This is a genomic window from Streptosporangium sp. NBC_01810 (genome assembly GCF_035917355.1).
Taxonomy (GTDB): Bacteria; Actinomycetota; Actinomycetes; order Streptosporangiales; family Streptosporangiaceae; genus Streptosporangium.
Map to the genome: position 1 here is coordinate 6,951,720 of NZ_CP109070.1, position 57,671 is coordinate 7,009,390.

Sequence of the window (57,671 nt, forward strand, 5' to 3'; positions counted from 1 at the left end):
CCGGGCGTCGGGTGTCGGTGCGTCCGGTGGGCCGGGTGCGCGACGGTGTCGCCTCGGGGTCGGCCTGGCGGGGCGCGGGTACGAGCGTTGGCTGGGCGGTGACCTCGCGGGCGGGCTCGAAGGTCGGCAGGGCCTGGCCGAGACCAAGCTGGCGGCGTACCTCCAGGCGCTCGGCCATCAGGGCACCGGACGGCTGCGCGTACTCGTGATCGGCGCTCTGGCCGGGGCAGCCGTGGGCGTAGGGTGCGTGCCCGCAGGCGGCGCATCCCATCGGCAGGGGCGGGGCGTCGGCGAAGCAGCCGCAGGCATCTGCCGCTGTTGGCCGGTCGAGGACGACACTAGGATCGTTCACGGATCAGGACTCGCTTCCTGGTCAAGAGCTCGTCCGGTCGTGTGCAGCGCCGGGCGGGCTCGTTTTATGTGCAGCGGAACTCGCTAGCTGTAATGCTGGAGTTACCGCGGAGCCTTCGGAAGGCCATTTAGGGGACTTCTTTAGGACCTTCATGGGCCGTATCGACGCTGATTCTGTCCATGGGGGGCCTTTTAGGTACTCTGAAGTCCTTCAATGGTTCAACTGTGGAGGCCGCCGTGCCCCGAGAATCAGGCAACGTCAAGCTCAAGGCAGCTCGCCAGCACGCCGGGTACGCCTCGCAGCAGGCCCTGGCCGACGCCCTCGCTCGCGCCGGAGTCGAACTCGGCGAGGCCGATGCGGAGGTGAGCATCCGGCAGGTGCGGCGCTGGGAGAGCGCCACCCCGCCATGGCCCCACGCCGTCCATCAGCGTCTGCTGGAGCACACGCTGGGGATGTCGGTCGAGCAACTCGGGTTCACCCCGCCTTGGGGCGGCCAGTCCGAGCGCCAGGCCGCGCCAGTCCGGTCCGGAGCGGCAGCTCACCCCATCGTGCTGCCGCTGCCGCCGCCAGCCCCGACGACCACGACGCAGCCTGCGGCACTAGCGGTGGACTACGCGGCTGTGACCAGGGCGCACCGGCGGCTGTACTGGCGCGTCCAGCCGCCTCTGATCCGCTCCGCCGCGGCGGAGCACGCACGCTTCGGAGCTCAGCTCTTGAGCGAGGTGGGCGGCATGCCCCGCCGGGCACTCGCGGCGGCTCTGGCCGAATCGCTGCTGCTGGTGGGTCGCATCGAGTTCTTCGACTTGCGGCAGCCGGTCGAGGCCGATGCCAAGTTCGTCGAGGCCCTGCAGGCGGCAGGTGCTGCTGATGATCAGCTGCTCGGGGCCGCCATCTTGGGGCACTCGGCGTTCGTGCCCGGGTGGGCGGGGGACAGAGATGGTGCGGCCGAGCGTCTTCGTGCTGCGCGGGCCTACGCGCGCCGTGCGGACTCCGTACCTGCTTCGTTCACCACGTGGCTGTACGCGGTGGAAGCTGAGTGCGAGACGCGATGCGGCAAGCACCGGGAGGCGCTGCGTGTCATCGGCCAGGCGGAGGACACCTTGGCCGGAGGTGACGAGACCCCGCTGCCAGAGTGGTTCGACTGGTTCTCACCGGTCCGGCTGGCCTCCTTCAAGGGCAACACCCAGCTCAAGGCCGGCCATCTACCCCAGGCCAGACAGACGCTTCTTCAGGTCCTGGAGAACCTTCCCGAAGAGCACAGGAAGCAGCGCACCGTCGTGCTCGGGGACCTGGCCGCGGTCGCCGTGGCCGAAGGGGATCCTGAGGCCGCCTGTGCTCGCGCCGTCGAGGCTCTCGATCAGCTGTCGATCACCTGGTACGCGACGGGTATGGATCGGATCCGCGAAGTACGGCGAGCCCTTGAGAAGTGGGGCGACCGCGAGTGCGTCACGCAGCTGGATGATCGGCTGTACGAATGGCGTACGACCCTCATCGCGCTGCAACGTTGAACGCGCGCACCTTGTCCGGCAGCTCGGTCAGGGAGTCGATACGTAGCGAGGGCGCGCGGTCGGCGTCCGGGTCGGCCTGCTGGATCACCCCCCACGGGCCGCGCCGGATCAGCGCGGTGTGCATCCCGGCCGCGGTCGCCGGAAGGATGTCGTTGTCCAGGCGGTCGCCGACGTACAGGATCTCCCCCGCCTCGAAAGGGACGACCTCGGCGACCCGCTTGAAGAACTCCGGATCCGGCTTGGAGGCACCCCAGTCGTCGGAGGTGCCGATCAGGTCCACGTCGGCCGTGAACAACTGGCGGAGGATCCGGCCCGCACGGACGGTCTGATTGCCCGCGATCCCGAGCCAGAGTCCATCAGCACGCAGGGCCGCGAGAGCTGGTCGGACATCTGGGTACAGGTCCTCTTCGCCGAAGGTCTCAGGCCGTCCGGCAGCGGCGCGCTTCTCGCGCTCCTCGTAAAGGTCGAAGCCTGGCCGGAATACCTGGAACGCCTCGCGGTAGTCGAGCCCGCGGGCGATGGTCGCGCCGAAGACGGCGCTGAAGGTGTGGCGGGGGACCCCGAGCCAGTCTGCCCAGGTGCCGTACTCGCGGCTCTCGTCCACGAGGCACTCGCCGACGTCAAAGATCACAGCTCGAATCATGCCGGGAGCCTATTGGGGCTCCAGATGCGCCAGCCAGCCCGCCCCGTGTGCCCGCTACCTGGCGCGGCGGCGTACGCCTGGGAAGAGTTCGCCGCCGCGCTTGATCTAGAGGCTATGCCAGCCTGTCACTACCTGCTCTAGCTCGGTGAGAACCGTTCCGGCACGCTTAGGGGCGGACCGTGAGTATTGATCTTCTGGGGTCCGAGCCGCTCTACCGGCAGATCGCGGCCGTGATCACCACGAGGATCGAGGCCGGCACCTACGAGCCGCGCCGCGCCATCCCGTCCGAGGCCGCACTGTACGAGGAGTTCGGCGTCTCAAGGAACACCGTCCGCGGCGCCATCCGGCTGCTCAACGAGCAGGGCCTGTTGGTCACTGTGATGGGCCGTGGCACGTTCGTCGTCAAGCGAGACGACGCCCCGACGGCCGACTGACCGGCGGGTGCCGCACGATCGGGTCAGTGCCTGGGGAGCGCCTGAAGGCCCGATCGGGCTGTACAGGTCCCTCGCCTGCCTGCGGATATGTAAGGACCGTAACTCAACGGAAGCTGCTACAGCAGTCCGTTCATACGCAGATCTGTTCGTGTCGGGCGAAGATTTCCTGTCGGGAAGCGGAACGCCCCGCCTCGCGAGCTTGGGTTCACGTGGTCGTCGCAACACCCCTGGGGGGCAGGTGTTGCGACCACCTTTAGAACCCAAGCTAGAACCCAGGCGACGCCAGGGGGCCAAGATTCAGCCGCCGCTGACACCCGAGTCGCGGGTGATGGAGCTGTTGCCGTAGATGATCCAGGATGGGTGCCTCCGTTCACGATGCTAGGCGGAGGAGTGGAACACCTGGGTGTAGTAGTGGAACGTCGCGGGTTCACCCGCATGGGCTTGGCCCTGAGGGACTCTGCCCTGTCCGGTGGCGATGCCGACGCCCGTTGACCGATGGCTCGGGTTCAGGACATTGGATCTGTGCGGCGGGCTCTGCCACCACCAGTCGTGCGCCGCCCGGGCCGAGGGTGGGGGAACGTTACCGCCCCAGAACCACTGGACGTAGACGTTCTCCGTTCCGGCGGAACCCATCGCCCTCTGGATCCGCTGCTGCGGAGTGCTGTTGTCCGATCCGTAGTGCCCCGGAAAGCCGTCCAGCTGTCGCTCCCAAAGGCCGGGATGGCCGGCCAGGTCCTGGCTGTGATTCTGCGCCACGGCGACAAGCCGCTTGTCGAGGCGCAGGAACGGCGGACGCGGCCCGGACGAATTGAATATTCTCCTGTCGTTGGCGATCTCGACTATGCGTATTGTCTCGGGGGGTGCCAAGAATGCGTCGACGGGAAGGAACGTGGCGTCTGATCGATCCAGCTCTGGGCTGTTCGCGTTGATCTCGCTGACGTAGAGGTGGAAGTCCCGGTGCCGTATGTAGAGCTTGGGATAATTGTACGAGCGGAAGGAACTCCAGAGCGGGAAAACGAGGCCGGCGACCGACATGAAGGTCGCGTCTTCATGCATGAGCCGATCGCCCGGGGTGAACTCCGAGAGCACCAGGCGAGAGTTCTGGTGTCGCAGGTAGTGGTTCGGAAGGTTGGCCGACCTGAACGACACGTGGGCGCTGGCCGCGAGCCCCTCCACCACGTCGAACGATGCGTCGGCCCGATCGACCGCGCCGGCGACGGGAGATATCTCTCCCAGGTAGTTGGCGTGCCGAATATAGTGGCCGCGCGGTTTCAGGGCCTCGAAGGAATGCCGCTCATTTAACATTCGCGCACCCTTTGCCGTCGCAGGCCAAAATGATCGGCGCTTGTTCCGCCTGTCGCACTCCCGGTTAGTATGAGGTTCCGGAGAGTGCCGGTCAATGGCTCCGTCTGCGGGCCGTACCCGATTCGTCGCCCATCATCGGAGTGATGTCTGTGAAGTCGTCGTAGTCGGCCTCGTCACGGTGGTCCGTCTGCTTCCTCGACCGTCGCCCGGGTGAGGACCATGGTGGGCCGGGTCTCGCATCGCTAGTGTGTGGAGACGACCGTGCATGGAGGAGCCGATGCCCGCTGGCCCGTTGCAGCCGGGAGACCCGCGCGTGCTGGGGGAGTTCGAGGTCGTCGGGCGTCTGGGCGAGGGCGGGCAGGGGATCGTCTACGAAGGGTGGAGCCGGTCCGGCGAGCAGGTGGCGATCAAAGTACTTCACAGTGGCGCGGATCCAGCCACGCGCCGCCGGTTGGCCAGGGAGTTGCAGTCGGCACTGCGGGTGGCCCCCTTCTGCACGGCCCGGGTGTTGACGGCGGAGACCGACCGGCCGGACCCCTACGTCGTGAGCGAGTTCATCGCGGGTCCCGCACTGCAGGATCGGGTGCGTGACGAGGGTCCCCTTCGTGGCGGTGACCTCGATCGCCTGGCGGTCGCCACGGCCACCGCGCTCGCCGCCATCCACAGTGCGGGAGTCATCCATCGGGACTTCAAACCGGCCAACGTGCTGCTCGGCCCGGACGGCCCACGGGTGGTCGACTTCGGCATCGCCCAGTTGCTCGACGCGAGCACGATGCCCTCGGCCATGTCCGGCACCCCGCCGTACATGGCTCCCGAGCAGCTCAACGGCGTGCACGGATCGCCCGCGGCCGATGTGTTCTCCTGGGCCGCGACCATGGTCTACGCCGCTACCGGCCGGGCGCCGTTCGGCAGCGACACCGTTGCCGCGGTCTTCAGCCGGATCCTCAACGCCGAGCCCGACCTCACGGACATCTCATCGCCCCTGCGGGAGACGCTGGCCGTCTGCCTGGCCAAGGACCCCGGGGTACGCCCCTCCGCCCGGACGCTCATGATCCGCCTGGTCGACCCCGGAGCCCCCACCGTCACGGTCCCCGACATCGGCCCGGTGCCCACCGCCTACCTTCCCGCCGGCTGGAGCGGGCGGGCGGATCAGGTCCCGGTCGCGGCTGGTCCCGGAGCGACCGGTTCGTCCGGAGCGCAGAGTCCGGCCGGACTTGCGTACGGCCCGGTTCCCACCCGTCATATCGGCCCTTCCGACACGGCGATGCGGGAAACGGCGCCGCAGCATGGTGAGCCGGTGACCCGACAGGGGCGGAGGTCCGCCGCCGTACTGATCACGATCACCGGCATCGTCGCGGTGCTCGTGGCGGCAGCGGTCCTGTACGTCACAGGAACGCTCGGTGGCTCACCCGGTGACGGCTCGGCGAGGCCGGAGGTGGTCACCGGCACCGGTGGGGACTCCGGATCACGCTCTGTCGCAGGCGGGCGATCGTCTTCCGGGGCGCCGTCTTCCGAGACCCAGTCTTCTAAGGCCCCGTCTTCCGGGGCGCCGTCTTCCAGGGCGCCGTCTTCCAGGGCGCCGTCTTCCAGGGCGCCGTCTTCCGGGGCACCGGTGACGTCGGCCTCGGCCCAGCCGGGGGACAGAGTCCCGGAGGCGTTCGCCGGGACGTGGACGGGCCAGGTCGTCTCGCAGGACGCTCGGAAGGAGACCGTCGACGTCACACTCACCCTGCTGAGTGACCAGCCGGCCGGGACGTGGCAGGCCGATGCGTGCGAGCAGCAGGTCATGCTGACCCGGGCCAGGGCCGGGAACGTGCTCGACCTGACCCGCGTGCAGCGGGATCAGTGCGTGGGGGGAGACATGACCCTCACCCTGAAGGACCCGGCGACGCTGGACTTCGTGGGCCAGGAGGGCGCCGGCGGGCTGGAGTATCGCGGGAGCCTGAGCCGGTCCTGACCCGGGACCGGCACAGGCACCGGACATCCTCGCTCGCCAGGTTGGTCGGCGTGATCAGCCCCGTCGGGGCCGGCGACGGGTACGGGATGTCACGAGGCCGGGCAAATGATCACGGCAATCGCCGACCATCGCGATGCGATCACGGAGGTTCAACCGCCCAGGCCGGTCAGGAGGTCGACAACGCGGATGGTGGCGCCGTGCTCCGGGCCGTAGAGCCTGGTGAGGTCCTCGCACAGGCTCGTGAGTGTCGCGCGGGCCCTGTCCACGGCGCCGACGCCGATTTCCAGTTCGCCGATCTGGCAACGCAACTCCAGGAGTCGCGCGTCGTCCTCGGGGAAGCGGCTTCCCTCGTCCGCCAGCAGCTCACGCATGATGTGCAGCGCGAGCTCGGGGTCGCCGGCGTGCACATGGCAGGTCGCCTCCTGCAGCCTGCACTGGGACACCCGTTCGTGGTCGGGCTCCGGTCGCAGGAGCAGGTCGTCGGCGATCCGCCGGAACTCCTGGGCCGCGCGACGGTAGTCCTGACCCGTGAGCAGGACGTCCGCGAGCTGCCCGCGCAGATCGATCACTTCCGTGTCGGCGGCGCCGAGCTTCCGGCTCGCCGCCGCGGCGACCCCCGCGAGCACGTCTGCCGCATCGCGGTAACGCGACTCCCTGACCAGTGACACCGCCTGCCTGCGGGCACGCCCGATGTCACCACGGCTGAAGTCGTCGTCCACCGGAGCGTTCCCCGCGGCGGGAACCATGGCGGGAACCATGGGCTGTGCTCCGGCGGTGAGAGTGCGGCTGACCGCGTGCGAGTACATCCGGACCGGGCTGGGACCCGGAGCGGTCATGTCGCCGAGCGGTCCGGTCCCCGCGAGGTACGGCATGAGCCGATCGTGGACCTCGGCCGCCGTCGCCGGGCGGTCCTCCGGGCGCTTCTCCACCATCGCCAGGATGAGCTCGTCCAGCTCCTTCGGCACGTCCGGCCGGAGTCGCCCGACCGCCGTGGGACGTGCGTTGACGTGCTGGTTCATCACGCTGTATTCGGAGGGGCCGGTGAACAGCTGCCGTCCGGTGAGCAGTTCGTGCAGCACGGCGCCCAGCGAATAGACATCGCTCCGCTCGGTGGGCTGCTCGGCATTGACCTGCTCGGGTGACATGTAGGCGGCGGTGCCGAGCTGCTGACCGGTCCTGGTCAGCTTGGTCATCCCAGGGTCCTGCATCAGGGCCAGGCCGAAATCCACCACCTGGATGGAACCGTCCCGGCACAGCATGAGGTTGGACGGCTTCAGGTCACGGTGCAGGATGCCGAGGCCGTGTGCCGCCGCCAGGACCGCCGCCACCTGGGCGCCGATGGACGCGACCCAGCCCTGTGGGAGCGGCCCGTGCTCGGCGACGACGTCGTCGACGCCCGTCCCTTCGACGAACTGCATCACCATGAACAGCCGGTCGCCCAGCAGCGGATCCCGGTAGTCGCCGAAGTCGTGCAGCACCGGCGCGCCGGGGTGGGCGAGCCGCGACATGATCTTCGCCTCGTGGGTGAACCTGGCTTCGAGCTCCGGGTCGCGCACCCCGTCGGGGAACCGGATGAACTTGATCGCCACCCGGCGGCCGAGCTTCTCGTCCTGGGCGCCCCAGACCACGCCCATGCCACCCCTGCCCAGCTGGACGGGGTCAAGCCGGTAGCGCGTGAGGATGAGGGTCACCCATGTCTCCAGGGGGGATCAGTCGGGACGCAGGCTCCCGTCGAAGAGGCCGTCGATGCCGGCCGCCACAAGATTATCGCTGATCTCGCGGAGCGCACGGGTGGCGTCCTCGTAGGCGAGCAACTGGCGGAAGACCACGCCGTACCGGCGTTGCTCGTCGATCGGAAGCCTGGGCAGTCGCGCACGACGGGGATCGAGCCGCATCGAGGAACCGAGCCGGATGCCGGAGCCACCGGCGGCGCGCAGGCAGCCGACCAGGAAATGGGGGTCCAGGCGGTCGGGATCGGTGCGGATGAGGAGGAGTTGGGGGCCGAGAACGGCTCCCGACTCGGTCATGACCCGCGGGACCGAACCGCTGCCCGTGACCACCGGGGCGACGACATCGTCGCGCTCCACCCGCACCAGGCCGGGCGCGTCGGCGCTGCGACCCGTGGGCGCCCGGCCGAGCAGGAGGTCCTTCGCGGTGAGGACGGGAAGATCGCCGTCGCCGGGAAGCTTGAGCGGGCCCTGAAGGATGGTGACGGCGCCCGCGCGGGCGAGTTCCCCGAGGCTGGACATCGCCGGTTCATGCCCCCGGACCGCGGACAGGCGCGGCAGGATGGAGTTCAGCGACCCGGTCATGGCCATCGCCTTCTCGCGCAGCGCGGTGAAACTCGACGAACCCGGCTGGTCGAGGACGGAGATTCGCTGGCCGACCGTCAGATCGATCTCCTCGTCCAGGAGGTCGATGATCCGTACGGTGTCGCTGCCCTCGGGCAGGTCCCTGCCGTCGCGGAAGGCCTGCCACGACGCTTCGGCCAGGGCGAGATCCTCCCCGGCGTGCACCATCAGCACCTCGGACGGCGGCTGGGCGCCGGGCTCGGGCCTGCGCAGGACCCACAGGTCCGGTGCCCCGCTGGACGCCGGGGTGGCGCCCACGGAGAGTGTGATGATCGCCCGGAGCGCTCCGGCGCGCAGCAGGTTGCCCCGGACCCGGCGGCCGGCCCGGCGGCTCGCGGCGACGCCCGGCATCACGATGACCACCAGGCCGCCCGGCCGGACATGCGCCAGGCAGTGCTGCACCCAGGCCAGCTCCGACTCGCCGCGGGGCGGCAGGCCGTACTCCCAGCGTGGGTCGTTGGCCAGCTCCTCGTAACCCCAGCCGCGCTCGTTGAACGGCGGGTTGCAGACGACCACGTCGGCCTGCTCACCGGGGAAGGCGTCCGCGCGCAACGAGTCGCCTGTCTCGACGCACGAGTCGTGGCCGTGGAGTCTCAACCGGATGCCGGCCAGACGGGCGGCGCTCTCGTTCACCTCCTGGCCGAGCGTCCGTGCCCCGGCGGACCTGAGAAGCAGAGTTCCGATCCCGCATGCGGGATCCAGCACGACACGCCCGGCCGTGTCACCGATGCGGGCCATGAGGTCGGCCACGCCCCGGGGAGTGGTCAGCAACCGGCGGGAGTGCAGACTCACATAGCGGTCGCAGATGCCGTCGAACGCCGCGACGGACCCCTCGGCCCGGCCCACCTCGGTGATCGCCCCGACCAGTTCCGCGCTGACGTCCAAGCCGTCGGGAACCGTCGGGGACAGTCGTTTGAACAACGTCTTCGCGTTGAGGTCGGGGGCCTGCCGTTGGTGCAGGAGCACGGTTCCGGCGAATCCCACGGCGTCGCCGAGCCGCAGGTCGTCGGTGCTGGCTCTCAGCCGTTGCCAGAGCCGCTCGATCGGCGCCACCTCCACGTAGCGGTCGTGGCGGCGAAGCCAGGATTCCACCTCTGCCAGGGAGAACGCCGGACTTGACGCGCTCCCACCTACGGGCTGGGGGAAGTCGTCGAACCGCTTACGCCAGTTGCTGACCGCGGCCCGGCCGACATCGGCGAGCCGGGCGATGTCCGCGGCGTTGACCATGACCTCGTCGTGCATCATCGCCCTTTCTCGGGCAACCAAAGATCATTACCGGTACGGCGGAGCCGCTCCCGATGGTCCTCGTGACCGGGCAACGCCCGCTCGACGATCTGCCAGAACTCGGCACCGTGATCGGCACGATGGAGATGCGCGAGCTCGTGCACCAGCACATAGTCAATCAAGCTCGGCGAAAGCTGCATGGTCGCCCAGTGGATGTTGACCTGACCGTCGGGTGAGCACGAACCCCACCGGTAGCCGAGCGGGCGCACCCGCAGCCCGGCCGGCTCGACTCCCATCCGCGCCGTCCAGGGCCGGATCCGCCGGGTCAGCCATCGTGCGCCGACCCGGCGATACCAGTCGACCAGCTCCTTCGCGCCGCCACCCCGGGCCAGCTCCAGCCGCCCGCGGACCAGGCGCACCTCGCCGGAGTCGACGACGCGCAGCCGGTGGGAGCGTCCCAGATAGAGGAACCCCTCACCGGAGACGAACTCCCTGTCCGGCGGGGCCTCGCCGAGATCCCGCTTCTCGGCGAGCTTGCCGTACAGCCATGACCGTTTCGCCTCGACCAGCTTGGTGAGCTCGGCCCGGGAGACCTGCGGGGGGACGACGGCGGTGACCGAGGCGTCCCGCTCCACGGTGAGCCGCACGCTCTTGCGGCGGTCACTCACCGAGACGGCGACGTCGAGGTCACCGACCCGCAGGACTCCAGGAAAATCACTCACGGTCACCAGCATGCCAGCATCAGGCTCCCGGAATATCCGCCTGGTTGTTCCGGATCACGTCACATGCCTTGTCGGCGACCTGGTCCAGCCGGTGAAAGTCTCCCAGATTCCGGGTGACCAGAATCTCAAAGATCTCCTTCCGGAAATCTTCGACGTCCGTTCTCTTCTTCCAGAAGTCACGGCGATGGATGGTCCGTGCCGCCATCTGGTGGATCTCCCGGCAGGCCTCGACGAACCGCGGGTCGCCGATGTCCTCGGCGGAGGTGGCCAGCTCGCTCAGCAGCAGGCCGTACAGGGCGCTCTCGACCGGGCCGAGGCCGTGCGGGTTGTCCCGCCGGTCCTCGTTGATGTCGGTCATCAGCTTCTTGAACGCGAGCAGCTGCTGGTCCCAGTCGTCCTTGAGCTCGACCAGGATCCGCTCAAGCCGCTCGCTGAGCAGCTGGTAGCGGGTCGGGTCCTGGCCGCGGTGCACCTCGATGTGGTGCCGGATGGCGTTCTCCATCTCCGAGGCCTTGGCCCGCGTGCCGCCGGTCATCGCCTCGACCCTGGCCGCGAAGTTGGCGGCGGTCAGCTCGATCGGCGGGAGCTGCTGCTCGATGCCGAGCGAGGTGACGTGCTCGTCGATCAGCAGCTTGATCTTCTTGCCGTAGGAGCCGGGGTCGAACTCGCCGCCGTCCACCCGGTAGCGCTTGTTCGAGGTCAACCTGATCACCATGAACCGCTTGAGGTCCGGCAGGTACGGCTTCGCCGCCGGATCGGGCAGCACCACGTTGACCGTCCGGGCGAACAAGGCGAGCTCGGCGCCGAACCTGTCGCGCAGCCGAGGATCGGCCAGCTCCAGCACGCACCCCTCCACGTCGGCGGGATCGTGGAACATCATCCGGAGCCGTTGCATCTGCGGCTCCAGCTTGGCGATCTCGGTCCGCAGGTCGCGCAGCGCCCCCGAGACGTCCCTGGCCTCCTCGTCGTCGAAGTCCTCGTCGGCGTAGACGCGCAGCGCGTCCACCAGGTTCTGCGCCACCCCTCGGTAGTCGACCACGTAGCCGTACGGCTTGCCGTCCGCGGTCCGGTTGACCCTGGCCACCGCCTGGAGCAGGTCGTGCATCTCCATCCTGCGGTCCAGGTACATCACCTGCTCGATGGGCGCGTCGAAGCCGGTGAGCAGCATCGACTGGACGATCACGAAGGCGATGTCGTTCTCCCCGAAGGGCAGGGTGAAGCCGTCGATCCTGGCCTTCCGCTTCGCCTCGTCGGTCCACTCCGCGAAGCGTTCCTCGCCCTCCACGTCGCCCTTGGAGATGATCGGCACGAAGTCGATCCGCCGGAGCAGGTCGAGCTGCCCGTGCGCCTTGACGAGCTGGGCCTGGCGCGGTTTCAGCTCGTCCAGGGGGCGGTTCAGCAGGTGCGGCGGAAGGTTCAGCACGTCCCGGACGAGCTCGTCACGGGCGGCGAGGAGCGCCTCCCGGTAGCGCAGCGTGGTATCCCGGTCGTGCGCGACCACCTGGGCCTTGAAGCCCTCGGGCAGTACCTTGTCCACGTAGTGGCGGAGCATGTGCTTGGCCTTCACGTCGATGAGCCGCTGGGCGGTCGAGACGGTCCCCTTGGTGGCCCAGCGCTGCTGGAGCTGCTGCCGCTCCTCGCCGGTCAGGTCCTCGAACTCCTCCTCGAAGAGCTCGTCCATGTCCTGGCCGTCCCGGAGCGCGCCCTTGACCTTGAAGCCCTCGTAGAGGATCGGCACGATCACGCCGTCCTCCTCGGCCTCGCGGAGCCGGTAGGTGTCGATGAACGAACCGAACAGCTCCACGCTGGTCTTGCGCCGCCCCTTCTTCGTCATGATCGGCGTGCCGGTGAAGCCGATCCGGGCGGCGTTGGGCAGCGCCTGGCGCAGGTTCGAGCCGAGGGAGGCGGTGTGCGAACGGTGCACCTCGTCGATCAGCACCACGATCGACTCGTCGGTGTTGACCTCGCCCAGGTCCAGGCGGTTGGCGGGGGAGCCGTTCTGGTTCTTCTGGATCATGACGAAGACCACCCCCGGGCCGCTCCGGCCGAGCAGGGTCCTGGCGCGGGCGCCGCTCTTGGCGGTGTCCACCTTCTCGCCGCTCAGCTGCATGGTCTCGCCGAGCTGGTCCTGGAGCTGGGTCCGGTCGGTGACGACCACGACCTTGTAGTGGGCCAGTTCGTCGGCCGAACGCAGCCGACGGATCAGGAAGGTCATCGTGAGGCTCTTGCCGGAGCCCTGGGTGTGCCAGACGATCCCGCCGCGCCGCCCCGGCTCGCCGGTCAGCAGCCGGTCGACGGTCCGCTCCACCGCGCGGAACTGCTGGTACCGAGGGGCGATCTTGACCGTCACACCGCTGTCGAGGGTCATGAAGGTCACGTAGTTGTGCACGATGTTCAGCAGGTTGGCGCGGTTGAGCACGCCGGCGGCAAGGATCTCCTGCCTGCTGAGCTGCTTCTCGTCCTTGCCCCGTCGCGTGGCGAGCGCCGCCATGGTGAGCGGGTACGGGTCGCGCCAGGGCACATAGTGCTCGGGTGCGGCGGTGAAGGTGCCCAGCCTGGCGTCCTCACCGCTGGTCACGACCGTCAACTGGACCGAGTGGAAGAGCTTCGGGTTCCCGGTCTGGCCGTCGCTGTACCGGCGAATCTGGTTCACCGCGGCGCGGAGGTCGCTCCGGGTGGGCGCCTTGCACTCGACGACGACGAGCGGGATGCCGTTCACGAAGAGCACCAGGTCGGGGACGATCTGCTTGCTCCCGCCGGTGCCGGGGACGTCCACCCGGAACTGGTTGATCACGAAGAACTCGTTGTTGTCGGGGTTCTTCCAGTCGATGAAGTGGACCGTACGGTCCCGGCCGCCATCCGGCCCCTCCACCGCGACACCCTTGATCAGCAGTTCGGTGACGTACGTGTTGGCCTCAAGCAGGCCGGCGGCGGGCACCCGGGTCAGCGCGTTGAACGCCTGGCTGATCCTGGTGTCGTCGAGCCATTGCCGGCCCTGGTCGTCAAGGTTGATCCGGAAGAGCGCTTCCCGCACCCGCTCCTCAAGGACCACCTCGTTGAAGGATTCGCGCAGCGAGTCCCGCGCGATGAGGGGCAGGACCGCGCCTTCCTTGGCACCGGCCTTGTGCTTCCACCCCATGTCCTTGAGCTGCTCGATAAGCGGACGTTCGACAAGCTCGTACTCGTAGTCGGCCACCGTCCGACTCCCCTCGGTAAACGATCGGACATCGTCACCCCCCGAACACATCACCGCCGCACCGGGGCGGGGCATCACGCCCGCCCCGGCACAGGGTCAAAGACTTTCCAGTACGGCTTCCGCCGCAGAAACCCGAACCCGCCCTGTTAGCAGGTCTTCCATCAGGCCTTGCTTGAGCAACTCCAAGCGCTGCAGGTGGGAAGACTCTTTGGACAGTTGGTTTCTCCCGGCATCTGCCATCTCTATGAGCTCCCGTTGATTCCCGATGGAGGGAAGCGGGATCGGCATGCTCTTCAACTGAGTTGAATTAATGCTGGCCAGATTCGTTGTCTGCTTTGCGATGCTGAGAAAGTAACTTTTGCCATGGTGTGACGAACAGTATGCTGCGAGATACTCGGGCAACAGGCGGATTCTGTCGCAACGGACACGAAAGATGTGATTTTGGCAAATGCATGGATCGATCCTGGCATCCCATACCGCACCGCGACCGAGTTTGTCCAGGTCGCCCCCCTCGGTCAAAAGTACGTCTCCTGCCTCAAGCAGGTAGCGCTTCGCGTCCGTGCGGCTGACGTGCACCCTCTTCATTTCAGACGTGTCGATATATCCGTCCTGGACGTTTGCTACGCGCAGGTAAGGGAGTTCGATCGATCCGCCAGTCTCTGTTCCCAGGGTCACACCGCTGGCGATATCGGCAAGGGTTGCCAGGGAAAACTCGGCATCAGCTGTTCGGATGATTTTCGTGAGATGGCTATCCATTATTGCTGCTGCGATAATTTTGAGCTTATTGATAACCTCTCGTTGACTAGCAATTTGGGCATCGAGGGTGTCGAGGATCTCCGTGATCCGCCGCTGATCCGATAGGGGAGGTAGTGTCAATCCAAACGAATTTATGTCTTTTCGAGTTATGTGGGACATCGTCGATCCATGCGAGCGCTGCTGCAGTTCGCCGATGCTCCATCGAAGTAGGTGCATGAAGAAAGTTTGGTCTAGATGACTGACGGGAATTACCTTGAAAAGGTGCTGATTTAGCCATGCAGGCCCACGCTCCCAGAGGTCTACGAAAAAAGATCCACTCCAGGAGAAGACAATGTCTCCGTCTGTGATCTTATATTGTTCGGGGAGGCGACCTGAGTATCGGTCGCAATGTGCAGCCCTATTTTTGAGTTGTTCGATGCGGATAATCGGTAATCCGGTTTCGCCTCGATCGGTGTGAGCGAACGGGTAGCCATTGATGAAATCGGCGGAAGCCCCGAGCGTTGTAGCTGTCCATGAGGACGGCTGGTTAATTCCCATAGCCCAGCTCCTTGAGGTAGGTCTCCAGCCGAGCTGCAGCCGCTTCACGCTGGGCTTCGAGGTCGCGGAGGGTGACCGCGTACTTGTCGGCCCAGGTGCGAAACGCCGCCTCGGCCAGCCTGCGGGCGGCGGCCGTACGGGATTCCAAACGGGACGTGAGCTGTGACCGCAGGACGCCGATCACCAGGTCGCGGCGCGCGTCAGCGTCGAGGGCGCCGACGGCCATCCGAAGCCGGGGCAGGAAGTGGTTCTCCAGCGTGCCGACCTTCTTGCGGGCGGCGGTCGTGTGCGTCTTGAGGTCCTTCAGCTCGGACTCGGAGAGCCGGTCCTCGGCGGAATCGTCAGGCTCGTCGGCCTCCTCGTCCTCCTCCGAGGGCTTGGCGGTGGCCGCCTTGTACCGGGCGTTCAGCTCGGCGTACGCCGCCTCGGCCTCCTCCAGTTCGGCGAGGTAGTCGGGGATCAGCGCGGGCACGACCCGGTGGTCGCGGGCCTTGCGCTTCTCGGCGGCGATCTTCTGCTTGTCCCAGTACTCCACCTCCTCCTCGTCCAGCTCGAACGCCGACTCGATGGTGGTCAGCCAGCCCTCGACCACGCCCTCGAAGCCGTTGAGCCCGAGGGTCTTGATGTCGTACTTCGCCTCGCCCCACCACGCGGCGACGATGCCGGCCAGCTCGAACCGGTCGAGCACCTTCAGCGGCAGCAGCTCGCTGACGAAGGAGTCGAGCAGCTCGGCCCGGACCTCCATGACCTTGCGGGTGTCGGGCAGCTCGACGAGCCGCTTGCTGTGCCGGGTCCACCACTCGGAGAACGCCTGGCGCAGCCGCTCCTCGGTGGGAGCCGCGAGGGCCGGGATGCGCTCGGCGGTCGCCCGCCACCCCTCGGGCAGGAAGTCGTGGTAGTCGGCGTCCCGCTCGGCGAACAATGCGTCGGGGTCGACGCCGAACGCCTCGAACAACCCGGCCTTGGCCGCGACCTCGGCCCTGGGGACGCCGCCGTGCAGGTGGGCGCGGACGTCCTGGGGCTCGGGCGGCGGGGTGTTGTCGACGTAGCGGCGGATGTTGAGGTTGAAGTCGTTGGCCCGCAGCTCCTCGACGTCCACGACGCGGGCGAACCCGGGGATGTCGCGGTACTCCTGGTAGGCCGCGACGATCTTCTCGGCGTGCTGCGGGTCGAGATGGTTCTGCGCGCGTCCGGCGGTGAGCTCGCGGTCGGCGTTGATGAACAGCACCTTGCCGCGCCGCTCGGCGGGCCGGGGGTCGGTGCCGCGCAGGATGAGGACGCAGGCCGGGATGCCGGTGCCGTAGAAGAGGTTGGGCGCCAGGCCGATCACCGCCTCCAGGCGGTCGTCCCTGATGACGCCCTCGCGGATGTCCTTCTCCTTGCCGCCGCGGAAGAGCACGCCGTGCGGCATGACCGTGGCGCCGACACCGTCGGGGGTGAGGACGGCCAGCACGTGCTGGGCGAACATGAGGTCCGCCTTCTTGCCGGTCTCCGGCGCGTAGCCGTACTTGAAGCGCTCCGGGTGCTTCATGTCGGCGGCCGAGTAGTTCAGCGAGAAGGGCGGGTTGGTGAGCACCCGGTCGAAGCGGGCGAGCTCTCCGTCCTCCAGGTGCCGGGGGTCGGCGAGGGTGTCCTCGTTCTCCAGGTCGGCGTTGAGCACGCCGTGCAGGATCATGTTCATCTTGGAGACGGCCCAGGTGGTGCCCGCGGTCTCCTGGCCGGCCAGGGTCAGGTCGCGGGAGTCGAGGCCGTGCTCGTCGATGTACTCCTTGGCGTGGATGAGCATGCCGCCCGAGCCGGAGCACGGATCGTAGACGCGCATGCCGGGCTCCGGCCTGACCAGGCGGACCATCATCCGGACCACGCCACGCGGGGTGTAGAACTCGCCGCCCTTCTTGCCCGCCGAGTCGGCGAACTGCGCGATCAGGTACTCGTAGGCCGCGCCGAGCAGGTCGGGGAACTCGAAGTCCTCGTTGCGCAGCCGTACCCGGTGGAAGTGGTCGACGAGCTGCTGCAGCCGCTTGTCGGAGATGGTGGACTGGCCGACCTTGCGCATGAAGTCGATGTGCTCCAGCACGCCTTCGAGGGAGGTGGAGTTGTGGTTCGCCAGCCCCTCCAGCGCCTTGTTGAGCAGGTTGCCGACGTTCTTCTCCCGGGAGTGGTCCTTGATGTGCCGCCAGCTGGACTCCTGGGGGACGTAGAAGCTCTCGCCCCGGTAGAAGGCCGGCGCGGCGGCCATCCGCTCGGCTTCCTCCCGGCTCCTGCCCTGGGCGAGCCACTTCTTGACGAGCTCCTCGCGGACCACGTCGAACTGGTCGGAGGCCCGCTTCAGGAAGAGCATCCCGAAGATGTACTCCTTGAACTCCGAGGCGTCCATCTTGCCGCGGAGGATGTCGGCCGCTCCGAACAGATGCCGCTCAAGCTGCGGCAACGTCAGCTTCGCCACGGGGGGTGGCCCTTCTGTATTGATGTGGGGGACATCCGGCTCGGGGCACAGGCGTCTTATCGACGGATGCACACGCCTACTCGACAACGATGCCGCCAGCCGTTGACGGCAATGCTAACACCAAGGGGGGGTTATCTCTACACCAACAATAATTACTGTGTGCTAGATTCACAATCTTTGATGAGGTTCTCATGGCGGACGATCGCGTTCATGAGCGGGATGGGTGAGGGCATGGTTCAGCACCGCCTCATCCGAGAACTGTCGGCGTGCCTCGCCTGTACGGAGAACGCCAGGAGGATGTAGTCAAGAACCCTGGACATGAGCGAGCCCTGCACATCTAGCCTGAGGATGTCGAGCCTTCAGGAGAGGCAGGGCCTTATGAGCGACGTCATCACGGGGCACATGATCAGACGCCAGCGTGAAACGAAAGGCATGAGCACTACGGCGCTGGCAACGCAGGCAGGCTGCACAACACGGCACATCGAACTGATCGAGCAGGGAAAGCGAATCCCCTCGATACCGCTGCTGCGGCAGATTGCCCTCGTCCTTGGCGTGCGTACCGCCGTGCTCCTCGGCGAGAGTCCTCGCGACTCCCACGAGCCTGGCCGTCCGCAGGTCGCCGACATCGAACGTGCCATGTTCACCTATCGGACGCTGGCCGGTGATCTCGAACCACCGGATGCCGAACAGGTCGCCGAGCGGGTCACCGCGGCCCGCGAGGCATGGTTCACCGCGCCCAACAAGTATTCGATCCTGATGCGGAGCCTGCCCGGCATTCTCGGCGACGCCGAGCACCTGCTGCTCAACACCCCGAGCAGTGAGGGCCGTCTGGCCGCATGCCGGGCTGCGGCGGACGCCTACATCCTCGCGCGCGGCGTGCTCAAGCACCTGGGCCGTGTGGACCTGGCGCACCTGGCCGCGGACCGGGCGATGCGCTACGCCGAGGAGAGCGAAGACCCACTGATGATCGCCTATGCCCAATGGAATCTCGGGCAGAGTCTTCTCACCGATGACATGCACGACATCGCCTACGACGTCGCCCACCACGGCATGGAGCAGATCGAACCCTTGCTCGCCGAAGGAGACGACCGCCACATCAGCGTGTTCGGCGGCCTGCACCTGATGGCGTCGATCGCGCTGACCCGGGTCGGTGACGATGACCGGGCGCGGGAGCTGCTGCGCGGACCGGCCTACGACCTCGCCCGGCGCGTTGACGAGCGGCGGCCCATGATGGGCCTGTTCTTCGGGCGGATGAACGTGGCGATTCACATGGTCAGCATCGAGTACGAGATGCGGCAGCCTGCGGCGGCCGTACGGCTCGCCGAGGAGATCGACCTCACCCAGACCATGTCGGTGGAGCGCCGGACCACGCATCTGTCACAGGTCGCGCGGGCTTGCGAAGACCTTGGTGACGACGCGGCCAGCCTCGTTCACCTCCTGCGGATCGAGCGGGAGTGCCCTGAGGAGCTGGACCAGAAGCGGTTACTGCGGGAGATGGTGTCCTCCCTGGCACGACGTGCGAAACCCTCCTGGGCGCCCGAGGCGCGACATCTCGCCGAGCGCCACAAGATCCTCGTATAGGCGAACTCAGAGTTCGTTCGCATCTGTTCGGTTGCGGACGGTGACGGCTGCTTACGGTGTGGTCGATCAGCCAGCCGGACATCCGGAGCGACAATGACCTCACGTCCCAAGCAGCACGACGCCGTCATGGATCGTGTGCTCGACACTGCACGCCGCGAGTTCCCCGGCATCGGTTTCGCCCGCCTGGACGGGCAGTGGCAAGCCACCGTCAACGCGGAAGTCTTCAATGCCGGGAGCGTCGCAGCGCTGTGCGCGAAGCTGCGCCGAGAGCTCCCAAAGCTCGCCATGGAGCAACTGTGTCGTGCCTTGGCGGAGCGAGATATCCCCACCCGAGACTCCGACGTTATGACGACAGCCGGTGGCCACTACATGCTGAGCCTCGCGCCTGGCCTGCTTGTCTGGAGCGTTCCAAAAATGTTCCGCTGGTTCAGCGCCGGTCGCATGGTCCTGCACTCCTCGGCCGATCCCGCCGGTACCGCCGATCTTCTGGTGGAACTGTTCGACCGGCAACCGTGGCTGCGGTATCGGCGGGAGTACCTGGAGGCGCTCATGGAACCCGCCGAAGCATCGCCCATCTGACCATCAGCTCTGGCGGGCTCCGCGCCGGCCGCGGCCTACGCCCCGACACCGCCCGGCCCCCCGGACGCCCGCCAGAGGCGGCCCCGGGACGATCACCGGCTTCCGACGCCGGAAGACCCCGGGGCCGCTCGTCTCCTTCACCGACCATCACCGCACGAGTCCTTCACCGACCATCACCGCACGAGAGGACGTACGCCATGATTCCGCCACCGGGCACCCCGGCGAGCGACCGGCTCCGACAGGTCACGCAGTGGGGACTCGCCATCACGGCCCTTCAACGGCTGCGGGCCAGGCTCGCCGACCACGAGATCTTCCCCGAACTCGTCCGGGAGGGCGGGCAGCCCCGCCTGCTGCTGGGCGAGGCGCTGACCGTGTGGACCGGCTACAGCGGCGAGGTCGTCTACTGGGGAGCCGACCTGGGGGCTCCGGCCGCGAACGCCCCGGCCTTCGACCTCGCCGACGTCGCACGCCGGATCGCCGAACTGGTCTACGCCGCGCCGGCCCCTTGATCGCGTGGCGGCACGTGGAGCCGGACCTCGGCGTGCCGTCACGACCCATCCCGTACGCGGGGGTGCGACGTCGCACCCCCGGGCCGTACGGGAGAGACGACCGGACCTCCACCCGACGCCGCCGGGCAGGAGGCGGCCGGGCACGACCCCCGCGACCACGGGAGACGCCGACTTTCATCCCATAAGGGGGGTGAAAGAGGAGGGCGGCGCTCTCGTGGTCACGGGCTCCACCGCTTCGTCCTCCGAAAGAGGGGGCATTCCTATTGAGAACGCCCCAGCATCCGACCTCGCCGGCGCCGCCCGCCGGATCGCCGAAACCGAAAGAAAAGGAAACACTCAAACAGCAAAATCGGTTGAGATTATTGCAATCGGTGTTGATTCACTCTGGGCGCTGCTAGGGCGGCGGTCGGGCATGCGCACCTGAAACCGGTATCGTCATCCATCATCCTGGCATCGGCGTCGTTGACGGCGGAGGCGACTGCCAGGCTGAAAGGGCTGGTGAAGGCGCTGCCTTTGAGGACGAATCGGCCAGGTTCTGTTTCGGTTCGGCACCACTCCCACACGTTGCCGCTCATGTCGTACACCCCGTAAGGGCTGATGCCGCTGTGATAGCGGTCTACCGGTGTCGTATGGCCGACGCCGGATTCACGGACGTTGCATTTGGCAGCCGTGGGCTGGCTGCCCCAGGGGTACACGTTCCCCTGATTGCTGCGGGCGGTCTTCTCCCACTCCTCCGCGGTCGGTAGAGATTTCTGAGCCCACGCGGCGTAGGCCTGCGCGTCTCGGAAGGTGACATTGACGACCGGATGACTCCTCAACTCCTCAGGCCAGTGTCCATCAGGCCAGTGGGTGGGAGGGAGGTGATCGGTCGCTGCGACGAAGTTGGCGTAGTCCCGGTTCGTCACCGGGGTGACGTCGATGTAGAAGGCCGGCAACCAGATTGGCTGGTCATCTGAGCCGGACAAGAAGACGCCCGCATCGATCAGCGTCATGAGCTTGCCGTCAACCGGATGTCTGATCTGACAGATCGGTTGATCGAGAGGGCCTTCATTTCCGAAGCCTGGAGGATCATCTGGGGTCGCCGGCCCGCCGGCCGTCGCCTTCGGGCCGGATAGCAGTTCGAACCGGACCTTCACTTCAGAAGATGATCGATCAAGGGCAGTGTCCAGGATCGCCTGGCTGTCCGGTCGGGGATGTATATCAGCCCCCCCGGCCTCCCATTTGGAGACCGCACGATCGCTGACTCCGAGGTGCGCGGCGAATTCCCGTACGCTCATCCGCTTCGCCTCGCGTAAGGCCCGCGTCTCACGACCGGACCACTTCCGGACCGTGGTCACAGAGAGGTTCCTCCAGCCTGTCGGCTGCGGCTTTCCTGCCGATCACCGTTAACGAAGATGATCGGAAATTACCATACGAAGCGCAGGAGGTAACGGATTCCGTTGAGACGGAGGTAGACGATTCTCGGGCGGGAGAAGCCCGGTGAGAAGTGACAACTACAGGGTGTCTCCTGGAATCGCCATGTACTCGCGCTGCAGTAGATCGATGGCAGGAAGATCTGCCGTGAAATCGACCCCGTCGATCGACCTGATGGGCCTGACACCGATGGCGGCATTGGTGATGAATGCGGCCTCCATCATCCCTATCTCGTGAAGTGTCACCTCGACAGTCTCGAACTCGATGCCGTTGCGTTCCATCACCTCGGTGACCAGGCGCATGGTGACGCCAGGCAGCCAATCGGACTGAGGCCACAGGACCTTCCCGTCACGGAGGAAGGCGACGTTCCACGTCGCGCCTTCGGAGATTCGTGACTTGGCGTCCGCGAACACGACGTCGTCGTAGCCGTCGAGCTGCGCGGCCCGCCGGTGGCGCATGGTGCCGAAGAGACCGACGTGCTTGACCTCCGGAAGTTCGCGCTCGTAGTGAACGGAGCGCAGCTTCAACGGAGGCAGCGCCCCGGTCGAGGCCGGCCGGGTGGAGACCAGGATGCGCGGATGCGCATCGGCGCCCGGATGGGCCAGGTCGAGTGTCGGGTCGAATACGGTGACCCTCACGATCCGGGGGAGCGTCACGGTCGCGACGGCGCGCCGGGCGAGACGCCGTACCAGTTCCAGGTCGAGGTCGACGCCATGGAGAGCCTGGCAGTCGTGACGGAGCCTGTCCAAATGCAGCGAGAGGCCGCGGACCCGGCCGTCCTCCTCCACTCGCATCGAGGTGAAGTGCCCGTAGTTGTACAGCCCGAGCGCGCCGAGCTCGTCAGGTGTGACCGGTCGTCCGTCCAACTCCATGTGATCATCCTGGCAGCTTTCGGGTTACCGCGCAGGAGGTGAATCCGTCTTGTTCGACGCTGGTTCAGCGCCGGTGCGACACACGCTCGTTCCCTTTGATCACAGCGTGTCACACGATGACCTCACCACAGGGCGGTCGTGCCACCCGGCAGCCTCGGCGTGGCCGTCCAACGTCGAGAACAGGAGATGTCTTGCGCCACCACAAGCTCCAGATCGACCAGAGCATCATCGTCGTCGAACCGGGTCGGCCCGCGGCCGATGAGGTCACCATCCTGGAGAGAAAGGGCATGGGGCATCCCGACACTCTCGCCGATCACCTGGCGGAGAGACTCTCGCGTGTCTACAGCCGCTACACGCTGGACGCCTTCGGGGCGGTGCTGCACCACAACTTCGACAAGCTGGCTCTTCTCGGCGGGGCCTGCGAGGTCCGCTACGGGTCGGGGCGCATGCTCGCTCCGGTGCGGGTGCTCGTGAACGGCAGGACGGCGCGATCCTGCGGGGACCAGGCGATTCCGGTGGAGGACCTCGTCACCGAGACCGTGCGGGCTTTCTTCGCCGAGCGGCTCCCCGAGCTCGACGGGCACCTGAGCGTCGAGCTGAACATCACCGGCAACCCGAGCCCCGGAGCGGTGATCACCGACGGTGCGGTGGCCGATCGCACCGTCTGGTTCGCCCCCCGCTCGCTCGACGACCTGCGCGAGCGGCGGACCCGGCTGGCCAACGACACCTCACTGGGAACCGGCTGGGCGCCGGAGAACCGCTTCGAGTCGTTCGCCCGGGAACTGGTCGACAGGCTGGCGGCGCCGGGCGACTTCACCCGGGAAAACACCTGGTGCGGCTCTGACATCAAGCTGATGGGCTATGCGACGGCGGATGAGGCCGACGTGGTGATGTGTGTCCCGCAGAAGTCCGCCCACGTGCCAAGTCGTACCGCCTACGTCGCCAACAGGGAGAAGGTCCTCGCCGAGTGTCACCGGCTCGCCGCCGAGCGGCTTGGCGGCATCCCGGTGCGGTTCCGGATCAACGTCCGCGACATCCTGGAGCGCGACGAGCTGTACCTGACCTACACCGGCAGCTCCATCGAGTCGGGCGACGAGGGCGTGGTGGGACGCGGCAACCGGGTCAACGGCCTGATCACTCCACTGCGGCCGATGAACATGGAAGGCGCCAACGGCAAGAACCCCGTCTACCACGTCGGCAAGCTCTACAACGTGGCCGCGCGGCGGCTGGCCCGGCGCCTTCACGAGGAGACCGGTGACTACGCCGAGGTCCACCTGATCAGCGCGACCGGCCAGCGGCTCGACCGCCCCTGGCGCGTGTTGGTACGGCTGGCCGCCCCCGACCCGCAGATGGACAAGGTCCACGCCCTGGTCTTCGAGACGCTCGACGGGTTCCCCGCCCTGACGGACGAGATCCTGACCACCGAACTGCTGCTGAGCTGACCGTGGACACCACTGCCATACCGCCGGTGACCGCGGCCTGCCGTCAGCGCCTGGCCGACCACTACGGACCCGGCGTCACCGAGTGGCTCGACCGCGTACCCCGGATGATCGAGTCTGTCGCCGTGAGTCGAGGCCTCGTCGTCGACGGCCAGCACGACGCCGGCTGCGCCTCCGTGATCGCCACGGCGACGGACGGCCTCGGAACCCGGCTGATCCTCAAGGCCTGGTACGACCACGACCGCTTCCGCAACGAGCTGATCGCGTTGCGGCATTGGTCGCCCGGCCCGGTCCCCGGCGTACGTCACGTGGACGGGACCCGGGCCGTGGCCGTCCTCGACATGGTCGGCGGCCAGGCCGGAGGCGACCTGCCTCCATGCGAGGAACAGCAGGCCGTGGCCGAGGGGCTCGGCGTCCTGCACACCCGGCCCGCGCCGGCCGGTCTTCCCGCCCTCGACGACTACCTGGCGGACGCCGTCCTGCCCCGCGTCCACCGGCGTCTCGCCCGATCCGCGGGTGATGTCCCGGCCGTGGCCGTACGGCTCGGCCTCGACGCGATGAGCAGGCTGCGCACGGGCCACCGCCGTCCGGTGCTGCTCCACGCCGATCTCTACCGGGAGAACGTCCTGTTCGACGAGATGCGCGGGATGGTCTTCATCGACCCGCTCCCGATGGTCGGGGATCCGGTGTTCGACTGGGGGTTCTGGACCGTCTACTACGACCTCGACCGCGATCCCGTCGGCAGGCTGCGGCTCGCGACGCAGACCAGTGGTATCCCGCCGGTGGAGCTGGTGCCCTGGTGCCTGGCCCTGTGCCTGGACGGCCTCCTCTACTACCACGAGGTCGGGGATCCGCGCCTGGGGAGCATCGGAGATGTCATGGTGATCCTGGCGAGAGAGGTATGGTGATCAGTTACCTCGTGCGGCACGGCCGGACCGCCTACAGCGCCACCTACCGGCTCAACGGCGACCCTCGCGTTCCGGTCGGCCTCGACGGTGTGGGCCGCCGGCAGTGCCGGATGGCGGCCACTCGAATCGGCGCGGTCACGTCCTGCGTCACCAGCGGTCTCCCTCGGGCACGCCAGTCAGCCGCGCTCCTGCTCGGCGGGCGACAGGTGCCGATCACGGTGGACGCCCGGCTTAACGAGCTTCACTACGGGCAGTTCGAGGGGAAGCCGTTCATGGAGTACGCCCGCTGGCTGGAGCACGAAGGCCCCTGGCGCCGACCGCCTGAAGGCGTCGAGTCCCAGCGGGAGGGCATCCGCCGGATGCTGGATGGGATACGCGCGGCCACCGTCCACCCCGGCCCGCGCCTTACCGTCACCCACGGCCTTGCGGTCTCGGTCCTGCTGTGGTGCCAGGCCAACGCGTCCGTGCCGCTTACGGACATGTTCTTTCCGGAGGCGCCGTACGCGACCGCCTGGGGCATTCCCGATGAGGAGCTGATCGCCCTCACCGACCAACGTGTCACGGAGATTGATATGCGATTACTCATCCGATCCCATGACGGCCCGCGTTCCGATCGGGCGCCGTCGGCGGAGTTGCTACCTTCGGGACCACGACACGCCAAGGAAGAAGAGGACTCTCATGCATGATCCCCGCGCCCTGCTGGAGATGGGCGCCGAAGCCGTCCGCCGCCTCGCCCGACGCGGCTACACCCTGGACATCGCCCAGCTGGAGGACCTCTCCTCCCGCCGCAACAAGAGCGTCCAGTCGGCTGACGAACTGCGTGCCGAGTCCAACCGCGTCGCCCAGGAGGTTCCGAAAGTCGTCCGCGCCGGAGGCGACCCCTCCGAGTTGAAGGAGCGCGCCCGTCGGCTCAAGGAGCAGATCCGCGACGCCGAGGCTGAGCAGGAACAGCTCCAGGCCGAACTGCGCGACTTCATGCTGGGCATCCCGAACCTCCCCCTCGACACCGTGCCGGACGGCGACTCCGAGGACTTCGCGGTCGAGGTCCGCCGGCATGGCACCCCCTCGTCGTTCTCCTTCCAGCCCAAGGACCACGTTGATCTCGGCGAGGCCATGGGCATCCTCGACTTCGGGCGCGCCACCAAGCTGTCGGGACCGCGGTTCAGCGTCGCCAAGGGCGCCGGAGCGACACTCGAACGCGGCCTGGCCGCCTTCTTCCTCGACCTGCACACCCGCCGCCACGGGTACACCGAGTGTTCGGTGCCCAACCTGGTCACCCCCGAGACGATGACCGGCACCGGGCAGCTCCCCAAGTTCGAGGAGGACCTGTTCAAGACCGGCGTCGGCTCGCGGCAGCTGTACCTGATCCCCACTGCCGAGGTGCCCCTCACGAACCTGCACGCCGGCGAGATCATCGACGCCTCCGCGCTGCCCATCGCCTACACGGCCCACACGCCCTGCTACCGCTCCGAGGCGGGCTCCTACGGCCGTGACACCCGGGGCATCCTCCGCCTCCACCAGTTCGCCAAGGTCGAGCTCGTGCGCATCTGCGCGGCCGAGGACTCCCAGGCCGAACTGGAGAAGATGCTCTCCCACGCCGAAGCCTGCCTGAAGGAGCTCGGCCTGGCCTACCGGGTGGTCATGCTCCCCGCCGGGGACATGGGCTTCTCCGCCCAGGTCACTTACGACATCGAAGTCTGGCTGCCCACTCAGCAGCGCTACCGCGAGATCTCCTCCTGCTCCGACTGCGGCACCTTCCAGGCCCGCCGTGCCGCCATCCGGGTTCGCGACAAGGACGGCAAGAAGTCCTTCGCCGCCACGCTGAACGGATCCGGCCTGCCCATCGGCCGCACCATGGCCGCCGTGATGGAGCAGTACCAGCAGCAGGATGGCTCGATCCTCATGCCGGACGCCCTCGTCCCTTACGTGGGGTTCAAGGCGATCGGCCCCGACGGCACACCGCACACATGATGCTCGTCGGGGTCTGCGACTTCCCCGGCAGCTACGCCTTCCCGCCGCAGGGCTATGGCGGGATCGAACGCTGGCTGTGGGCGGTCGCCGTCGGCGCACGCCGAGCAGGTGCCCAGGTGCACCTGCTCGGCCCCCGGTGGCGAGACGACCTCGGCGACGGATGGACCACCCGTCCCGTACGTCTCGAAGCACTGGAGCCCGGGTCCCGCGAAACGGCCCAGCTCAAGGCCACCGGCTACGACCTCCTGGTCGTCGGTCACGAATACCCCTCCCTGCCCGCGTGGCGGAAGGTGCGGCAGGAGCTCGGCTGCGACGTCGCGACGTTCCAGCACGCCCCGGCCTTCCGCCACCGGCCGGATGCCTTCGACGGCGACCGGGCACGGCTGTACTGCTACTCGCCGGAGATGATCGAGCGGTACGGCGAGCACCGACCGATCCCCGAACTCGCCGTCCACCTCGGCCTCCACGAGGAGGAGCCACCCGCCAGAACCGGAGCCGACCTGCTGTGGCTCGGCCGCATCGACGCCGAGAAGGCCCCGCACATCGCCGTCATGGCCGCCGGCATCCTCGGCCGGCGCATCAAGGTGGTCGGCCCCGTCTTCGACCAGGAGTACGTGGCACAGCACGCCCACCTGTTCGCCCAAGAACACGTCGAGATGGCAGGCGAGCTGGGCGGCCCCGCCAAGACCGCCGCCTTCCGCGACGCCGCTGTCTACGTCTACACCTACGCCCGGACCTACGTGGAGGCAGGCGCGGCCGTCTTCGGTGAATCCCTGCGCGCGGGGACACCCGTCGCCGCCCTCACCTGGCGACCCGGAACCTGCGCCGACGCAGCCCTGTGCCTCCGCACCGGCAGCGTCGCCGTCACCGATCCGGCCGTCACCGACTTTGAGGCGGCCCACGCCCTGGCCGCCGCCATCGAGACCGCTGCCCAGCTCAACGCCCCCGACGTGCAGGAGATCGGCATGCACCGCTTCCACCCTGTCCGGCACTTCACGGCCCTGGCGTCGAGGCCCTGATGGACGGCCTCGGCGACCGCTTACTGGCCGCGCTACGAGGCGGACTCGGCGGCCAGTGGGACATCGACACCGACGGCGAGCAGCTCAGCATCAGACATGCCGCGCGGGGCACACCGTACTGGCCGCCACGGGATCCGCCTGACTGGCGGACGCTGCTCACCCGCATCGAGCACGGCTTCGCCGACCACGCGGTCCCCCGAGCCGAACCCCTGCCGGTGCGGTGGGGCAGGGAGACCGACCTCACCATCTCCGCCGTCCAGGCCCTCGACCCCTACCTCAAGCACCGCCGACCGTACACCTACCGCCGCGGATACCTCCCTCAGCCCGTTGTCCGGCTCACCGGCCTGCGAGAACCCGATGGCGCGCTGCGCGACGGATTTCTCACCTCGTTCGTCAACGTCTCCTGTGTCTCTCCCATCCCCTCGATTGAAGAACATGTCAGGATCCTCGACGCCTGGCTGGGCGTGCTCGCCGGAATCGGACTGCACGCCCGCCATATCGAGATCTACGGAAGCCTCCTGCCCTGGCAGCGCGGTCCCGTCGGCGGGATCACGCTCAGGTTCCGGCACGCCGGTCTCACCATCGGAGACCTCGTCCTGCTCTGGAACCGGCAGGAACCGACCATCATGGCGACCGACCTCGGCTCCGGCCTGGAGCGGCTGGGCTGGGCGATCACACGCTCACCGTGGCCGACGCTCGTCCATGGCCGTCTCGCGGCAACCGCCGGCACCGGGACGTTGGACGCCATCCGGACCGCGACCCTCATCGCGGGCCACGGCATACAACCCGCCGACCGGGGCCCCGGATACGCGCTGCGCCGCCTGATGCGTGCCGTTTGGCCGTCCCTCGGCCTCAGCACCGCCGTACGGCACGCTCACAGCTACTGGGACGAGATCTCCAGGATGGTCACCCCGTGGCCGGAAATCTGCCGCTGCCTCGAAGAGGAGGTGTCGCGACGTGACCACCGAATCCGTTCACGACTTGCTCGGTGACCTGAGTACGCGCTACGGGGACTGGGATGCCCCAGTGACCAAGCCCTACAGCCTGAACTACCGGAATACCGCAGGCAACACGATCCTCAAGATCTATCGGCGCATCACCCCCGTCCAGCGGCAGCGACGAGAGACCGAGGCCCTGGAACGCGCTCCCGCATTTGGGGTGAAGACACCCCGGGTCCTCGAAGCCGGACGGCTCGGCCGTGACGCCTGGACAGTGATCACCGTGATCCCCGGAAGACCTCTCACGCTCAGCACGCCTGTTGATGTGGAGGAGTACCTGCACCGTGTCCTGGAGCTGACACAGGCCTTGGCCGCTCAACGATCTCCGGTGACACCGGGGGACGGCTGGGAAGAGGCTCATGACGCACGAACTACTGGCGATTACCTAGCCGACATGCTGTCGTCGCGTGTCCGCCGGACCTCCTGGTGGCCCGAATTGCGCGCCAAGCTCGCCGACCTTGACGGAGAACCTCTCGTCTATCTGCACGGTGACGTCAAACCCGAACACATCCTCGTGGAGGACGCCCAGGCGCATGTCGTCGACTGGGAGGCCAGCGCACGGGGTCCGGCGATCAGGGACGTCGCGGACGCCATGTTCCACGCCGCACGAGACCTGGAGTACGACGGTGTCGAAGTCCGCTCCTTCGTGTCGGCTTTCCAGGCGCCGGCCTTGGCGGATCGCAATGTGTCTCCGATGCTCGCATGGCGGGTCGCGCTCTGGGCCGACCGGCGCCGCCCGCTGAATGTCCACCGCCTGTCTGCGTCGCTCATGGCCGAACTGCTGTCGACCACCACCCATGAGGACGCCTGCACTGTTCTCCTTCAGATCATCCGCGCCATGCGTCTCATCGGGACACCCCGCTGACGGAACCGTCACCGGCGATGTCGCGGCTGCTCGATCAATGGACCGGCCACCTGCGGCCGCCCACTCCGAGTAATTGCAACAGAGAGAAGTGAGTGGGGCGGGCTATGCGATCCCTGTGTGACGGACGGTCGATCCACCTGCTGGACATCGAGAACCTGACGGCGTCCTCCTTGCCGACGACGGCCGAGGTGGGGCAGACGATGAACGAGTATCGGGAGCACGTCCCGATCGGCCCCATGGATCAGTTCATCGTCGCGGTGAACCCTCGCTCCATGGTGAATGTGGGAATCGCGATCCGTGGAGTGCAGCTGCTGATCCGCTCGGGCGCCGACGGAGCCGACAGAGCCCTCGTCGAAGCGGCCGTGAGCGGCAGGATCGACCTGCGGTTCGAGCGAGTCGTCATCGGTTCGGGAGACGGCTACTTCGCCGACCTGGCCGCCTGGCTGGCGGCAGCGGGACTGCACGTGACCGTGGTCAGCCGCCCCGCCTCGCTGAACTGGCGCCTTTACGCCGCCGCCGGCGACATCACCTACCTCCCTCCGGCCCTGGCTCTGGCCGCCTGACATCCATCGTGTTGACCCGCGCCAAGCAGTAGTCCGCCGGTGAGCGGCCAGGCGCCGCTCGCACCTCGAAACGGAGAGCACCATGGCATCGCTGGTCATTGACAACCGGGCGTTTCATCCCGATCCGATGACCATCGCGTGGGCGATCGAGGAGATGCCCCGGTACGGCTCGCTACGAGGAGACCGGTTGGGCACGTCTGCCGGACCATCACCCGATGTCCAGCCGCTCCGGACTCACGATGGACGGCTTCGAGACGTCGTCCACGGTCGGTGACGAGGGCCACGAAGACGGCGCGGGGTGAGTCGAGGGTACGGGGGGCGTGCCGTACCCGGGACTGTTGGGGCATCTCAGGTGTTCTTGGCGTCTTCCGGAATGGGCGTGTGATGCAGGACCGGCACAGACGCCCGGTCGATGCTCAACCCGCCCGCGCGATCTGGAACGAATAGGCCCCGGTCTTCGCCGTACCCGATCTGACCACGAGCGCATACCTGCCGTCTCCGTTGGAGAGCGGGATGTCGAACTCGTATCCGCAGAGTGGGACGGGTTGCCGTGGACCGGCGACGTTCTTCTCCGCGGCATCTGTGAGCTCCAGCTCGATGGCCGTGCACGCCCCGGTCCCACCGAGGATCTTGATGGCCGACGCGCCGTCCGCGTCGAACTCGAAGCGGTCGATGCGTCCTGGGACGTCCAGCCGCCCCGCGCCGTCCGGGCTGCCCCCGCCGATCTGCAGGCCGATCGTCGCCGGGAAGGTGCGGACCTTCACCGTCGCGATCCTGAGACTGTACGGCCCGATGACGTTCGTGTTCCCGAAGACCTCCAGCCGGTGCCTGCCCGCCTTGGTCAGCTTGACGACCGACGTGCCCCAGCTGAGAGCGATGCCGGACGGGCTGACCGGCTGGCCGTCGACCTCGGAGAACACCTGGAGCTGGATGTCGTCGCCGGTCATGTCGGTGACGTAGAACTCCCTGCTGTCGCCCAGGTCCAGGGTGAACTTGTCCCGCTGCCCGGCGCGGGTGAGCTCGGCCGCGACGGTGCCGCCGTCGACGAGGGTCCCACCCGGCTGCACAGCCGTCTGGGCCTGGGCCGGGTCGCCCGTCTCGGTCTTGGTCTCGGCCGGCTCGCTGTTCTCCGTGGGTTGGGTGGTCTCGGCGGTCGCCGTGCTGGTCACGCGCTCCGGAACGGGCTGATCGTTCCGGAGCGTGTCAACGCCGGCACCGCATCCGGTGATGGTCAGGAACACGAGGGTCGCGCCGGCGGCAAGCCGGAGGGGCACACTGAGGCGTCCGGTGAGGGAGGCTTTCATGCCAGCCATTGTGTGCAGCCCGCTTGCAGCCGGCTTGCGCTCCTCGTCCACGGCCTCGGCGGGGTCCATTAGGCTGTCTGTTCACGGGTGATCCAGAGCTCTCCGGAGATAACCGGCGCTGTGCGCTATGTGGCAGAAAGCGCTTTATGTGCACAGAACAGGGTTAAAGCTTAGAATCTACGCTTATGTCGGAACGGGGTAAGGATCAGTCGGGGACCGCGTCGAAGATCATGCGTCTTGCCGCCGTGGGGACGGCGGCGGGTGTGCTGGTCGCGGGGATCGCACTACCGGCCGTGGGGGGTGCGGGGCTCGGCATCGTGTCGGCGACCAACCAGCTGAACCTCAACCCCGAGGAGCTCGTCGAGCCTCCGCCGGCGGAGGTCACCGTTGTGCAGGACGCCAGGGGCAGGGAGATCGCACGGTTCTACGAGGAGTACCGCGAGGTCGTCAAGCTCGACCAGGTGGCCGAGGTCATGAAGACCGCGATCGTCTCGATCGAGGACTACCGGTTCTACGAGCACGGTGCGATCGACATCGAGGGCACGATCCGCGCGTTCGCCAAGAACCTCCAGGCGGACGGGGTGAGCCAGGGCGGCTCCAGCATCACCCAGCAGTACGTCAAGCAGGTGCTGCTCAACTCCGCCGAGACCGACGCGGAGAAGGACAAGGCGCTGGAGGCCAGCTACGCGCGCAAGCTCAATGAGCTGCGCCATGCGATGGCGGTGGAGCAGAAGTACTCCAAGGACGAGATCCTGGAGAAGTACCTGAACATCGCCTACTTCGGCGCGGGTGCCTATGGCGTCGAGGCGGCGGCCAAGCGGTTCTTCGGTGTCACGGCGGCCGAGCTCACCCTGCCGCAGGCGGCGACACTGGCCGGTGCCGTGCAGGACCCCAACGCCACCGACCCCAACCTGGGGGCGAAGCAGCGTGAGCGGCTGCTGAACCGGCGCAACGTGGTGCTGAACCGGATGGCCGAGCTGGGCAAGATCACCACGGCCGAGGCGGCTGAGGCGAAGGCCACCAGGCTCGGCTACAAGGGTACGAAGCTACCCGGCGGCTGCGAGGCCGGCGACTATCCGTACTTCTGCGTCTACGTCCGCAACGAGATCCTGAAAAATCCTGACTTCGGGAAGACGGCCAAGGCACGCGTGGCGTTCCTCAACCGTGGCGGTCTGACGATCAGGACCACCATCGACCCGACCATGCAGGCGGCGGCGGACCGGGCGATCAGGAAGTGGGTCAACCCCTCCGACAACCCGGTGGCGGCCGAGGCCCTGGTCCAGCCGGGCACCGGGGCGATCAAGGCCATGGCGGCCAGCCGGGCGTACGGCCAGAACAAGGCCAGGAACGAGATGTCCTACAACGTCGTCGCGGACGCCACGCACGGCGGTGGCGTCGGCTTCCAGGCCGGCTCGACCTTCAAGACGTTCACGCTGCTCACCGCGCTGAACAAGGGTATGAAGGTCAACGACGGCTTCAGCGTCGGCGCCGGTTACACGGCCCCGGGCTATTCGTCGTTCAAGAACTGCAAGGGCGAGAACATCGGTGACCCGACCCACACCGTGACCAACGACGAGGGCAGCCCCGGCTGGCGAACCCTGCAGACCGGCACCTGGGGCTCGGTGAACACCTTCTTCATGGTGCTGGAGCAGCGCGTCGGGCTCTGTGACACGGTCAAGACCGCCAAGTCGCTGGGTATCCGCCGCTCCGACGGGCTCGCGCTCCAGGAGTACGAGACGTTCACGCTCGGCACCAACGAGATGGACCCGGTGACCGTGGCGAACGCGTACGCCACGATCGGCGCGCGCGGCAAGTACTGCGCGCCGATGGTGATCACCCAGATCACCGACCGCGACGGCAAGGTCACCGAGTATGAGCCCAAGTGCCGCCAGGCGCTCGACCCCGAGGTGGCCGACGCGGCGGCGGACGTGCTGTCCGGGGTGTTCACCAAGGGCACGATGCGTGCCGTCGGCGGCATCGGCCGCGACGCGGCGGGCAAGACCGGCACCACCGACAGCTCCGCCACCGCCTGGTTCGCCGGGTTCACCCCGGACCTGGCCGGCGCGGTCAGCATCGGCGACCCGCGCGGCGCGCAGAAGTACAAGCTGAACGGCGTCACGATCGGCGGACGCTACTACGGCTCGGTCTTCGGCGCCAGCATCCCGGGCCCGATCTGGAAGGACACGATGCTGGCGGCGCTGCGGAACGTCGAGCCGACGTCGTTCACCCCGATCAACTCGGCCCGGTTCGGCGGCTGCGGCCAGAGCTGCCGGCCCGCGCCGCCCCCGTCGAACGACGACGGTCCCGACGGCAACGAGCAAATCAACATCCCCCTCGGCGGTTACGGCGACTGACGCGACGCGAGGGCTCACCCCGATCCGATCGTCGGTGCGGGCCCTTGTCGCAGGTTGGGTCTACCGGCGGGAGCAGCGTTTCCGTATGCCTTTTGCCGGTCAATGAGCGAGGCCGTCGGAGCGACGCCAATCCGGCCGAGTGTCCTGCGGATCTCCGGAGGGGGTTTCTAGCCGGGTGGGTCGGGGTGGTGCCAGGGAAAGTTGACGGGCTCGCGTGGGATGTCGCCGGCGAGCAGACGTTCCATCAGCCCGGCCAGGCCGAGCGGGATGACCTGCTCGGCGGTGCTCCGAAGCTCGGGCAGTGACCACCAGTGGAAGCGGTCGAGCATCGCCCGTTCTTGATCTTCCATGCCGGAGACGTCGACTTCGAGCTCCCGGATGCGGAGGAAGAAGAAGGAGTCGAAGGAGAGGAACAGCCGGCCGTCGGCGTGACGCCAGTGGCCCGAACTGGTGGCCACGACGTGCTCGAACTCTCCGGGCGGTACCGAGTGTCCGGTCTCCTCGCGGAGCTCGCGAGCCGCGGCGTGATTCAGCGGCTCGCTCTCCTTGACGCCGCCGCCTGGAGTGAACCAGGCATAGCCGGGGTTCTTCATCAGCCCCAGCCCGCGATAGAGCAGAAGCCGATCTTTGTCATCGACCAGCAGGATCCGCGCGGACGGCCGGAGGATGGCTTCGGGCATGCCGTGATCATAGGCGCCGCCGCGGCGACATGGCCGTCGACGCGTTCCCGGTGTCGAACCGGCGGCCGGGACCGTGATCCTGTCGACAGGACGCCGGCTCTGACGACTAGCGGCGGCCGGAGGTGAGTCCCGGAGGCGCCGCGGCCAGGGCTTTCTGGATGGCGTCGATCAGTGCCAGCGCCGACTCCTCGTACGATCTTGCTCGGCGGCCTCGCGCGGTCGAGCCATCTCCTTATCAGCGGGGGAGGTGGCCGACCACGCTCCCGTCAGACACGATCATCGGCACCTCTACCGCCACACCTGTACCAAAGCTCAAGGCAGATGCTAGATGCCCGGCTCGTACGGCTCGTGAGCCGGATGGGCAAACGCCGGAAAAGGTGCGCCTCATGAACTGGCATCTCATCCAGCCAGGGGATCGCGTCCAGCATCTCGTGCTCCATGCGCAAGCGCTGCTGGGCGCCTCCAGGCAGGAGAGACCCTCGAACCTCGCGTATGCGTTGTGGGACGGTCGGGGCGGGACGAGGGGCCCGGGTTCGTGTTCGGTGCGGATGCCACGGCTGACCAGGCGTTTGAGCTTGACGTGTCCGTTCTCGGGGTGTCTGGGGACCTGCCTGATCTTCGGGGTTCCGTGACCTCGCGCGCCGGCCACCGACGCGAGCAGGATTGTGCAAGAGTTCGCGAGTTTTGGTCTCCCCCTCCCTTTCGCGGAACTGTTTACATGGCTTGTCGCCGGCCATCCACTTCCACGGTGGATCCAAAAGCCGTATCCCCCTGGCATCCGGCGGTGCGCACGTGGGTCCGCTGCGTGGCGAGAAAGGCGAGACATTGACCGACGACACCCATAACGAGATTTCGCTCCGCGTCAACGACGTGACCCACCGATTGATCGTTGACAACCGCACGACGCTGCTCGACGCATTACGGGAGGGGATCGGCCACACCGGCTCGAAAAAGGGCTGCGACCATGGGCAATGCGGCGCCTGCACCGTACTCCGCGATGGCAGACGGGTGGTGTCCTGTCTGATGCCGGCGGTCGCCGCCGAGGGCGCCGAGATCACCACCGTTGAAGGTCTCGCCGGTGACGGTGAACTGCGGCCGATACAGCAGGCGTTCGTGCGGCTCGATGGTTTCCAGTGCGGGTACTGCACTTCCGGGCAGATCTGCTCGGCTGTCGGGATGCTGGCGGAGCACGCGGCAGGCTGGCCGAGCGCCGTCACCGCCGACGGCTCCCCGGACGGCCCGGCACCGGAACTGGATGAGACGGAGGTGTGCGAGCGGATGAGCGGCAATCTGTGCCGCTGCGGTGCGTATCCGTCGATCGTGCGCGCGGTCCTTGAGACAGCCGCCCGCGAGGAGGTGGCGGGGTGAAGGCGTTCGCCTACCGGCGCGCGACAGAGGTCCGTGATGCGCTCACCCTGGCCGCCGAGGACGACGGCACACGCTACCTCGGCGGCGGCACGAACCTCGTCGACCTGATGAAAGACGGGGTCGAGGCGCCCACCCGGCTGGTGGACGTGCGGTTTCTTCCGCTTGACGGTGTCCGCGAAGCGCCGGACGGTGGGCTGGTCATCGGTGCGACGACGACCAACAGCGACGCCGCGGCCCATCCCGAGGTGCGACGCCGGTATCCGGCGTTGAGCCAGGCGGTGCTGGCGGGCGCGTCGGGCCAGCTGCGGAACATGGCCACGGTGGGCGGCAACCTGCTACAGCGGACCCGGTGCGCCTACTTCGCCGACCCCTCGCAGGCGTGCGACAAGCGGGTTTCCGGCAGCGGGTGTTCCGCGATCGCCGGGGAGCACCACAACCACGCCATCCTCGGCTGGTCCCGTCACTGTGTGGCCACCCATCCCTCGGACATGGCGGTGGCGATGGCCGCGTTCGACGCGGTCGTGCACTACGAGACGCTCGACGGTGCCGGTGAGATCCCGCTGTCGGAGTTCTACCTGCCGGTCGGTGACACGCCGCAGCGGGAGACGGTGTTGCCGCCGGGAGCCTTGATCACAGCGGTCGCCCTCCCGAAGTCCGCGGTCTCGCCGCGGTCGCGGTACCGGAAGGTCCGCGAGCGTGCGTCCTACGCCTTCGCCAACGTGTCCATCGCGGCCGATCTGGACGTTCACCATGGATCGGTGCGGAGCGTGCGGATCGCGCTCGGCGCTGTCGCGTCGCGACCCTGGCGCGCTCGGACCGCCGAGGCATTTCTCCAGGACGGTCCCGCCACCGCTGACAGGTTCCGGGCCGCCGCCGACGCGGAACTGTCCACCGCCGAACCGTTGCCCGGCAACGGATACAAGGTGACGCTGGCCCGCAATCTCATCGTGGCCGTCCTGACCGAACTCGCCGATCGTGCCATGTGATGACCCGGCAGACCGCAGGAGAGGAGATCCGCGCATGACCGCGTTCACCGGACGTGAATTTCCGGACGTGACGACCACGGACGGCCGCCTTGCCGGCAGCGCCGGGGTCGCCGGCCTGGCCACAGGCGCCATCGGGATCGCACGACCCCGGATCGAAGGACGGGCCAAGGTCACCGGCAGCGCGCGCTACGCCGCCGACGAGCCAGTGCGGGACCTGGCCTTTGGCTCGGTCGTCCTGTCCACCGTGTCCCGGGGGCGCATCCTCGACATCGACGTCTCGGCCGTCCGGGACATGCCCGGGGTGCTGGACGTGATCGACCACAGGAACGCCCCCCGGCTCAACCCGGCGGCCGGGCATTTCTTCGGCCCGGACGGTGGGCTGCGGCTGTTGCAGGACGACGCGATCCCGTACGCCGGCCGGCCTGTCGCACTCGTGGTGGCGGAAACGCTTGAGCAGGCCCAAGCGGCGGCCGAGGCGCTGCCGGTGACCTATGAAGAGCAGCCGCACGACACGGATTTCTCCGCCGATCATCCGGCGGCCCGCCCAGCGTTGGCGCTCTTCGACGGGCCGGCGAACATCGGTGACGTGGAAGCGGAGCTGGCCGCGTCCGCGGTGGTGGTCGACGAGCGGTACCGCACGCCCGAGGAACACTGCAGCGCCATGGAGCCACACTCGGCGACCGCGTGGTGGGAGGGAGAGCACCTGCAGGCCATCGACTCCAACCAGGGGCCCTTCTATGTCGCCAGCGTCCTGGCCACGCTGTTCTCCCTGAGTTTCGAGCAGGTGCGCATCCGCACCGAGCACGTCGGCGGGGGTTTCGGCTCCAAGGGACTGTGCGGCCCGCAGCTGATACTGGCCGTGATGGCCACAATGCGGTCAAGGCGGCCCGTGCGAGTCACACTGACCCGCGACCAGGTGTTCCTGACGACCGCGCTGAGGCCGGAGACCGACCAATCGATTCGGATCGGCGCCGATGCCGATGGCCGCCTGCGGGCGATCCACCACGAGGCGGCGTTCGAGCTCTCACCGCTCGCGGAGTACATCGAGGGCTGCACCGAACTCACCAAGACGCTCTACGCGGCATCCGCGATCCGTACCCGGCTCACCGCGGTTCCGCTCGACATCCTGCCGCCGTACTCGATGCGCGGCCCCGGTGCCGCACCCGGTTCGTTCGCCCTCGAATCCGCCATGGACGAGCTGGCGGAGCGGCTGGGCATCGACCCGCTCGAACTCCGGCTACGCAACGAGCCCACCGTCGGCCCCATATCCGGCCTGCCGTTCAGCAGCCGCAACCTGGTCGCGTGCCTGCGTGAAGGCGCGCGCAGGTTCGGCTGGGCCACACGTGATCATCGGCCGCGGATGCGGCGGGAAGGGCGCCTGCTCGTCGGTACCGGGCTGGCCGCCACGTCCTTCAGCGCCGGGGCGTTTCCCTCATCGGCGTCGATCACCGCTGAGCCGGACGGGACCTTCACCGTGGCCATCGGCGCCACCGACCTCGGCACCGGCGCACGCACCGCGCTGACCGCGATCGCCGCCGACGCGCTGGCGGTCGGCACCGAGGGGATACGACTCCGGATCTCGGACAGCGACCTCGGTCCCGCATGGAGCGCGGGCGGATCCCGGGGGACGACGTCCTGGGCCTGGGCGATCACCGAGGCCGCGGCGCGGTTGCGCGACCAGCCGCGCGATCCGGCGCGACCGGTGACCGTCACGGTCGACACCACACAGCTGCTCAACGATCTGCCGGCCAGGGAACGACATTCCTACAGCGCCGTATTCGCCGAAGTGACCGTCGATCCGGCGACCGGCGAAGTGCGCGTGCGGCGGTTGCTCGGAATGTTCGCGGTGGGCCGGGTGGTCAACCCACTCATGGCGCGTAGCCAGGTCATCGGGGGAATGATCGGAGGGCTGTCCATGGCGTTGCACGAAGAGGGCATCCGCGATCCGGTCTCGGGCCGGCACATCAACGCGGACTTCGCCGGCTACCACATCGCCGCGCACGCCGACGTGCCCGACATCGAAGCCGATTTCGTGCCCGATTACGAACCTGGCATCCCCCTGGGTATCAAGGGTGCCGGTGAGATCGGCAACGTCGGCACCGCGGCCGCGATCGCCAACGCCGTCTGGCACGCCACCGGATTCCGCCGGCGGACACTCCCGATCCGTCTCGACCGCGTACTGGAGGAGTATCCGCTGAAGTGAGTCGCGGACGGTGGAGGGCGGAGCCTGGATCGGTGCGTGCCGACTCGTGCCCGCCCTCTCGACCTCGCCCGGATCATGCTTGCCTGGCGACATCGGGGGTGGTTTCGTGAGGTGTGCGCACCACTTTTGACTTACTGGACGAGAGCCGCGGCATCATCGCGGTCCATGCTCGACCGGACATGACGACGCCGATCGCGGGGCTGTTGTTGTCGAAGATGGAAACGGAGACACCGGACTATTCGCTGACCGAGCCGCTGCTGGTCGTCATGGTTCAAGGCGGCAAACGCATCCTGCTCGGCGACCAGGTCTTCGAGTACCGGGCGGGGCACTGCCTCGTGGTCACCGCCAGCCTGCCCGTCACCGGCCACTTCCTCGATGCCAGCCCACACGTCCCGTCGCTGGCCATGGGGTTGGTGCTGCGCCCGACCGTTCTCGCCCAGCTCCTGTTGGAGGTCCCGGCCGGACGATGGTCCCGCACTCCGGCCGATCAGCCCGCGATCGCGACCGGTGAGGCCGACGCCGATCTGCTGGATGCCGTGGCCCGGATGCTGCGGCTGCTCGACCATCCCGCGGACGCGCCGGTGCTCGCCCCACTGATCGAGCGCGAGATCCTCTGGCGGCTGCTCACCGGCCCGCACGGCGGCATGATCCGCCAGATCGGCCTGGCCGACGGCAGCCTGTCCCATGTCAGCCGGGCGATCCAGTGGATCCGCGAGAACTACGCCGAACCCATCCGGATCTCCGGCCTCGCCCGGTTGGCCGGAATGAGCCCGTCCGCGTTCCACCGGCACTTCCGCGCCATCACGACCCTGAGCCCTCTGCAGTACCAGAAACGCATCCGCCTCCAGGAAGCCCGCTCGTTGCTGGTCGCCCGTGCGGGAGATGTCGTCGGCGTCGCACATCTCGTCGGCTACGACAGCCCATCGCAATTCAACCGCGAATACCGCCGCCTGTTCGGCGCCCCACCCGGCCAGGACGCCGCACGTCTCCGCGCCGACCCCGCCCCCCACGACACCCGCCACCTGCCCTGCGAAAGGCCACTGGCTTAGCGGCATTTCCCCTTGGTCCGGCGCGACGGTACAGATCTCTGCGCCATCGCATCCGGGCGAGCGAATGTATTAATCCTCCCCCTCGGAGGGGTCGACCAGCAGAGAACCCCGCCAACATGACGTCCATCCGCGGTTCCGTCCCCGCCCGCAAGGCCTCGAGCGTGTGACGCACAGACCGGATCTGCCGTTCGATGCGGTTCCGTTCCTCTTCCAGCGCGGCGATGTGGGCGCGGAGCCCGTCGCATGCTTCCACCTCGCCCGCCAGGACCTGGGCGATGGCCGGCAAGCCCATCCCGAGCCGGCGCATGAGCAGGATCCGCTGCAGCCGGGCGACCGCGGTGGGGTCGTAGTAGCGGTATCCGTTCGCGCCCACCCGGGAAGGGGCCAAGAGCCTGACGCGGTCGTAGTGCCGCAGGGTACGGCTGGTGATGCCCGCTCCCAGGCTCCAGCCGCCGCCAGGGTTTCGGTCGACGGGTGCCCCGTTTGTCCCACTTGAGCCTGACACAAGGGGATCTGCACGTTGGCGGCGCGTGGAGAGCCGAACTGCTCCCACAGGAGTTCGCAGCCTTCGGCTACGACGTCGCAGATCTGCTCCTCCTGGGATAGTCGTTTGAACGTTGAGGGTGACATGGCAAGTGTCAGGAATCCATGCTGAGTTGCCAGAAACGGCGAGTTGCCAAGTTCTGGCAACTCGCCGTTTCTGGCAACTTTGACCAATCGGGGCAGCCTTGGCAGCCGCAGGACAGTCGGGCACGATGGTCAGTGGGCGGCCGGGACCTCGTCGTCGCTCAGGCAGTTCAGACCAGTACCGAGGACCCTTGAGGTCAGGGCCTCCGCGAGCGCGAAGCGCCGGAGCTGTCCTGGCCTCGTCAGGGGAGGCCGTACCGTTGTTTGATCATTTTGGCCTCCTCCTCGCTCACCTGGCGGGGGGTGATGGCCAGGGTTCTCTGCAGGTCAGAGATGATCTTCTCGCCCGCGCCCCGGACCCGGGTGCGGTGCTGGACGAGCTGGGCGTCGAACTGCTTGGCGGTCGGCCCCGACCACACCTTGCCCTCATGGAAGTCCCGGTACGGGGTCTCGATACCGCTCTCGATCTCCTGGATCAGCGGCTCGACCGTCCGCAGGGCATCCCCCAACGCCGCGTGGAGCGGATTGGGCACCAGCTTGGCCATGATCCGATCAGTCCTTCGGGGTGGGGGAGGTCTCCGTCTTCGCGGACGGCGCGCTGGCGTCGGTGAGCAGCTTCGGCGCGATCAGCTTCATCAACGCCAGCACATCAGCGGCATTGTCCCGCCCCTCGGCCCCGATCTCCAGCTGAATGTTGATCTCTGCCTTACCTCGCACCAGCGTGGAGAACGCGGCGTTGTCCTCGCCGCTGGCCCGCCTGAAGTAGTAGCCGGTGACCCCGGGGAGGATCTCCGGCAGCGGTGTGGCGCCATCTCCGAGCATCTCCTCAACGTCTCCCTTATCTCCCCCCGGCGTGAGATCAACCTGTAGCACCTTCAACCGCTCGCCCTCTCGCTGGTAGACCGCGCAGCCTCCAGCGCCGAGGCCTCCGGAAATCGTGAAATCGAAGTAGCCGCGGACCAGTGGATTGCGCACCCCGGTCATCAGCTCAACCGCCTTCAATGGGATGTGATCGCAGAGGTACGGGGGTGCGGCCACTGTCGGCAACGGAGTGCGATCGACCGCCACCTCATCGCTCTGGCAAGCCGTGGAGATAGCCATGGCACAGGCCAATACCGTCATGGCGACTAACGCTTTTCTCGTCATGATCCGTACTTGTCGAAGCCTGCGGAGAAACCCAGTTCCAGGAGGCTCTCAGCCTCCCGCCAAGGTTTTCCTGACAGCCCCTCGTAGAGCCAGCGATCGTAGGCCTCCACCCGTCGATACTGGTCAGTGGTGTTGGTGGCCGTTTTGTCGATCATCTCGTCCCTGGTCATGAGTGTCCGGCCGTCGTCCTTGAGGAAGTTGTTGGGGTTGTCACGGGGATCATCCCCCTTCTCCAGGCCCTCCAGCGTGGCCCAGGGGTGATTCCGGCCGGCGGGCTCAGCGGAACCGAAAAGGCCGTTTTTGAGCATGGCCTGGGCGGCAAGGTCGTGCACAAGCCCCCGGGTTCTGTCGACGGCGGCGTTGGCATCAATGCGGGCGTTGTCCTCCGCGCTGCCTTTCGCGGTGTCCTCAATCATTCCGGTCCAGGCCCCGGTGACATCGGCGATGACCGGCCAGGCTCCCGTCTGGGGGACGATGAGGCCGGTATTGACCACTGCCATGAGTAACTTCATGTTGCGTTGCTGTGCCTCGTCCAGATCCTTGCCTTCCTCGATCTTCGCCAGGCCCGCCGCATCAGTGATCATTCCGAAGCCTGCTCCGGCCCGTCTCGCACTGTTCAGGAGGGTTTCACCGCCGTGCCCAGCAGCCATCTCAGCGGCACCGTAGTCAAGGAGCCAGCCGGTGAACACCGTCTGAGCGGCCAGAACAGGAGCAAATGCCTTGGGGTCCGCGAACGCCTCCTTCATCACCTGACGGAGCTCTCCCTTATTGAACTGGGCACCCCAAGGTTCCGGCTCAGATGTGCCGGGACTGTCGGCACCTCGAACCCCAGCTGCGATGCTGTTGTCACCTTTCTGGGCGACGTGGTTGATATCGCTGATGTAGCCCGCCAAAACGCGTCCCATCGAGGCGGCGTTCACCGAGGAGTCAGAGGAGCCCTCCTTGATCCGTACGGCTTCCAGGTGGACCAACTCCGAGGCGAGTTTGGCCGACAGGAAGCCGCGTGACGGGTTCTGCGGTGAGCCGTTGTGATCGCGGAAGGTGAGCGTCGCGGCCTCCAGTACCTTGCCCAGGACCACGCCGTCGTCACTCAGGCCCCGTTCGGTCAGGAAGCGTTTCAGCATGGTCGGGTCGCCCGCGAAGAAGTCCTGGGCCGCCGCGGGATCACGGCTGAGCCCTTCCAGCAGGGTCACCATGACACGCGGATCCAGCGGCGTCTCGCGATCGGCGGACTCGATCTTCCTCGCGGTGGCGAGGAGGAAGGCGGTGCTGAAGGTGCCGTGCTTGAGGGCCAGTGTGGCGGCGTAGCCCTTCTCCCACCCGACGTAACCCCCCTTCCGGTCGGTATCGAGATCGGACAGGAGTTCCTTCCACCAGGCGTCGCCCAGTCGCGGGTTCGCCGTACCCAGGGTTTTTCCGAGGGCGGCCTGTAGGCGCTCCGCCTTCTTGTCGTCCTTGCGTTTCGCGGTCTCGACCATCAGCTCGCGGAACCTCGCCGCGCCCAGCGCGTTCATCAGCGCGGCGGCGAACGTCGCGTCCCCGGCTCGCTTCTCCAGTCCGGTCAGCAGCTTCCCGTCGACCTTGCCGTCCTCGGCGGTCCTGCCGAGGCCGAAGGTCGCCGCGTAGACGTCCGGGTTGTGGCCGGCCTTGCCGTACAGCGTCTCGTCGAAGGCGGCCAGCCCGCTGGGGGCCTTGGTGGTGGCACCCCACTCGGTGAGCTTGGTGCGGATCGTCTCGTTGCGGCGTCGCAGGTCGGGACGGCTGGTTCCGATCCAGCTCCGCATCTCGCGCAGCGCGCCCAGCCCGGAGGTGTCCAGGTCGAGCCGCTGCAAGGTGCGGTGGATCTGCGGCTCGTTTCGGCTGAGCGCGTCCTCCGCCCGGCCGAGCCCTCGCTCGAAGTCGTCCATCCTGGCGGGGTCGATCCCCGAGTAATCGCCGTTCACGCTCGGGGCCGGAGCCGCGGCCGTAGCCGGAGGGCGTTGAGGAGTGGGGGAAGGTACGGCGAGCGGTGCCGATTGAGGGGCTTCGGGCCGCGGGGAAGGAGACTGTCCGCCAGGGGCGGGTTGAGGGGAGGGCGAGGGCGTGGGATACGGATGGGTCATGAGGGCGCTGGACTCCAGCTCGGTCCGTGGAAGGTAACAGCTCCATCGGACATATTAATTTCAATCTGTCTATCTCGTAAAGATCTCCATTAAAGTGGGCATAGTTGATAACTATGCTGGCTGCGACCTGGCATTTGACTAAACAGCCGGGTTTGATAAACGAAATCGACGTGTCGATCGAGCCGAAGCCGGGAGACGGCTCTGCTACTTCCGCGCAGAGGTCAAGGCGTCGACCCGCGCTTTGGCAGGGCCGGGGCGAACGCTCCACACCCCCCCGCCGATCACCGCTCCCCGCACCTTGCCGTCGAAGATCGCAGCCGCCGCAGCCCTCCGCCACCAACCGGCCATGTCGCCATCCGTAGACCACCCCGCCGACCGGGAAGCCGACGCTACCCACCCACAAACCAGATGCCGACCGCGAACGTCCCCTATTCGGCCATAAGTACGGCAGCCGCCATTCGTTAGCTGAGCTGGGTGTATGCGGTGGCCAGGCGGGCGCGGCGGTGGAACCATCGGGCGCGTGCTTGGTGGCGGTGTCGCCAGGCTGACCAGTGGGCGCTGTGTTCCAACGATGGGTTGGGGGCGGTGGCGGCATTGAAGAGGCGTTTGATCTCGGCGACCGTCAGCGGGATCATCCCGGTGTCGATGGGAGGCTTCTGATCGGGGCTGCTGGGTGGCGGAGCCTGGGTGTCGGTGCGACGCCGGGCCGCCGCGGCGCTGACCGCGCAGATGGCCAGGGCCGCCATGACGAGCACGGTGTGACGCAGGATCGCCTCATAGAGACGGACCTGGGATTGGTCCAGGCCGAACAGATCCTTTCCGAACTCGAACGTCTCCTCTACCGGCCATCTCAGCCCGGCCGCGGCTATCAGGCGAGCCAACGTGGCGGGCTGGCCGGCGGGGACGAAGCAGTAGTGGAAGGCCAGCTCGCCGGTGGTGCGGTACTTGCGGATCAGCAGGTAGTGGTCCGGGCCGGCGGTGGCGATCCAGGCCCAGGCGTAGGTGCGCTCGCCCTTGGAGCCGTCGCTGGCCGAGCGGATGGTCCACGTGCGTTTGTGCTTGCTGTGCTTGGCCACGGCCTGCTCGCAGCTCAGGCAGGTGCCGCCGCCGAGGGTGAGGGCGAAGGTGGCGCGCACACGCAGCACGTAGGCCTGGCCGTGTTCTTCCAGGAAGGCGCGCAGGGCGGGGCAGGCGCCGTAGACCTCGTCGCCGGCGACGAAGTCCAGGCGCACCCCGTCGGCGTAGGCATCACGGAGTAGGCCGATGGCCAGCTCGCCCTTGGTCGCGAACGTCAGCGTCAGGGGCAGAGCGGTGGTGATCGCGGCAACCGGGTCGCTGATCTGCTCGGCGGGGATCCACTGCCGCGAGCCGATCAGCGCATGTCCGACGCCGGCGCGGACGTAGGCCAGGTGGACGAGGTTGATGCCGTTGTCGATGCCGCCCGCACAGCCCATGTGCTGACGCTTGACGCCGGCGGTGGCCGTGCCCTTCTTCTCCTGCCCGGACTCGTCCAGCGCGCCCACAGTCAGGCCGACCGGCCCGGCGGCGGCGTCCAGGTGGGTGACGGCGAAGCGGCGGATGGCGCTCATCGCGCCCACGGTGTCCCAGCGGGCGCGGTTCAACAGCCGCTGGGTGGCGTCCGGCGTGAGGTCGCCGGCCTTCTCGGCGATCGTCCAGCCGTTGCGTTTGGGCAGGTCGGACATCACAGCCCGGACGTACTTGGCGGCCTGCAACCGGGGTTCGACCCGGGCGAACATCGGCGCCGGCGCGCTCATCAGCTGCTTGAGGTTCCGTTGCACGCGCGCGGCCTCTACGATGAGGGCGGCAGCCGCTCTCGATCTTGTTCTCTTCACACAGACATGATCATGAGCGGCTGCTCTTATTGTGCTGACTTCCCGTCACAAGATCGCATCGGTGCAGAGCGCCTCACCCCAGCTCACACTGCGATTGGCGGCTGCCGTAGTAGCTACTGTCTCGCCCTGCATTACGGTCACACTCCGCATGATGGCCACCACCACCACCTCTTCGTCGGAGGCCTGGCCGCGCAAGCGGGTCGCGCTCGGGATCCGGCCGAGTCGAGGCAGGTCGGGGCGGAGACAACGGCGCCAAGCTCAGGACCCGTACCGCTCATCATGGCCGAGCGAGGTGATCGACCGTAGTCGAACGCATCGATGGTGTTAGAGCTCTCCCTGCGGAGGCCCGACCCAAGGGTTTCCTGAGCGGGAGTCGAGGTTGCCCTGCTGCCCTCTCAGACGAGGGCTTGCGCTTGCCGCACGGCCAGGCGACTCCTGGGCAACCTCGGCCGTGCGGCACTTGCGTCTACTCAGATTTCCCTGCTGCGGATGCCCGTCAGGAAGTTGTTCCAGGCCGTCGGGGAGAAGGCCAGCGCGGGGCCGGATGGGTCCTTGCTGTCGCGGACGGCGACGAAGCCGGGCAGGTTGGTGGCTACCTCGACGCAGCCGGTGCCGCCGTCGCTGAGGGTGGACTTGCGCCATGCGGGGGTGGTTGTCGTGTCTGACATCTTGGCATCCTTCGTACGTCAGGGTGCGGTGGCAATGGCGCGGAGAAAGGCGAGGGAGTCATCGGGGCCAAGTGCCATTACGCGTAGATGGTCGAAAACCAGGTTATATCGGTGTACCTCGGTATCTGACTCGATGTAGATGTTACTTGCCAGCGTCTCGATATACACGATGTCCGGATGGGGGCCGTGGAGGTTCAAGATAGCGAAGGGGCCGACAACGGCGGGATGCGCTCCGGCATCATTTGGCAGGATCTGAATCGTTACATGTGGTTTATGGGCTTGGGCAAGCAGATGAGCGTATTGCTTGCTCATCACCTCAGGGTCGCCCATTATGCGACGGAGTGCGGCCTCGTCAATGATCGTATGGATGTTCAAGGGGTCGGGTTTGCTCAGCGTGGCCTGGCGAGTCATTCGTACTTCGACACGCTTATCGACCTCCTCGGCCGATCCCTGGGACATCATCGTTGCCTCGATGACAGCGCGCGCATAGTCCTCGGTCTGGAGTAGACCGTGTACGAGCTGCATGCTGTAGCACCTGATCGCAACAGCGTCCGACTCCAGGCCGATGTAGCCCGAGTAGTCGGACGAGAGGTCGTCGTAGACATCCCACCATCCCTGCTCACGGGCTGATGCCTGCAAGATGATCAGAGTCTGGCGTACCTTCCCTGACACCTCGTAAGCGTCCAGCAGGGTGATCAAGTCTGCGGGTTTCACCCGAGAGGTGCAGTGCTCGATACGGCTGATCTTGGATGGTTGCCACCCGACTCGTCGCGCCGCCTGTTCTCCGGTGAGCCCTTTCAGCTCACGGAGCCTGCGCAACTCTGACGCCAGTCGGCGCTGTCGTACTGTCGGCCCGGAGCCGGCCATCTCTCTCCCGCATGATCCATTCTGTCGCGAAAATAGAAGTTTCTAAAATTCTTCTGGAAATCCTAGTGCCCTGTCGTCATCAGGAGAGATGATGCCTGCGACGCACCAATCACGGATGGCTGGAGGGTGGATGACACTCCCTATCACCTCACTCCTCCGCATCATGTGCGTTATGTCGCCATTCGCTCTGAGGGCGGACGTATGTTCCCTTACCGGGGATGGTGCGGATCAAGAACTCGTCTTTCAGAAGGCGCAAGACCTTCTGGATCGTGGTCCTGGCAACGCCGAATTCTTGTTCCAACTGGGTAAGGCTGGGAATGACGGATCTTTCCCTATATTGGCCACTTGTTATGCGCGCACGAAGCGTGGCGTAGAGCTGTTCCCAGATGGTGCGATCTTCATCCCACTCCATGCTCTGTACCGTAGAGGGCTGCACTTTGCCCTACTTAGCCCGCTCAGGCTCTACCCTGCTTCACTGTGTTGCACCAGGGTAGAGCCTGCTGCTCGACCTGTCCGTACCTACGAAAACGGGACCCGCAGGCGCTCGCAACGCCGTACGGGTCCCTTGATCAGGAAGGGACTCCTGACCCGTGAGCAACCTTAGTGCTCCCGTTCTCGACAGGCAGGCGGTCGGTGGTTGCGGCTGTTTCGCCGATGCGGCGCCGATGCCGATGGGCTGTGCCGCCTGCGGGCACGCCCCCTACGCGCACGGCTGCCCCGACCGGCCCGCTGACCACGAGTACGCCCAGCCGTCCGCCGTGCTGATGGACACCCGCCTGCGGGTTCGCCGGACCGGGGACCGCTCGCTGCCTTGTTTTGAACTGCCCTGCTTCGAGCCGCCCGCCCTCGCGGTCCCGGCCGAGATGATCCCGCTGGTGCCGGCCCAACAGTTCGCCCGGCGGCCCGCCCGGCAGGTCCCGGTGGAGACGACCGCACCGGTGGCCGAACAGCGGCCCGGCGAGCGGGTCTCGGCCGAGACGGTCGCGCCGGTGGCCGGTCAGCGCTCCGCCGGGCGGGCCTCGGTGGAGACGGCCCCGCCGGTGATCGTCCCGCGCCGCCCCGAGCAGGCCCCGGCCGCCGTGCCGGTGTCGCCACTTCGCCGGGTGCGCTGCCCTCTCCGGCCCCTGTCCAGGGGCACCCGTACCGGACCGCCCCGGCCCGGCGGAGGGCGCCGCCGCGTCCCCCGCACCGGCAGGAGGACCTGCGCTCCACCCCGGGCGATGCCCGCCCTGCCTCCGTACCGGCCACCCGGCCGGTACGGCACACCCCTCCAGGTCTTTCCCCACCCCATGAAGCGGGCCCGTCCTCCGCTACCAACGAACAGACGGGCCCTTGATCGGATCGAGGTCCAATCAATGAATGATGGTAGGTCCACCACCCCCGAGCCCACCACCATTCCCGGCTGGCGGCTCATCCTCAGTGACGCCGGACGGCTGTGGGCCAGCCGGGAGCAGCCCTTCTCACTGGCCGCGTTCCACGCCGGAGCCGAACGGACCGTCGACGGCGACAGTCTGGAGGCGCTGCGGGCCGAGACCGACCGGCAGGAGGCCCTCGCCCAGGAGGCCAACGCTCAGGAGGCCAACGCTCAGGCGGCTGCCGTCACGGAGACCGCCACCGGGCAGGTGATCTCATGATCCGGCGACGGCCCACCCGTCCCCGGGGCCGCCACCGCGACGGTGTGGCCACCGCCCCCGTACCCCGGTACACCTGGGACCACGAGGCCCGCGCCGAGGCCGCGATGCTGGAGATCACCTGGCCCGGCTGGTCCGTCCTCTACGGCACCGGTAGCCGCCTCTTCCACGCCATCGCCACCTGGCCCACTCCCGAGCCACTGCTCCTCTGCGACCGGACCATCGAGGGCCTGAAGACCCAGATGCGCGAGGCCGAGATGACCGCCCTCCTCCAGCGCTGGGCACCGACCTCCACCTCGGCCGGCATCGGCCACTTCTGAGCAGGCACGGCGGCCCTCCCTTCCCCGGTCCGGGCCGCCGTGCCCTTGACGACGTACGGCACAGGGGCGAAGAGGCGCCCGCGCGGTACGTGACGCGGGCGGAGCTGTCCGGCCCGCCCGCGTCCTCCAGGCAGGAGAGACCCCTGGGTGGCCGACCCGACCCGCGAAGGTCAGGTACCGTCCGGCCCCTCGCGGTGCCACAGCCGGAGTTGCAGGTCCAGCACCACCCGGTCATCGGGGTCGTCGAGCCGGTATCCGCCCACCTGCTCCAGCCGTGCCAGCCGGTAGCGGATGGTGTTGGGGTGCACGAGCAGTGTCCGTGCCGTGGCGCCCACATCGCCGAACGTGCCGAGGTAGGCGGCGATGGTCTCGATGAGACAGCTGTGGTGGCTCCGGTCGTACTCGACCAGACGGCGGAACCGCTCGTCGCTCAGCAGATCCGTCACCCCCAGCGTGGTGAGCGCCTCGGAGAGCAGCACCGCCGTGAGCTCGCCGTCGAGACTGATCACCGGCCGGTCGGGCGTGTACGCGACGGTCTCGCACACCCGGTCGACCTCCGCGCGGGCCGCGGCCACGGTCGGCACCGACAGGGACGAGGCGATCGCCGCCCGGAAGGTGGTCCCCAGGTGCCGCTCGAACGCCGTCAGGGTGCGCCGGGCCCAGTTCAGGTAGCGGTCCACCTCGACCCGGCCGGGGAGGACGGCGTACAGGCGCAGCCCGACCGGGGCCACCATCGACTCGTCGCGGACGGAGTGGGCGTGCACGGTCAGCATCGTCACCGCCTCGGTGGAGGAGAGCCACTGGCGCGCGCCGGCGTCGCCGACCGCTTCGAAGGCCACCACGGCGAACTCCTCGGGGGCGTCGAGGCTCAGCTGCCGGACGAACCCGGCGTCGTCGCGCTGCGGGTTGGGGGCGAGCATGCGCTGCACGAACTCGGTGCCCATGTTGTGGATGAGGCGGCTCTGGCCGACGAGCCGCGCGGCGAAGACCGATGCCGCGACCAGGTGTTCCTCGGTCTGCCGGGAGAAGGACCGGTCCGTCTCCTGCGCCCAGACGGTGCCCAGGTACTCGCCGGACCGAGGATCGTGCATGCCGACCCCGAGCCTGCGCCGAAACCCGATCTTCTCGTTCAGTGTCACCGTGGTACGGGGACGCCGCAGCCGGTCGTAGACCCGCATGGCCTGGAGTTCCGCCATGTGTTCCGCCGGGGGCTCGCGCCCGAGGATGGTGCGGCGCCGGATGTCGTCGGCCTGGTCGCTGTAGGGCGAGAAGGCGAGCACCCGTCCCTGCACGTCCTCGATGGAGATCAGCGTGCCGGTCATCATGCCGAGCGCCTTGGCGAGCCCGAAGAGGTCGTTGTGCTCGCCGAGCGCGGGGCCGGCTCCCTGCGGGAACCGCTCCTCGAACTCCCGGCCGAAGCGTTCGACCTCGGCGACCAGGCGCCACCACGGCGCCCGGTCGGTGACCCCGAGGACCGGGACCGGCACGTCGCGCAGCGACCACGGATCGACGTCCCCGAGTTTCACGACGAGCGCCCCGGGCCGGTGGTGGGCGAGGTCGGCGACCGCATCGGCCGCCGCCGGCCCGCCGGTGCCGAGCAGCAGCACGACGGCGCCGTCCAGCTCGTGATCATCGGGCAGGTCCGTCCCGTCGGACAGGTCGAGAACGACGCAGCCGCCGATGGGGACGTCCAGGCCTCCGGGGGCGTGGACCGCCGACACGAAGGGGTCGCGTACCGCGTCGAGGAGCTCGGTCAGGGTGGATGACCAGCGGGGATATCTGGTTTTCACAGGACTCCGGCACGTTGTGACTCGGGTGTAACCTACCTGTCCGAGTATCCAGCGAACTGGACAAAAATATAGAGGACTACACAAAGCCCCTAGGCCGTTCGGCATTTTAGGGTGACAGCACTCCCCCCGGCCGACCGGCCGAAACCCCAGGAATCAGGAGGACCGACATGACGTTGGTTCGCACCCGTCGCACCCGGCGCGCCCTCCACGTTGTCGCCGCAGGCGTGCTCGGCGCCGCCGTCCTCTCGGCGTGTGGCAGCTCCTCAAGCGATTCCGCGTCCGGCCCCGAGGCCGGTTCCGGCTCAGGCTCCGGCTCGCAGGTCTACACCATCCCCCAGCAGGTCGGCGTTCCGCCGTACAGCTTCCTGGACGAGAGCGGCAAGCTCGTCGGCCTGCTTCCGGACCTGTCCACCGCGCTCGGCGAGGAGATGGGGGTGACCGTCAAGAATGAGCAGGCGTCGTTCGAGAACTCACTCCTGGGCCTGCAGCGCGGCACCTACGCCTGGGTGCCGGGCGCCGACGTCACGGCCGAGCGGCTGAAGAAGTTCGACTTCGCCACCACCCTCGTCGAGAGCTACGGCTTCCGGGTCAAGGCCGACGGCATCACCATCGGTGACTCACTCGACGACCTGTGCGGGCTCTCCGTCGCGGTGACCGCAGGTTCGAGCCCGGTCTCGACTCTCACGGACCAGTCCGGGAAGTGCGAGGCCGCCGGGAAGAAGCCCATCGACGTGCAGACCTTCGCCGACCAGGCGACCGCCGACCTCGCGGTCAAGAGCGGCCGGGCCGACACCTCCACGGCCACCGCCAGCGGCCTGGGCTACCAGACGCGCACCGAACCCGGCGTGTGGAAGATCACCGGGCCGACGTACCAGGCGATCGACATCGGGTTCGCCTCGATGAAGGGTGACGGCATGGCGGCCAAGTTGCAGCAGGCCACCGAGGCGCTGATCAAGAACGGTGGCTACGCCAAGATCCTCGCCAGGTACGGCACCGAGAACATGGCGATCACCACCTCGGTGATCAACCCAGAACCGAACGCATGAGTGAGATCCGGGCAGGTGGGGCCGGCGCGAGCGCCGTCCCCACCGGCCAGGCCGGGCCGGACGGGCCAGGCGGGGCGGCGGAGGAGTGGCGCCGGCGGATGGAGGAGATCTCGCGGCTTCCGCACGGGCGCCCGCTCCACCTCGGCCGGCTGACCATCGCGGTGCTGATGGTGGTCGCGGTCGCCGGCCTCGCGGTCAGCGTCGCCCGCAACCCCGCCTTCGAGTGGGCCACGGTGGCCGATTACTTCTTCTCCGAGCGGGTGCTGAACGGCCTGCTCAACACCATCACGCTGACCGCCCTGTCGATGGGGCTGGCCCTGGTGGTCTCGGTGGTCATCGCGAACATGCGGCTCTCGGCGAATCCGGTGCTGCGCGCGGTCAGCGGGACGTACGTCTGGTTCTTCCGGTCCATCCCGCTGCTGGTCCTGCTCATCCTCTGGTTCAACGTCTCGCTGATCTATCCGACGTTCAGCCTGCCCAACCCCTTCGGTGGCGACCTGTTCGCGCTGCAGACGCGCAACCTGATGACCGCCTACTGGTCGGCGGTGCTGGCCTTCGGCCTCCAGCAGGCCGCCTACACCTCGGAGATCATCCGTTCCTCGCTGCTGGCGGTCCCCAAGGGGCAGCGCGAGGCGGCGCTCGCCCTGGGCATGACGCCGTTCGACATCTTCCGCCGCATCGTCTTCCCCCAGGCGATGAAGATCGCGGTGCCGCCGGTGAGCAACGACCTCATCAACCTGATGAAGGCCACCTCGCTCGTCGCCTTCATCTCGGTCTCTGACCTGCTCTACAGCGTCCAGCAGATCTACAACCGCACGTTCGAGGTCGTCCCGCTGCTCATGGTGGCGACCATCTGGTACATGATCCTCGTCAGCGTGCTGTCGGTCGGCCAGTACTACCTGGAGCGCGTGCTCGGCAGGAGCACCGCCACGACGACGCGCCGCGCCGGACGAGTGAGGGCCCAGCCATGACGACGCCGCTGATCAGCGCACTGAACGTGCGCAAGTCCTTCGGCCAGCACACGGTCCTGCACGACGTGTCGCTGGACGTCCACCAGGGGGAGGCGGTCTGCCTGCTCGGCCGCTCCGGCAGCGGCAAGAGCACCTTCCTGCGCTGCCTCAACCTGCTTGAGCGCACCGACTCGGGAGTGGTCATGCTCGACGGCGAACTGCTCGGCTACGAGGAGCGCGGCGGCAAGATCCACCGGCTGTCGGCGAAGCGGGAGGCCAGGCAGCGCCAGCGCCTCGGCATGGTGTTCCAGCAGTTCAACCTGTTCTCGCACAAGACCGTGCTGGAGAACGTGGTCGAGGCGCCCATCCGGGTGCTGCGCCGCCCGGCCGACGAGGCGCGCCGTGACGCGCACGAGCTGCTCGACCGGGTCGGCCTGGCCGAGAAGGCCGACGCCTACCCGGCCCAGCTCTCCGGTGGTCAGCAGCAACGCGTCGCGATCGCCCGCGCCCTGGCCATGAAGCCCCAGGTGCTGCTCTTCGACGAACCGACCTCGGCGCTCGACCCCGAGATGGTCAACGAGGTGCTGCAGGTCATCCGCGGCCTGGTGCTCGACGGGATGACCACCATCATCGTCACCCACGAGATCGGATTCGCCCGCGAGGTCTGCGACCGGTTCGTGTTCATGGAGGACGGCCGCATCGTCGAGGAGGGGCCGTCCAGCCGGTTGTCCGGCGAGGCCGAGCACCCGAGCACCCGCGACTTCCTCAGCAAGGTCCTCTAGCCCCGGCGCCCGCGAGCGCCGCACATCATCGTGCCGCGGCACGAGCTCGACAGAGAGAGGCAAGTCATGCCATCGACGGGCGGAGCCATGCCCTCTGTGGCCGTGATCGGCGGCGGGTTCGCCGGACTCGCGGCGGCCCACCAGCTGAAGCGGCACGGGTATTCGTTCACCGTGTTCGAGACCGAGGACGGGCCCGGCGGCACCTGGCGGGTCAACCGTTTCCCCGGTGCCGAGGTCGACACGCCGGCCCCGATGTACTCGTTCTCGTTCGCCCCGTACGACTGGTCACGGGCCTACCCCGGTCAGGCGGAGCTGCAGTCCTACCTTGAGCACGTGGCCGAGCGGTTCGGGCTCGGCGAGCACTTCCGGTTCGGCCGCACCGTCCGGCGGCTGGTCTGGGAGGAGGACGGTCAGCAGTGGGCCGTGCACCTCGACACCGGGGAGGTGCGGCGTTTCACCGCCGTGGTGACCGCGGTCGGGCTGCTGAACGTCCCGAACGAGCCCGCCTGGCCCGGCCGCGAGCTGTTCACCGGCGACATCTTCCACACCGCGCGGTGGCGTCCCGACGTGGAGATCGACGGACGCCGGGTGGGGGTGGTCGGCACCGGCTCGACGTCCGCCCAGATCGTCGCGGAGCTCGGTGGCCGCGCCGGGCACCTGACGGTGTTCCAGCGCCAGCCGGCCTGGGTGGACCCGAAGGTCTCGCTCCCGTTCACCGAGGAGGAACGCGCCCGGCGGCGCCACCCGGTGACGCGGCGGCTCATCCGGTGGCGGCTCTTCCTGGAGCTGGAGCGCAAGTGGCTCGGTGGCCGGATCATCCGGCCCGGCGGGACCGTCGACACCCGGGCGGTCAAGGTCTGCCAGGACTACCTCGAAGAGGTGTTCGGCGACCACCCCGACCTCAAGGCGGCGCTGACACCGAACTCGGCCTACCTGGGCAAACGGGCGATCCACAGCTCCACCTTCTACCCGACCCTGCTCCGCGACGACGTCACCCTCGTTCCCCACGCGGTGGAGCGGATGACCGGGACCGGGGTGGTGGACGCCGCGGGCCGGGAGCACGAGCTCGACGTCGTGATCACCGCGACGGGCTTCCGCGCGGCCGAGTTCCTCTGCGGTCTGGAGGTACGCGGACGCGGCGGGCGTGACCTGCGGGAGAAGTGGGGCGACGACCCCATGGCGTTCCTCGGGATCATGGTGGACGAGATGCCGAACCTCTTCATGATGTACGGCCCCAACACCAACTACTACGCCCCGGTGTTCAACTTCGAGCAGCAGGCGAAGTTCGTGGTCCGGTCGCTGCGGGAGATGCGCCGCCGGGGGGCCTCGGCCGTCGAGGTCCGGCCCGAGGCGGTCAGGCGGTTGAACCGGTGGTTGAAGCGCCGGCTGGACGCCAGTTCGTTCGCCCAGGCGCCGAACTACTTCCGCTCGGCGAGCGGCCGGGTGGTCACCCAGTGGCCGGACGGCGCCTCGGTCTACTGGTTGCTGACCCGGACCCAGCACGCCCGCGCCGCGCGGTTCTTCCACGCTCCGATGGCATCGGCGTCGTCCGAACCGTCACGCCATGGCTGAGTGACGGATACGGGGGCACGTCACGGCTCTGGCACGTTGGCTTCGACGAATGCGGGAGCCAGCAGTCGGATGCGTTCTTCCTCCATATGGCTCCGGAGTGACATGGCAACTATCGGTAATCCATGAAGAGTTGCCAGAAACGGCGAGTTGCCAAGGTTTGGCAACTCGCCGTTTCTGGCAAGTTTGACCAGCTGCGGGCCGCAGGTGGCTAGTTCTTTCGTGCGGCGGGGCGGATCGAGGTGGTCAGCGGCCGAGCAGCGTCAGGGCGGCGTCGACGATGGAGGCGGTGTCGATGCCGTGGATGCGGTAGGCGTCGTGCAGGTCGCTGGACTGGCCGAAACCGGAGACCCCGAGGTTGCGAATTCGGTCGCCGCGCACGCCGGCCAGGAAGGACAGCGTGTGCGGGTGCCCGTCGAGCACCGTGACGAGGGGTGCGGGGTGGTCGGCGGGGAACAGGACGTCGACGATGCCGCCGCCGGACGCGCCGAGGGAGCCCCGGGCCTGGAAGGACCGGTACACCAGGTCGGCACTGGTCAGGCAGACCACGCCGGCGACGATCGAACGCTCGGCCAGGTGTTCGGCGGCGGCGATCACCTCGGGCATGACGGCTCCCGCGCCGACGAGGGTGACCTGCTCGGCCGCCGGGTCGTGGTCGGTGATGCGGTAGCCGCCCGCGACGGCGTGCCGACGGCGTCGTTCGAGCAGTAGCTCGTCCTCGGGCACGCGCGCCAGGTCGGGGTTCAGCGGCCGGGTCGACAGCCGGAAGTACGAGGACGTGCCGCCCTCGACACCGACCCGCTCCATGGCGGCCAGCATCGTCCACTCCAGGTCCTGGGCGAACGCCGGTTCCCAGGCGATGCAGCCCGGCTGCTCAAGACCGATGGACGGAGTCGTGATCGACTGGTGCGCGCCGCCCTCGGACGACAGCGTCACACCGGACGGCGTACCGACGATGATCGACTGCCCGCCGGCGTAGATGCCGTACGACCACGGTTCGAGCGCGCGTGAGATGAACGGGTCGTAGAGCGTGGCGATCGGGATGAGACGCTCGGCCCAGCGACTCCAGGTGGCGCCGAGCTCGCCGAGCAGACCCACCAGGTTGACCTCGGCGATGCCGAGTTCGATGTGCTGGCCGCCGGTCCCCTCCGACCAGCGCAGCAGGCGTTCGGTGTCGTCGGCGAACCAGTCGTGCCGGTCCTCGATCGACCACACCCCGGTCTTGTTGATCCACCCGCCGAGGTTGGTCGAGGAGGCGACGTCCGGGCTGCAGGTCACCACCCGCGCGCCGGCCTCGGGGGCGGCGCGCAGGAAGTCGACGAGGAAGCGGCCGAGGGCGGCCTGGGTCGAGATCGGCGAGCGGTACGAGCGGCCGAGCGTCTTCGGCAGTGGGCCGAGGGCCTTGCCGGTGATCTGGGGGCGGCGCAGCGCCGCGCCTTGGGTGGCGCACAGGTCTGACGCGGCGGTGCCCGGTTCGAAGGCGCGCCAGGGGGCGGCGAGGTCGGTGCCGCAAGACTCGGCCAGCGCGAGCATCTGCGCCTCGGTCAGCAGCGCCGAGTGGTTGTTCGGATGTCCCTCGGTCGGCAGGCCGCGCCCCTTGACCGTGTAGGCGAACACCACCGTGGGCCGGGTGTCGTCCACCTCCCGGTAGGTGTCGAGCAGCAGGTCGAGGTCGTGGCCGCCGAGGTCGCGGACCGCCCGCGCCAGCTCGGCGTCCGGCAGGGACGCGACCAGGGCACGCAGTGTCGCGCCGCCGCGTTCCCCGACGAGTCGCGGCCCCACCTCGGCGGCGTCGACCCGCAGTAGGCGCTGGTACTCCTCGTTCGGCATCTGTTCGAGCCGCTGCCGCAGCTCGTCGCCGCCTGGCCGCTCGAACAGGGCGGTGATCGCGCGTCCCCACTTCAGGGTGATGACCTGCCAGCCGGCCGCCTCGAACATCGCCCGCAACCGGTGGATCTGCACGTCCGGCACCACCCGGTCGAGCGACTGGCGGTTGAGGTCGACGATCCAGAGCAACTCGCCCATCCGGGCCACGGACGGGTCGGCGACGGCCTCCCAGATCGCACCCTCGTCGAGCTCGGCGTCCCCGAGCAGGCTGACGAAGCGTCCCGCCGCCGGAGCCGACGCGAAGCGCGAGCGCAGGTAGCGGTGGGAGATGGCGGCCCATAACGGCGCGGTCGCGCCGATGCCGACGGAACCGGTCGAGAAGTCGACGGTGTCGGGGTCCT

At 67.9% G+C, this 57,671-nt stretch carries 48 protein-coding genes (2 of these 48 cut by a window edge); 25 read left to right on the top strand and 23 right to left on the bottom strand.

Going from position 1 to position 57,671, the window contains the following annotated elements; translation table 11 throughout:
- Positions 1-352, bottom strand: the 5' portion of a protein-coding gene (locus tag OIE13_RS31435) for a hypothetical protein (protein WP_326829106.1). Its footprint begins 164 nt before the window's first position; the window shows 352 of its 516 coding nt (coding positions 1-352); the start codon lies at positions 350-352; the stop codon falls past the left edge of the window.
- Between the two features lie 236 nt (positions 353-588).
- On the opposite strand from OIE13_RS31435, the gene OIE13_RS31440 reads away from it, so the two are divergent.
- Positions 589-1,860 carry a transcriptional regulator gene (locus tag OIE13_RS31440; RefSeq protein WP_326829107.1) on the top strand — a complete coding sequence of 424 codons (1,272 nt, stop codon included), beginning with the start codon at positions 589-591 and terminating at the stop codon, positions 1,858-1,860.
- Here OIE13_RS31440 and OIE13_RS31445 read toward each other — a convergent pair.
- Positions 1,841-2,503, bottom strand: a complete 663-nt coding sequence (locus OIE13_RS31445; protein WP_326646005.1) for an HAD family hydrolase — start codon at positions 2,501-2,503, stop codon at positions 1,841-1,843. The genes OIE13_RS31440 and OIE13_RS31445 overlap by 20 nt on opposite strands.
- Before the next feature lie 179 nt (positions 2,504-2,682).
- On the opposite strand from OIE13_RS31445, the gene OIE13_RS31450 reads away from it, so the two are divergent.
- The gene (locus tag OIE13_RS31450; RefSeq protein ID WP_326829108.1) at positions 2,683-2,937 is read left to right on the top strand and encodes a GntR family transcriptional regulator; all 255 of its coding nucleotides are present in this window, start codon (positions 2,683-2,685) and stop codon (positions 2,935-2,937) included.
- A gap of 378 nt (positions 2,938-3,315) precedes the next feature.
- Here OIE13_RS31450 and OIE13_RS31455 read toward each other — a convergent pair whose 3' ends face one another.
- Positions 3,316-4,242: an AbfB domain-containing protein gene (locus tag OIE13_RS31455; RefSeq protein ID WP_326829109.1), complete on the bottom strand. Its 927-nt coding sequence runs from the start codon at positions 4,240-4,242 to the stop codon at positions 3,316-3,318.
- Positions 4,243-4,519: 277 nt separating this feature from the next.
- Between OIE13_RS31455 and OIE13_RS31460 the strand changes: the two genes are divergently transcribed.
- Entirely contained in the window at positions 4,520-6,199 is a 1,680-nt protein-coding gene (locus tag OIE13_RS31460) for a serine/threonine protein kinase (RefSeq protein ID WP_326829110.1), read from the top strand.
- Between the two features lie 149 nt (positions 6,200-6,348).
- Here OIE13_RS31460 and OIE13_RS31465 read toward each other — a convergent pair whose 3' ends face one another.
- From OIE13_RS31465 to OIE13_RS31490, 6 genes are all read right to left on the bottom strand, one after another.
- Positions 6,349-7,890, bottom strand: a complete 1,542-nt coding sequence (locus tag OIE13_RS31465) for a serine/threonine-protein kinase (protein ID WP_326829111.1) — start codon at positions 7,888-7,890, stop codon at positions 6,349-6,351.
- Between the two features lie 18 nt (positions 7,891-7,908).
- Positions 7,909-9,795: an N-6 DNA methylase gene (locus OIE13_RS31470; RefSeq protein WP_326829112.1), complete on the bottom strand. Its 1,887-nt coding sequence runs from the start codon at positions 9,793-9,795 to the stop codon at positions 7,909-7,911.
- A complete protein-coding gene (locus OIE13_RS31475; protein ID WP_326829113.1) occupies positions 9,792-10,496 on the bottom strand; it encodes a M48 family metallopeptidase in 705 nt (234 codons plus the stop codon). Before OIE13_RS31475 ends, OIE13_RS31470 begins: the two co-directional genes overlap by 4 nt.
- A 19-nt stretch (positions 10,497-10,515) precedes the next feature.
- Positions 10,516-13,692, bottom strand: a complete 3,177-nt coding sequence (locus tag OIE13_RS31480; RefSeq protein ID WP_326829114.1) for a type I restriction endonuclease subunit R — start codon at positions 13,690-13,692, stop codon at positions 10,516-10,518.
- Between the two features lie 96 nt (positions 13,693-13,788).
- Positions 13,789-14,985, bottom strand: coding sequence for a restriction endonuclease subunit S (locus tag OIE13_RS31485; RefSeq protein ID WP_326829115.1), 1,197 nt, complete (start codon positions 14,983-14,985; stop codon positions 13,789-13,791).
- Positions 14,975-17,431: a type I restriction-modification system subunit M gene (locus OIE13_RS31490; RefSeq protein WP_326829116.1), complete on the bottom strand. Its 2,457-nt coding sequence runs from the start codon at positions 17,429-17,431 to the stop codon at positions 14,975-14,977. The genes OIE13_RS31485 and OIE13_RS31490 overlap by 11 nt, the downstream gene beginning before the upstream one ends.
- Before the next feature lie 402 nt (positions 17,432-17,833).
- Here OIE13_RS31490 and OIE13_RS31495 point away from each other — a divergent pair, with 402 nt between their 5' ends.
- The 3 genes from OIE13_RS31495 to OIE13_RS31505 all read left to right on the top strand — a co-directional run bounded on the left by OIE13_RS31495 (position 17,834) and on the right by OIE13_RS31505 (position 20,100).
- The gene (locus OIE13_RS31495; RefSeq protein WP_326830324.1) at positions 17,834-19,012 is read left to right on the top strand and encodes a helix-turn-helix domain-containing protein; all 1,179 of its coding nucleotides are present in this window, start codon (positions 17,834-17,836) and stop codon (positions 19,010-19,012) included.
- Between the two features lie 93 nt (positions 19,013-19,105).
- Positions 19,106-19,591: a hypothetical protein gene (locus tag OIE13_RS31500; RefSeq protein ID WP_326829117.1), complete on the top strand. Its 486-nt coding sequence runs from the start codon at positions 19,106-19,108 to the stop codon at positions 19,589-19,591.
- A gap of 197 nt (positions 19,592-19,788) precedes the next feature.
- Positions 19,789-20,100, top strand: coding sequence for a hypothetical protein (locus OIE13_RS31505; protein WP_326829118.1), 312 nt, complete (start codon positions 19,789-19,791; stop codon positions 20,098-20,100).
- A gap of 359 nt (positions 20,101-20,459) precedes the next feature.
- Here the strand turns inward: OIE13_RS31505 and OIE13_RS31510 are convergent, their stop codons facing one another.
- Complete coding sequence (locus OIE13_RS31510; protein WP_326829119.1) at positions 20,460-21,437, bottom strand: SUMF1/EgtB/PvdO family nonheme iron enzyme; 978 nt, start codon at positions 21,435-21,437, stop codon at positions 20,460-20,462.
- 156 nt (positions 21,438-21,593) lie between these two features.
- Positions 21,594-22,385, bottom strand: coding sequence for an aminotransferase class IV family protein (locus OIE13_RS31515; RefSeq protein ID WP_326829120.1), 792 nt, complete (start codon positions 22,383-22,385; stop codon positions 21,594-21,596).
- Positions 22,386-22,576: 191 nt separating this feature from the next.
- On the opposite strand from OIE13_RS31515, the gene OIE13_RS31520 reads away from it, so the two are divergent.
- From OIE13_RS31520 to OIE13_RS31555, 8 genes are all read left to right on the top strand, one after another.
- Positions 22,577-23,827, top strand: a complete 1,251-nt coding sequence (locus OIE13_RS31520; RefSeq protein ID WP_326829121.1) for a methionine adenosyltransferase — start codon at positions 22,577-22,579, stop codon at positions 23,825-23,827.
- Between the two features lie 26 nt (positions 23,828-23,853).
- The gene (locus OIE13_RS31525; protein WP_326829122.1) at positions 23,854-24,732 is read left to right on the top strand and encodes an aminoglycoside phosphotransferase family protein; all 879 of its coding nucleotides are present in this window, start codon (positions 23,854-23,856) and stop codon (positions 24,730-24,732) included.
- A complete protein-coding gene (locus OIE13_RS31530; protein ID WP_326829123.1) occupies positions 24,726-25,418 on the top strand; it encodes a histidine phosphatase family protein in 693 nt (230 codons plus the stop codon). The genes OIE13_RS31525 and OIE13_RS31530 overlap by 7 nt, the downstream gene beginning before the upstream one ends.
- Entirely contained in the window at positions 25,411-26,703 is a 1,293-nt protein-coding gene (serS, locus tag OIE13_RS31535; protein WP_326829124.1) for a serine--tRNA ligase, read from the top strand. Before OIE13_RS31530 ends, serS begins: the two co-directional genes overlap by 8 nt.
- A complete protein-coding gene (locus OIE13_RS31540; RefSeq protein WP_326829125.1) occupies positions 26,700-27,722 on the top strand; it encodes a hypothetical protein in 1,023 nt (340 codons plus the stop codon). The genes serS and OIE13_RS31540 overlap by 4 nt, the downstream gene beginning before the upstream one ends.
- Positions 27,722-28,714 (top strand): hypothetical protein, encoded by a 993-nt coding sequence (locus OIE13_RS31545; protein ID WP_326829126.1) that lies wholly within the window; start codon positions 27,722-27,724, stop codon positions 28,712-28,714. The genes OIE13_RS31540 and OIE13_RS31545 overlap by 1 nt, the downstream gene beginning before the upstream one ends.
- Positions 28,680-29,585: a phosphotransferase family protein gene (locus OIE13_RS31550; protein ID WP_326829127.1), complete on the top strand. Its 906-nt coding sequence runs from the start codon at positions 28,680-28,682 to the stop codon at positions 29,583-29,585. Before OIE13_RS31545 ends, OIE13_RS31550 begins: the two co-directional genes overlap by 35 nt.
- Before the next feature lie 104 nt (positions 29,586-29,689).
- Complete coding sequence (locus tag OIE13_RS31555) at positions 29,690-30,148, top strand: hypothetical protein (protein ID WP_326829128.1); 459 nt, start codon at positions 29,690-29,692, stop codon at positions 30,146-30,148.
- Positions 30,149-30,564: 416 nt separating this feature from the next.
- Here OIE13_RS31555 and OIE13_RS31560 read toward each other — a convergent pair whose 3' ends face one another.
- Entirely contained in the window at positions 30,565-31,452 is an 888-nt protein-coding gene (locus OIE13_RS31560; protein WP_326829129.1) for a hypothetical protein, read from the bottom strand.
- Between the two features lie 185 nt (positions 31,453-31,637).
- Here OIE13_RS31560 and OIE13_RS31565 point away from each other — a divergent pair, with 185 nt between their 5' ends.
- On the top strand, positions 31,638-33,806 hold the full coding sequence (locus OIE13_RS31565; RefSeq protein ID WP_326829130.1) for a transglycosylase domain-containing protein: 2,169 nt from the start codon (positions 31,638-31,640) through the stop codon (positions 33,804-33,806).
- A 167-nt stretch (positions 33,807-33,973) separates the two neighbouring features.
- Here OIE13_RS31565 and OIE13_RS31570 read toward each other — a convergent pair whose 3' ends face one another.
- Positions 33,974-34,486: an NUDIX domain-containing protein gene (locus tag OIE13_RS31570; protein ID WP_326829131.1), complete on the bottom strand. Its 513-nt coding sequence runs from the start codon at positions 34,484-34,486 to the stop codon at positions 33,974-33,976.
- 825 nt (positions 34,487-35,311) lie between these two features.
- Between OIE13_RS31570 and OIE13_RS31575 the strand changes: the two genes are divergently transcribed.
- The 4 genes from OIE13_RS31575 (at position 35,312) to OIE13_RS31590 (ending at position 40,092) form a co-directional block, all read left to right on the top strand.
- On the top strand, positions 35,312-35,854 hold the full coding sequence (locus OIE13_RS31575) for a (2Fe-2S)-binding protein (RefSeq protein ID WP_326829132.1): 543 nt from the start codon (positions 35,312-35,314) through the stop codon (positions 35,852-35,854).
- Positions 35,851-36,840 carry an FAD binding domain-containing protein gene (locus OIE13_RS31580; protein ID WP_326829133.1) on the top strand — a complete coding sequence of 330 codons (990 nt, stop codon included), beginning with the start codon at positions 35,851-35,853 and terminating at the stop codon, positions 36,838-36,840. Before OIE13_RS31575 ends, OIE13_RS31580 begins: the two co-directional genes overlap by 4 nt.
- Positions 36,841-36,874: 34 nt before the next feature.
- The gene (locus OIE13_RS31585; protein WP_326829134.1) at positions 36,875-39,043 is read left to right on the top strand and encodes a xanthine dehydrogenase family protein molybdopterin-binding subunit; all 2,169 of its coding nucleotides are present in this window, start codon (positions 36,875-36,877) and stop codon (positions 39,041-39,043) included.
- Between the two features lie 179 nt (positions 39,044-39,222).
- Positions 39,223-40,092 carry an AraC family transcriptional regulator gene (locus OIE13_RS31590; protein WP_326829135.1) on the top strand — a complete coding sequence of 290 codons (870 nt, stop codon included), beginning with the start codon at positions 39,223-39,225 and terminating at the stop codon, positions 40,090-40,092.
- Here the strand turns inward: OIE13_RS31590 and OIE13_RS31595 are convergent.
- The 8 genes from OIE13_RS31595 to OIE13_RS31630 all read right to left on the bottom strand — a co-directional run bounded on the left by OIE13_RS31595 (position 39,974) and on the right by OIE13_RS31630 (position 47,767).
- The gene (locus tag OIE13_RS31595; RefSeq protein WP_326829136.1) at positions 39,974-40,846 is read right to left on the bottom strand and encodes a MerR family transcriptional regulator; all 873 of its coding nucleotides are present in this window, start codon (positions 40,844-40,846) and stop codon (positions 39,974-39,976) included. The genes OIE13_RS31590 and OIE13_RS31595 overlap by 119 nt on opposite strands.
- Before the next feature lie 115 nt (positions 40,847-40,961).
- Entirely contained in the window at positions 40,962-41,264 is a 303-nt protein-coding gene (locus OIE13_RS31600; RefSeq protein WP_326829137.1) for a hypothetical protein, read from the bottom strand.
- Between the two features lie 7 nt (positions 41,265-41,271).
- Complete coding sequence (locus OIE13_RS31605; protein WP_326829138.1) at positions 41,272-41,865, bottom strand: hypothetical protein; 594 nt, start codon at positions 41,863-41,865, stop codon at positions 41,272-41,274.
- The gene (locus OIE13_RS31610; protein WP_326829139.1) at positions 41,862-43,808 is read right to left on the bottom strand and encodes a hypothetical protein; all 1,947 of its coding nucleotides are present in this window, start codon (positions 43,806-43,808) and stop codon (positions 41,862-41,864) included. Before OIE13_RS31610 ends, OIE13_RS31605 begins: the two co-directional genes overlap by 4 nt.
- 620 nt (positions 43,809-44,428) lie before the next feature.
- Entirely contained in the window at positions 44,429-45,742 is a 1,314-nt protein-coding gene (locus OIE13_RS31615) for an IS701 family transposase (protein ID WP_442816078.1), read from the bottom strand.
- Positions 45,743-46,290: 548 nt separating this feature from the next.
- The gene (locus OIE13_RS31620) at positions 46,291-46,488 is read right to left on the bottom strand and encodes a DUF397 domain-containing protein (protein ID WP_326829141.1); all 198 of its coding nucleotides are present in this window, start codon (positions 46,486-46,488) and stop codon (positions 46,291-46,293) included.
- 18 nt (positions 46,489-46,506) lie between these two features.
- Positions 46,507-47,355, bottom strand: a complete 849-nt coding sequence (locus OIE13_RS31625) for a helix-turn-helix domain-containing protein (protein WP_326829142.1) — start codon at positions 47,353-47,355, stop codon at positions 46,507-46,509.
- A 148-nt stretch (positions 47,356-47,503) separates the two neighbouring features.
- Entirely contained in the window at positions 47,504-47,767 is a 264-nt protein-coding gene (locus tag OIE13_RS31630; protein ID WP_326829143.1) for a winged helix-turn-helix domain-containing protein, read from the bottom strand.
- A 178-nt stretch (positions 47,768-47,945) separates the two neighbouring features.
- Between OIE13_RS31630 and OIE13_RS31635 the strand changes: the two genes are divergently transcribed.
- A complete protein-coding gene (locus OIE13_RS31635) occupies positions 47,946-48,989 on the top strand; it encodes a hypothetical protein (RefSeq protein WP_326829144.1) in 1,044 nt (347 codons plus the stop codon).
- Positions 48,986-49,306, top strand: a complete 321-nt coding sequence (locus OIE13_RS31640; protein ID WP_326829145.1) for a hypothetical protein — start codon at positions 48,986-48,988, stop codon at positions 49,304-49,306. Before OIE13_RS31635 ends, OIE13_RS31640 begins: the two co-directional genes overlap by 4 nt.
- Positions 49,307-49,476: 170 nt before the next feature.
- Here the strand turns inward: OIE13_RS31640 and OIE13_RS31645 are convergent, their stop codons facing one another.
- Positions 49,477-51,096 (bottom strand): helix-turn-helix domain-containing protein, encoded by a 1,620-nt coding sequence (locus tag OIE13_RS31645; protein WP_326829146.1) that lies wholly within the window; start codon positions 51,094-51,096, stop codon positions 49,477-49,479.
- Between the two features lie 167 nt (positions 51,097-51,263).
- Between OIE13_RS31645 and OIE13_RS31650 the strand changes: the two genes are divergently transcribed.
- The 4 genes from OIE13_RS31650 (at position 51,264) to OIE13_RS31665 (ending at position 55,446) form a co-directional block, all read left to right on the top strand.
- Positions 51,264-52,142 carry a transporter substrate-binding domain-containing protein gene (locus OIE13_RS31650; RefSeq protein WP_326829147.1) on the top strand — a complete coding sequence of 293 codons (879 nt, stop codon included), beginning with the start codon at positions 51,264-51,266 and terminating at the stop codon, positions 52,140-52,142.
- Complete coding sequence (locus tag OIE13_RS31655; RefSeq protein ID WP_326829148.1) at positions 52,139-53,113, top strand: amino acid ABC transporter permease; 975 nt, start codon at positions 52,139-52,141, stop codon at positions 53,111-53,113. The genes OIE13_RS31650 and OIE13_RS31655 overlap by 4 nt, the downstream gene beginning before the upstream one ends.
- Positions 53,110-53,874, top strand: coding sequence for an amino acid ABC transporter ATP-binding protein (locus tag OIE13_RS31660; RefSeq protein WP_326645991.1), 765 nt, complete (start codon positions 53,110-53,112; stop codon positions 53,872-53,874). The genes OIE13_RS31655 and OIE13_RS31660 overlap by 4 nt, the downstream gene beginning before the upstream one ends.
- A gap of 87 nt (positions 53,875-53,961) precedes the next feature.
- Positions 53,962-55,446, top strand: coding sequence for a flavin-containing monooxygenase (locus tag OIE13_RS31665; RefSeq protein ID WP_326829149.1), 1,485 nt, complete (start codon positions 53,962-53,964; stop codon positions 55,444-55,446).
- A gap of 243 nt (positions 55,447-55,689) precedes the next feature.
- Here OIE13_RS31665 and OIE13_RS31670 read toward each other — a convergent pair whose 3' ends face one another.
- Positions 55,690-57,671 carry the 3' portion of a transketolase-like TK C-terminal-containing protein gene (locus OIE13_RS31670; protein WP_326829150.1) on the bottom strand. Its footprint extends 367 nt past the window's final position, so the window shows 1,982 of its 2,349 coding nt (coding positions 368-2,349); its start codon lies off the right edge, out of view; the stop codon is at positions 55,690-55,692.

What these genes read in the sequence shown, in the direction of transcription:
- OIE13_RS31590 (WP_326829135.1), top strand. Translation starts at nt 39,223, where the DNA reads ATGACGACGCCGATCGCGGGGCTGTTGTTGTCGAAGATGGAAACGGAG.
- OIE13_RS31560 (WP_326829129.1), bottom strand. Translation starts at nt 31,452, where the DNA reads ATGAAAGCCTCCCTCACCGGACGCCTCAGTGTGCCCCTCCGGCTTGCC.
- OIE13_RS31555 (WP_326829128.1), top strand. Translation starts at nt 29,690, where the DNA reads ATGCGATCCCTGTGTGACGGACGGTCGATCCACCTGCTGGACATCGAG.
- OIE13_RS31585 (WP_326829134.1), top strand. Translation starts at nt 36,875, where the DNA reads ATGACCGCGTTCACCGGACGTGAATTTCCGGACGTGACGACCACGGAC.
- OIE13_RS31540 (WP_326829125.1), top strand. Translation starts at nt 26,700, where the DNA reads ATGATGCTCGTCGGGGTCTGCGACTTCCCCGGCAGCTACGCCTTCCCG.
- OIE13_RS31615 (WP_442816078.1), bottom strand. Translation starts at nt 45,742, where the DNA reads ATGAGCGCGCCGGCGCCGATGTTCGCCCGGGTCGAACCCCGGTTGCAG.
- OIE13_RS31665 (WP_326829149.1), top strand. Translation starts at nt 53,962, where the DNA reads ATGCCCTCTGTGGCCGTGATCGGCGGCGGGTTCGCCGGACTCGCGGCG.
- OIE13_RS31600 (WP_326829137.1), bottom strand. Translation starts at nt 41,264, where the DNA reads ATGGCCAAGCTGGTGCCCAATCCGCTCCACGCGGCGTTGGGGGATGCC.
- OIE13_RS31605 (WP_326829138.1), bottom strand. Translation starts at nt 41,865, where the DNA reads ATGACGAGAAAAGCGTTAGTCGCCATGACGGTATTGGCCTGTGCCATG.
- OIE13_RS31485 (WP_326829115.1), bottom strand. Translation starts at nt 14,985, where the DNA reads ATGGGAATTAACCAGCCGTCCTCATGGACAGCTACAACGCTCGGGGCT.
- OIE13_RS31515 (WP_326829120.1), bottom strand. Translation starts at nt 22,385, where the DNA reads ATGGAGTTGGACGGACGACCGGTCACACCTGACGAGCTCGGCGCGCTC.
- OIE13_RS31445 (WP_326646005.1), bottom strand. Translation starts at nt 2,503, where the DNA reads ATGATTCGAGCTGTGATCTTTGACGTCGGCGAGTGCCTCGTGGACGAG.
- OIE13_RS31565 (WP_326829130.1), top strand. Translation starts at nt 31,638, where the DNA reads ATGTCGGAACGGGGTAAGGATCAGTCGGGGACCGCGTCGAAGATCATG.
- OIE13_RS31620 (WP_326829141.1), bottom strand. Translation starts at nt 46,488, where the DNA reads ATGTCAGACACGACAACCACCCCCGCATGGCGCAAGTCCACCCTCAGC.
- OIE13_RS31650 (WP_326829147.1), top strand. Translation starts at nt 51,264, where the DNA reads ATGACGTTGGTTCGCACCCGTCGCACCCGGCGCGCCCTCCACGTTGTC.
- OIE13_RS31660 (WP_326645991.1), top strand. Translation starts at nt 53,110, where the DNA reads ATGACGACGCCGCTGATCAGCGCACTGAACGTGCGCAAGTCCTTCGGC.
- OIE13_RS31545 (WP_326829126.1), top strand. Translation starts at nt 27,722, where the DNA reads ATGGACGGCCTCGGCGACCGCTTACTGGCCGCGCTACGAGGCGGACTC.
- OIE13_RS31495 (WP_326830324.1), top strand. Translation starts at nt 17,834, where the DNA reads ATGATCAGACGCCAGCGTGAAACGAAAGGCATGAGCACTACGGCGCTG.
- OIE13_RS31455 (WP_326829109.1), bottom strand. Translation starts at nt 4,242, where the DNA reads ATGTTAAATGAGCGGCATTCCTTCGAGGCCCTGAAACCGCGCGGCCAC.
- OIE13_RS31630 (WP_326829143.1), bottom strand. Translation starts at nt 47,767, where the DNA reads ATGGAGTGGGATGAAGATCGCACCATCTGGGAACAGCTCTACGCCACG.
- OIE13_RS31470 (WP_326829112.1), bottom strand. Translation starts at nt 9,795, where the DNA reads ATGATGCACGACGAGGTCATGGTCAACGCCGCGGACATCGCCCGGCTC.
- OIE13_RS31460 (WP_326829110.1), top strand. Translation starts at nt 4,520, where the DNA reads ATGCCCGCTGGCCCGTTGCAGCCGGGAGACCCGCGCGTGCTGGGGGAG.
- OIE13_RS31655 (WP_326829148.1), top strand. Translation starts at nt 52,139, where the DNA reads ATGAGTGAGATCCGGGCAGGTGGGGCCGGCGCGAGCGCCGTCCCCACC.
- OIE13_RS31530 (WP_326829123.1), top strand. Translation starts at nt 24,726, where the DNA reads ATGGTGATCAGTTACCTCGTGCGGCACGGCCGGACCGCCTACAGCGCC.
- OIE13_RS31505 (WP_326829118.1), top strand. Translation starts at nt 19,789, where the DNA reads ATGATTCCGCCACCGGGCACCCCGGCGAGCGACCGGCTCCGACAGGTC.
- OIE13_RS31625 (WP_326829142.1), bottom strand. Translation starts at nt 47,355, where the DNA reads ATGGCCGGCTCCGGGCCGACAGTACGACAGCGCCGACTGGCGTCAGAG.
- OIE13_RS31500 (WP_326829117.1), top strand. Translation starts at nt 19,106, where the DNA reads ATGACCTCACGTCCCAAGCAGCACGACGCCGTCATGGATCGTGTGCTC.
- OIE13_RS31640 (WP_326829145.1), top strand. Translation starts at nt 48,986, where the DNA reads ATGATCCGGCGACGGCCCACCCGTCCCCGGGGCCGCCACCGCGACGGT.
- serS (WP_326829124.1), top strand. Translation starts at nt 25,411, where the DNA reads ATGCATGATCCCCGCGCCCTGCTGGAGATGGGCGCCGAAGCCGTCCGC.
- OIE13_RS31570 (WP_326829131.1), bottom strand. Translation starts at nt 34,486, where the DNA reads ATGCCCGAAGCCATCCTCCGGCCGTCCGCGCGGATCCTGCTGGTCGAT.